Source organism: Bacillus cereus group sp. N12 (assembly GCF_016483575.1).
Classification (GTDB): domain Bacteria; phylum Bacillota; class Bacilli; order Bacillales; family Bacillaceae_G; genus Bacillus_A; species Bacillus_A toyonensis.
Window position 1 is genome coordinate 1 of record NZ_JAEHBO010000047.1, and the last position, 43,089, is coordinate 43,089.

The window sequence follows — 43,089 nt, forward strand, 5'->3', positions numbered from 1 at the left end:
ACTTATGAAAGGGATTAAATAATAGAACTGTGCCAAAAACTTGTTACCATGCAGGTTTTTGTGCACAGTTTTTTTAGTGCTTTATCGTATGTAAAACTAGCTCCTTTTAAACGAAGAACAACAAAGGCAAATTGATCAGAAGTAAGTCATTTATCGATATGGATGATTAGGAGAAAGCATTTACGGTAACCCCAAGTCGAGAGTATTCCGATACTAATATAGTTTATACATCTAACCCTATTTAATAGGTTAGTTTTGAAAGATGGAACTCCCGCATTCGAAAATGATGTACATAAGTTTTCCAAATGGGCAGCTTATTTTTTGTTTTGGGGTTACTTCAATATCTAAGCTAAATGCCTATGGAGCAAAACTAAAAAAAGACGCCAAATGGCGCCCCCAACTTGGGTTAATGAGGTTTTAGTTTTCCAATCTAAAGAAATATCGTATCAGCTCACAAAGAGAGTATATCATAACATCCAAGAGAAATAATATGCATTTTTACATATCGAAATAAATTTTGTATTCTTGCACTGACGGACCAGGAATAGCAAGATATGAAGCAAATAAGCACTGTAAAAATATCAATTCATAGAAGCGATTAATTTCTGATATGACATGTTTTAATATCACAAAAGCCATCACGAAATGATGATTGCATGATGGCTTTTGTTGTTATCTTATTTCTTTGTCTCATTGACCCATGTAACGATGTCCTGGATGACATACGCAGGAACATTGGAAGGGACTTCGTATTCACTAGGGTGACTGAATTCCCCGTCGCCCTCCGTGAAGATGTGATTCAATTTCGGATATTCTTTGAACTGAACATTACTGCGGCTTGAAAGCCCTTCTTGCCATCTCGTAAAATCGTCTTTTACAGTTACTTGATAATCACGTGCGCCTTGCAGAATCAGTAATGGCTCTTTTCGTGATTTCACTTCCTCAACTGGACGCCAACGAGTCACATCATACATGAAATGTGGAGAAGGATAATTATAACCAGCTGGTGGGTGATTTGGATCAAAAGTAGGATCCTTAATATAAGCGAATTGTTTTTTTAGTTCATCAATAAAATCCTTAGGTGCCCCGAGGTACTGATACTGATCAAGGAGCATGTCAGTAAAAGGACGTGCAGGAGGTGCCATTAAAATACTTCCTCTTACAAGTGATGAAGGTGCTTTGCTTAGTATACGCGGCATGGTGCCAGCTCCTTGGCTATGTCCGAGAATGAAAATGTTACCTGGGTCAATACCTTCCTGCTGCGCTGCTGATTTCGCTGCATATATGGCATCGTCTGTAGTATCTTGGTCTAATGTAGCAGGTTCTGCACTCATTTTAAAACCGTGTTCTAAGGAACGTTTCTCGTAACGTAACACTGCGATACCGCTTGATGAAAGACCTGCTGCAAGGTCTCTAAAGATTTTAGCTCCCATAATTGTACTGTCACGATCTTGCGGACCCGAACCGTGAACAAGAACAACAACAGGCACTTTTTCGCCAGGTTTATGTTTTGGAACCGTTAATGTGGCTGGTAAAGGGTATGTAGCATTTCCAATGATGATTTCGCGTTCTTGGTAGGAATCAGGTTGGTCATAGCTAGGATGCGGGATGGTATAAGATTTCTGCGTCGTCGTCCTTACGCCAACTTCATCAACTTTGCCGCCAGGCGTGAATTTAATGAGTAGTGGAATAGTAGTTCCTTCGATAGCTCCTGGAATTTCAACCGTTTGATGGACCAAGTTTCGTTCCTTTATAACAGGTGTTCCCATGCTTGTAATTCTGCTCCCGCCACTTTGTGTCCACCAGCTTTGTAATATGTTTGCCGTAAACTTGGATTGAAAAGCTGCAGACGTCAATTGAAGTGCCTCTGCATATTTGCCTTGCTGGAGATATTCAAAAAATAAAGACGTACGCTCCGTTAAAGAGACTGGTTTCTTGTGTCACTTGTGTATCCGCATGAATCGTTGTTGTAAGCGGAAAAGAAGAAACACCTAAAGAAAAGAGTAGAGTAAAAGAAAGTGCTGATTTTTGTAACTTCTTTTTTTCATCTTTTTCATCCTGTTTAACCTCCAAAATGTAATGGTATGAAATAGGAATGGTAATTTCTGGAATGTTTTCCTATTGGGGTTTCGGTACATGTATGGGGGAATCCTGCATACATATCATAAAAAGTCCATTTGAAAGAGTAGAGGAGTTAAGCAATGGATTTATACATAAACCTTTGCTAAATCATAGAAATCAATAGTTTTTCCAACAAGGATTCCAATCTCGTTATGATGTAAGGGAAGAAAAATAAGAAGAGAGGAGGTATACGATGAAAAAAAATTTATGGTTCATTTCTATATTGTGCATGATTTTAGGAGTGGTAACAGGGTGTAGTAGCAAAGATGATACTGGAATTTCCGTTACAAGAAATGTAGCGGAGAAAGACCAGCAGAAAGGAAGCGAAACAAAGCAAAATAAGAAAGAAGAGGATAGTTATGAGGCAGCAGCGTCCGTACCTGTAAAAAAGAAGAGTTTACGGGTAAACTGCAGTAACCAGAATTGGTCGAGCAGGCAATGAACCCAGTACCTGGGGAGAGTAAGAAACAAAATGCTAATAGAATCATCAAAGCTACGATACTGGATCATATCGACGGTGATACGTTTCGAGTGAAGTTAGCAAACTTTCGTTATCAAGATGAATTGATTTCTAAAGAAATACAGCAAGAGATTTGTCCATTAATAGTTACCCAAAATGCAATTGCAGACAGATGGAAAATTGTTACTTTGTGGTACTTAAGCAAGAATGGAGTTATTAGGTTTAATGAATTATTAAGGATGTTACCTGGTATCTCAAAAGGAATCTTAACTAGACAATTAAGAGAGCTTGAGGAGGACGAGCTAGTACTCAGAGAAGTTTATAATGTTGTTCCACCCAAAGTAGAATATTCACTAACAGAGCAAGGTAAGAAGTTTATACCTGTATTAGAAGCAATGCAAGTTTGGGGTAAAGATTTACTAAATAAAAAAATAGAGATGCATGAAAGACATGAGGATTAATACAGTATTACTACCTTCTTATTACCAATAGATAGAAGGTATGGAGTCCAAATTAAGTTACATTATTGTTGATTATTGAGTATAAGCACATTGATGCAATAGTAATTTAAGAGCTACGATTGTAGCTCTTTTTCTTATCCAGCTAACGGTGCAGTTAGTGGAAGAAGGATTTTAATTTACTATGATGAAATATGTAATCTAGATGAAATCTGAGAAGGAGGTTTCAATACTATAAAAAATGTTTTGTAGAATGAATGTAAGGGAGGAAAGCTAACTTGGAAATCACAACAGAAAGATTAATAATTAGACCGTTTAAGGGTACTGATTTACAGGATGTATTTGCTATTTATAATAATGATGACACATGTAAGTACCTTTTACATAATAAGTGGACTCATGAAGATATGCAGAAAAGATTCGATCAGAAGCTAGCAAACAATGTACTCACTACAGAATCAATATTAAGTTTGGCAGTCATATACAGGACTAAAGTAGTTGGTGATCTATCAGTATGGTACACAGATATGAAAGACACTGTTGAGATTGGTTATAGTTTTTCAAATGAAGTAGCTAGGAGAGGTTTGGCAACAGAAGCAGTAAGTAGTTTGGTATTTAAATTATTTGATGAATTTAATGTACATCGTATACAAGCTAATCTTGATGCACGTAATACAGCTTCACAAAAATTGTGTGAACGAATAGGCATGAGACAAGAAGCCCATTTTTTACAAGATTTTTGGAGTAAAAATGAATGGACAGATAGTCTTGTATATGGAATGTTATCCTCTGATTTGAAGTAATAGACGTAGTGATTTTATTATGTTAACGGGTGCGTTAGTTGAATAAAAAAGGGCATAACATATTATCTAAGACTTATATATTATGCTCTTTAATTCATGAACCTTTTTAAATTTAGGTCTTAATAATTTCAAATGTAGAAAAGCTCCCATATTTTTTTATTAAAATAAATTAAAATTACACAAATAAAAGCCCGTGAGCTCACATTTTTATATTTTAGGATAATGATATGCAAGATTGCATGTGTAAAATGGTTGCAATTTTGCACAACCTGTAACTATAATTGTTACAGGTTGGTGAATACCAATCAAACAAATACAATCATCATGAATGGAGATGTTATCGAATGGGTATGAAAAAATTAATCTTAGCAGGTGCTTTAGGGTTCGCAGCATTATCAGGAACAAATCTACCAGGATTAGAAGCAACAAAAGCGAGTGCAGCTTCTATTGAAACGAATTTTTCGACGTTAGAAGGACGCGTAGTAGAAGTGGATCATGGTGTGATTGTTGTGAAATCTAAACAATATGAAGAACCTGTTAGTGTTTATATAGAAAATATTTCAAATGTGAAAGTAGGAGACGAAGTAAAAGCGACTGGATCTATGATGCGTAACTTTACGGAGTATATGGTTGCAACAGAAGTTGAGAATACTACAAACAAATTAGGTATGCATTTGAAAGAAAATGGCTCACCTGATTATTTGATTGGTGAAGTATCAGAAGTAGGTAAGATGGAAGACAGTACTACTAAATATGTCGTAGTTGAGTATCCAACACAAAATGGGGAGAAAGACGTTATTGACGTGTTCTTAACAAAGGGACAAGTATTTAAAACAGGTGAGAAAGTGAAAATTGATATGAAGTATGTAGGCTGGGGCGGCATTTCTATTAATTTCAACACAGTTGATCACATCGAAAAAGTGCATGATGTAAACAATAGCACTCAAAATAATGATGATGTGTGGATTTGGTCTTAATTTGATTAGCAATATTAGAATCAAAAAAGTAAGACGTTCTTATGTTGTAAAAGCTATACTGAAATGAGTATAGATTATAATATTCATTTCAATTAAATAAAGGAGAGGAGTCTATTTTATGACTTCTCTCCTTTGCTTTATTCGAACTTTGTTGGAGTCTATTTATATGACCATATTTAAGCAAGAATAGCTTTTAAAATCGACACTTTGTTTGTAGTAAATAATACATAATTTTGTTTTACAGTTCTAATTAATATACGGTCAGTTGTCCCATATGCTGTTCCAATACGGATTGCAGTTGGTTCTTCAACTCCAGCATAGGTAGCATCTTCGGTAACCTCAAGCACATCACGTAATGGGATTGTAACCTCCGCCAATTGCCATGAAATAATTAACGCTTCTTTTGTTTTTTTTACATCAATACCTAGCATTATACCAAGACCTTTCTATAATAGAATGCTACACTTCTTATCTTATTATACAAATTTTTAAATTATTTTTCTACATGTATGAATAGAACTGGTATTTTAAGGGTGTAAAAAGAACAGGAAGATATACTATCAATCTACGTTATGAAGAAAAGTTCACAGGGAATTAATATGGATTTGATATGGTTGAAGTATGATAAACGAGTAACTGTAGGAGTTGCAGGAAGGAAATGAATGATGAGACTTAAATTAGTAGGAACCTTAACTTGTATAGTAGTAATGTTAGGTACCTTTATCATTTACACCAATATATCTATTGGTAAAGAGCCATATAAGACAAACCATGAAACTAGTGAAAACTCCATAAATAATGAAAAAAATAGAAAGCAAAATGGGACTTCAAGTAAGATTGCAAGCTCTTTTTCAAGTATACAGGCTGTAATAAATAAGGAATATGGTTTACCCGAAAACTATAAACCAGAGGATTTAGTTGTACCAAATGTACCCTTCTCATTTAGTGGAACGGTAGAAAAAAGTCACCTTCGTAAAGAGGCAGCGGAAGCGTTAGAAAAACTATTCTTTTTAGCTAAGCAAGATGGTATTCAGTTGAATGCTGTGTCAGGATTTCGTTCCTATGAGTATCAAAAAGGCCTGTATGCCAGCAATGTTAAAAAGAATGGGCAAGAGCATACGAATCGCTTCTCTGCAAAGCCAGGGCATAGCGAACATCAAACAGGGTTAACAATGGATGTTTCATCGAAAAGCGCGAACAATGGACTAGAGCTAGCCTTTGCAAATACGAAGGAAGGCAAATGGCTAAAAGATAACGCGCATCGTGCAGGATTTATCATTCGTTATCCAAAAGGTAAGGAAAGTATAACAGGATATGCATATGAACCTTGGCATATTCGTTATGTAGGAGATATCGCTGACAATATATATCAAGAAAAGCTAACTTTAGAAGAATATATGAATCTGAAAAAAATAAAGAATTGATCTAGTTAGTATTAGTAGTGAGAGTGTTAAAAGATAGAATATATACGCATCTCGCGCAAACGCCATTACAATCCCGGTTGATAATCAAAAGATTAAACGATATATACTGGATTGCAGTTATCTAAGTCAAATTGGCATGTTATTATGTAAGTGCGAATGCGGATGTACGGATTCGCACTTACATAATACATCACATAGGTATTTGTAAAAAACAAGTGAATAAATCTCAAAAAGAAAAGAATACTTATATCATTGAGACAGAAAGAGAAATTTAGTAGTTATATTTTAAAATCTGTATTTAAATAATATTTAGCGGAATGCTCAGCTAAACCAAGTACAATAAAAAGAATTAAAGGAAATGCTCTACTTCGACATCACAACAATTAAATCTTGTAAAATACACCATCTATTTTGTCTTAAGGAGTTAAAGTTAACTGTTTTGTATTAAAATGTTAGACACTGGCAATGTCCTATAAGCAACAATTTCATCAATATAAATATGTATAGCTGAATGTATCATATTTATACTGATGAAAGGTAAGGTATATGATACCTTTATAAAAGGAGAGAAAAATAAACATTTATAACTTCGCGCGAAATACCAATTTTACGAACAATAGAATGTATAAATAAAAATCTAATACAGTATTTAGGGATTTCGAGCTCAATTTCATGAATCTCAGTATATTGGTATGTGTCTATATAATTCATATTTTATATAGGAATCATTAAATACTGAACTATTCATTGGAAATATTCATAGTAAATTACCTTTTACTATATACGATTTTTTTATGTTGATCTGATTAACTCCTCATAATTATGATTAAATTAACCAATTCATGTTAAATAACGAATTTTAAACTGTTTTCATATATTAATTTTTTGTATGAATTTATATATATAAATTGTTTTATTTTACATACATTTATATGTGGTTTTTGCACGAATTTTTATGGTCTAATAGAAAATCATTACTTGGTTAGCTATAATTTTCTATTGATTAACTACACTATACCATTTAGATTTGAGTATATTTTAGTATTGCATAATATAATTATGTAAATAAGTTCGTATAAAAATTGAATTTAATGCGAACTTGTGTTCGTGTCTCTTTTCTGTTATAGTGTATATGAGGTGATTTTTATGGAATACAGCAAGCAACGTCAAAAATCCGTACATCGTAAGAAATTATACGAGAATTTAAATGAAATGCCCTTTTACATAGAAGAATTTGTGGAGTACAAAGAATTGCATGATGCCTCTCCCTCCACCCTACTGAATTATGTATATGATTTTAGAGTCTTCTTTAATTGGCTATTATCTGAACAAATTATTGAATTTAAGCCCATTAAAGACATATCCTTCTCTGATTTGGAGAATTTAAAGAAAAAAGATGTTGAGAACTTTATGAGGTTTCTAAAACTACAACAAAACATGCAGAATTCTTCTGTGAACAGAAAAATTTCGGCCTTAAAGTCTTTATTTAAGTACCTCACCTCCCTATCAGATAATGAAGATGGAGAATGTTATTTTTATAGAAATGTAATGGCTAAAATAGAAATACATAAAGATAAAGAAACATTAAATGCTCGTGCAAAACGTATGAGATCTAAAATATTCCATAATGATGACGATCAAGAATTTTTGAATTACGTTAAGTACGAACATGAAAAATCTTTAACAAAACATCAGTTATTCTATTTCCTAAGAGATAAAGATCGTGATGTAGCTATCCTCTCCCTCTTTCTTGGTAGTGGTATTCGTGTAAGTGAATTAGCCGATCTTCGTATGGAGGATATAAATCTAAAAGAAAGACTAATTGATGTAATTCGCAAAGGAAATAAAGAAGACTCAGTATGGATTACCCCAATTGCATTGAATGATATTGAAAAGTATATGGAAATTAGAGATAACAAATACGCTCCAGGGAAAGAATTAAAAAATGTATTTTTATCAAAGTATAAACATACTGCACAGCCTCTTTCGGTTAGAGCTATCCAGGATATAGTAGAAAAATATACGAAGGCCTATGGCAAAAAAATGTCTCCTCATAAATTAAGACACACATTGGCAAATAAATTATATATGGAAGAAAAAGACTCGTTACAAGTAATGCAGCAACTCGGGCATACGAGCCAAGATACAGCTTTGCTATATACACAACTTGGGGAAACAACTATTAAAGATAGTTTAGGCAGAATAGGAAAAAATAAATAATAAAAGTTCAGCAATGCAAAATTGCTGAACTTTTATTATTTTCTCTGCTAGAGTTAGTGGTTTTAAATGTCATGCATTATTCATTACATGTTTAATTTTATTATATAAAAAATACATAGTTAAAATTCTACTTTAATTGGTATATAAAAACTGTCTCTTGTTAGAATTAGATAAATGAAAATTTTAGATTCCTACAATTGGTGTTTACTCTTTTAAGTTGATAGCGATGTGGTGATACCCGTTTAGAACGCTATCTTTGCACTAAAAAAAATCGAACCATAAATTTGCCGGTAAGCTTATGGTTCGATTTAAATTATGTACTTTTAGTAACTACTCAGCCCCTCTATGAAAAAAGCCAGAAAAGCATCTTTTTAAATGGGCAAGAGGGACTGGTCATGCATAGAAGCGGTCAGGGCCTTTTCCTGCCACGCGCAAAGCTTTAAAACAAAGAAAGGAAGCGAGGTGTAGGTCCATTTTTATCTTCATCGCTGGAATTATGCTCCTTACCTAACTTCTAAATGAAATGTATAGCTGAGTAGTTACCTTATTTTCAAAAAAAACATTCTGACTATTTCTTTTTCACTTCTTCTATAAATCCCCATGTCTCTCCGTTATCTTTTGATTGATAAAGTGCACTACTATCGCCATTGTAGTCTCCATCTGCCCCTTGTCCAACTAACATATTAAAAACCCCATCTTTCTCATATGGCATACTAGGAGAATCAAAAGGACTTATTGTGGACTGTGTATGATCTAATTTCACTTCATGCGGCGGATATTCTACCTTTTTGAAAGATACCCCCCCATCATCTGTGCGATATAACTCTCCCTCATTACCAGAAGGTCTAACAGCTCCTAAAAACCCAAGTTTATTATTTATAAAAGTGATTCCTGATACACTCCCAATCCCCCTATTAAATGGGTCTGGATTAATAACCTCCCATGTTTCCCCTTCATCACTAGTCCTGCTTAATGAATAAAAGGCGCTCCCTAATGCTTTATCTGTCATATTTAATTTATAACCAACTTCTTTTGATAGGAAAAACTGTTCTTTTTCATTCTTTAAATCTTGTTGTTTCTTCTCTTTAAGCCTATCTTCATTTGGAGGCGTCTTTGATTTACTCCAACTTGCGTCACATATTAAGTTATATCTAGCAGGTACTAGCTCTTTCTCTTTTCCAGGGACAAATATAGATACAGTATATCCAATGATTTCAGAAGCTGCTTCTTTAAGACTCTGCCCCTTACCATCCTCAGTAATATTAATAATTCCCTCTGTATTTGATCCCCAATTTCTTTTTCCATAATAAATCAACCCATACTTACTTTCATTCCACTTTCTAACCGTTTGCTTAACTGGAATCGCATTAACCGTTTTAATTAAAGGTTCTACTAATTTATCATCATTATAATCAGGCTTTGCATACCCGTCTCGTATTATAGTAATATCCTCTGATTTCTTCTTATTATAAGAGATTAAATAAGTTTCTTCTTTTCCATCAACATTTTTCCCATAAACAAATGTATCAAACGCTGTGATTGTTCCATCTGAATGAAATGTAAGATCAAAATCAGTTGCCATATACAATTTCTTTGGCAAAGAAAATTTTTTATTTATATCTTCAAAAATACCTTCTACTCCAGATTCATATATATTATTATGTTTAAGTTTAACTGACCTTTCATGTTTTAACATTTCTATAAACCATGCCAATTTGCCATTGTAATTTATTGCACTTTTATAAATCTGCATCCCATAAAATGATGTAATTGCAACAATAATGATAATAGAAATGGATCTCCATGCTATTGAATTAGTTAATTTGTTAGTTTCATATTCTCTATTTTTTATCACCCGCATTGTAGTAAATGTAGTGATGGATATAAAAAGTACTATACATAATAATAAAATATAAATATTATAATTCATCCTTCCGTACTTACAGTATAAGGCTAACTCATAACAAAAAATCCCGTATACAATTATTAGTATTGGATTTGTTACTAATGACAGAAGTATCCTTTTTACATTTTCCTTAAATATAGAAATCACTCCTAATTACATAAATTACTGATATTAAGTATACTTTACTGTAAAGTAACAAAAAAGCTATTTAATCTTGCCGCCAAAAATACAATAGATATCTGTCTATTGTATTTTTGGCAGATGTCTATTAAAACCGTTTAAAAATCTAGTTGTTTCATAGACAATGGATTTTTGAGTGAATACTAAAGTTGCTTCATTTGAGAGCCAAATAATGAAAATGAACCCTCATATATTAATTCATTCCCCCCTCAATAATATTTATCTTTCAGATTTTGTTGATGCTTTGTAACAAAAAGATTCTAAAAAGGTAATTGTAATTGAATTAGAAAAACACGCGAAGGTTGGGAAATTAGTAAATCATAGATAAAAACGTCCTATATTTTAATAGGACGTTTTTTCTTCTATAAATAATGTATTCTCCAATATCTAAAAAGGACGGTTTAACTACTTACTTATATCTATCTATAATTCAATAAACCTACTTCTCCTCATACCATGGGTTTAAATGAATTAGTACTTCATATATTTCTGGGTTCTGATTTATAATAGTAGTTTTTATATCCCTACAAATATCATGTCCTTGCTGGATGCTTAAATGTGCCGGAACACTAATTCTAATATCAATTAATACATAGTGACCATGATCACGTGCGCGCATTCTATCAATTCTTTTTACAAAAGGATGGGCCTGAATTACTCTCTTATATTCACTACATTTCTCGGTAGGAATACCACCTTCCATTAATATATATATTGCTTCTTTCCCCATACTAATCGCTAACTTTAATACGAAAAAAGAAACAATAATACCGGCTAAAGGATCCCCATAAGCTGCATATGGAATGGAATAGATATTGTTTATCAAAGCAATACCAATTCCAATTACAGCTGCAATTGAGGCATAAACATCAGCAAGATGATCATAAGCAGTTGCTATAAGCCCTTTGCTGCTTGTTTTTCGACCAATTCGTATTGTGTATACATATAAAATTTGCTTCCATATTAATGAAATAATCGCTGCTATAAAAGCAATTATATGGGGTTCTGTCGCTGGTTCAAATAATGACTTTATTGATTCATAAACCATAAATAAAGCCGCTAAAATTAAAATCACAGCTACAATTCCTGATGATATAACTTCTGCTTTACCATGTCCATAAGGATGATCTTCATCAGCTGGCTGGTTTGAAATTTTCATTGATCCCAATGAGGCTACGGATGCTACAACATCGGCAGCATTATGAATCCCGTCGGCTAATAATACCTGACTTTTGAAAAGTAAACCGACTATAATTTTGATGAGAGTCAGAAATATATTGCTAATTACACTAATCCATGCTGCCAATAAGGACGTTTTTTGGTTAGCATTCATATTTATCCCCACCTTAACTTTACTCTTGTTTCAAAATATTATTGTTTAATTCAATTGTGTAGTTATAAGTCTGTGTCTTATCATTTTAATTTCTTTCATACATTACCTAATAATAAGTGTGTGGGTCTATACAAACATTTTCTCATCAGTAAAGGTTTAAAGCATAACTTACTTTGTTCTTTTATCCTTATTTGTTATGAAGTGTAAAAAAGAGTGACACAATATGCCATGCTTTTATCATTACAAACATCAAAGCGACTAATGTGTTGCTTTGATGTTTGATGAAATGTCTTCAGGTATGATTACTAATTCATTCTGCGCATTAATCTTTACTCATCTGATCACAACAATTATTTTTACAGGTTGTCCATTTCACATAGCTGTAGCAAATACTATAAGATTAAAAGCATATAATTGAATATGAGTGTAAACTGTATACATTATTTATCCTTCTTTTAAACTCTTGGAGATTTTCCATATGATTGAGTATCTCTATATGCTTTTCTTTAATGAATTTTAAATGATAAAACTTTCAATTTTATTACACTATTTGTATGTTAGTTTTTAAACTTTAATTAAACCTTCATTTATTTAAGCATTCATAAATCAGTTGCAATATTTGCATCAAATTCATCTGATTTTTTAGTATCTATTTTTTTCCCATCTATTGTCACCCTTATTTCTTGTTTTTGGTTTGCTGTTACCATCCAAGCATTCGGTAAATAACGATCTTCATGGGATAATGTAGAAGGTGAATTTATAACCTTTCCTCCTAAATATAGCGTAGCAGAAGAACCTCCATCCATAGCCATCGCATTTATTGCTCCTTTTTCATATAGAATATCTTGACACTCTTTTAACGTAGCTCCTATGCTATGTGTCTGCCTACCGTCAATCACTAGAAACATTATTGTGCCATCTTCTTTTTGTGCCATAATACTTCGCGGAGCAGAACCCCAACCACCGTCTCCTTCTGTAATCATTTTTTCTCCATTTACAATTAGCTGTGGCATAAATCCTGCTGCTGAAACGACTTGTTTATCCAAAAGTTGTTGGGTAGAATAATTCCCTGTTATCATTTGTCCAAACTTTGTTAAGCCCGTAATAATTGTAGGGGTATTTTTATCTATATTTGTATCAATTGCTTTCCCATTTTCTATTGCTATTCCAGTTGCAATATTTCCTCCACCCCTTCCTGTTTCATCAGTAAATCCACTTGCATTCACAGCAACAAGTGCATGATTACGTTTTGCCATTACGCTAATTTTTTCTCCTCTTTTATCGCCCTGTGTTCCTTGATGGCTAACAAGTTTAACATTGAAAGGGTTACTAATAGTGACTAATTTCCCTTCGAAAAGAAAGCGACTATCTTTGTTACTTTTAATCGTTTCTACGTCAATTTTTAATGGCTGATTTTTTAATTCTTCTAATCTTTTTCCTGCTATTTTTTTATAAATATTCTCATCACTATTTGACCATTTGGGATGATTAATTCTATCTTGTAATTTATCTAGTTCCTTTTGGGATAGGAATGTATATTTCGCATATTGTGGATGCTGAGAAGTTAGTATACTCCCAGCAATTGTTACACGAAGATCTCGGCCATAGTTAGTACCAAATAATATTCCTATGCCAATAAGCATGAAAATAGAAAGAAGAAGCAAAATTCGTTTGAAGATTTTTCTTAGATGTTTCATAGTTATATCCTCCGGCATTAATTACATTCAATGAATCCTTTAAAATATTATTTACCTAAAGACAAAAGTGTTTGTTTCCCTTATTCCCGAGTTCCTCACTATGTCTTAGCAAGCAAGGCAAAATACTTATTCTACATTTCTTATTTATTTCAGTGTATATTTACAAATTTAATAACGTTTTTGCAACCAAGAAATATATTACTAATCCTGTTCCGTCAACAAATGTTGTAATAAATGGACCAGAAACGACTGCAGGATCTAATTTAAATTTTCTCAAAATCAAAGGTAAAACAGCTGCGACAAGCGAAGCCCAAATAACAATAAATAATAAAGTGATTGCTACAACTTGTGCAACTTCTGTTCCAACCCCTAACATATAAGCACGAATGAGCCCAGCTACCCCAAGTGCAAGTCCGAGAAGCATGCCAATTGCAAATTCCTTTTTCATTACACGGAAAATGTCTTTAAATTTCACCTCTCCAATACCGATTGCACGAGTAATTGTTGCTACAACCTGTGTTCCTGTATTCCCTCCAGTACCCACTAATAATGGAACAAAGAAAGCAAGGGCAACTACTGTTTCAATTTCGTCTTCAAAATACTTTAGTACTGTACCTGTATATGCCTCAGCAACAAAAAGAAGCAATAACCATGGTAGACGTTTAAAGAAAATGCTCCAAATACTAGATTCAAAGTAAGATTGATTTAATGGTTCACTTCCACCTAACTTTTGGATATCTTCTGTAGCCTCTGCTTCCATAACATTCATTACGTCATCAAATGTTATAATACCAATCATTTCATTATTTGCTGTTGTTACGGGTATTGCTGCTAAATTATAATTCAGTAGCTTTTTTACAACTTCTTGCTGATCAACCTCAGCAGGTACTGAAATCACCTCTCGAATCATGATATTGGATAATATCTCTTCATCTGCTGCTAGTAATAACTCATGTATGGAAACGATTCCCTTAAGATAACCATGATTATCAAGAACATAAATATAAGAAATTGATTCTACATTTTTAGAATGTTCCCTAATGTACTTCAATGTCATTTTTACTGACCAATTCCCTCTAACTGCAACAAAATCACTTGTGACAAGACTTCCTGCTGTTTCAGGTTTGAAAGCCATTAATTTTTTCACATTATGTTTTGTAATTTTATTTAGATACGCCATTAATTTAGCTTGTTTTTCCGGATGAACCGCTAGAAGTAAATCTACTGTTTCATCTATCGGTTGTAAATTTAGTAACTTTTTAGCTTTGTTTTCAGATAAGTGAATTAAGATATTATATTTTTCTTCTGTACTCAAATGTTGTAGAATTTTTGAGCTTTTTAATACAGGAATCTTATCTAGTAATATGACTTGATCTTCTATTGAAAACCGTTTTATTTCTTGCGCAACATCATACGACGGATGACGTAAAACTTTATCTGCATCCAAATCATTTTGGGTTACAAGTAATTCATTTAATAATTTCTTCATGTTAACTCCTCCTCATATTGCTAAGGGAGACTCTAGAGTTTCATGAGTGGTGTTGTATTATTTTATCTGTCTAAAATTTTGATTAGAGCATTAATAGTTACATTGCAATCAATTTATTAAGAACTACCTCCTTTTTGAATATAGACAAGATAAAAATAAATAACATTAAACAAAAAAAACCTTACTCAAAAAGGAGTAAAGGTTTTTTTACAATACAAATAAATGATTATTAAGACAGCTCTGCAAAAATCCCAGAGGTGCCTTTCTATCAAATCGTATACCACTCCCTCGTTGAGTTTTAGCACTGTATAGCATAGGTTTTTATAACCAGCTACATTAAAAAGGGCCTTAATCCGACCGTTCCTGTTGACCCATTGGCGTCTCTCGACATTTTTGGGCAGCAGCGTTTCTCTATACAGGAGCCTCACCTAACAAAGATTATTGAATTACTTCAAAATTTAAACCAGAATTTAATATTTGTCAACTAACTTTCGATTTGATTCATAAAAAATTCTTTTTTAGAGAAATGTAATTAGATTCTATTACAAATTTGAAATTCAGCTTAAAAGATTTAAAATTTAAATACAATTAGTTCAAAAAAACGTTATAAAACATATGAAATTTCGTATAAGAAACTTATTGTTTATGATTAATTCGTAACTTTATAGCAGCAGTTACATCATTAGTCATACCGTACTTCAAAAGAACATTCTTCAAAAAATCTTATTTTATGATTAATATCTTCTTTACTGTTTATCAAATTTATATGGTTAAACTACTTAATCAAATTATACATTCCAAGTCGCAAATATGTATCTATATGAGACAATTAAATATAATTTCTCACATCATTTCTCAAAGATTTATAAAGCAATAAAGAATATAAAGTTAGCAATACGTTTACTTGACAAGCAAAAAAAAAATATTTATGCTGGCTACACGAACAAACACATAAAATTTATATTGCTAAACCTGTTAGGTGAGGCTCCTATACAAACACAGGCTATTGCCCAAAAATGTCGAAAGACGCCAATGGGTAGAACAGGAATTGTCGGATTAAGGCTCTTCTTAAGATAGCTAAGTAATGAATTTCCATTACTTTACGTTGTATAGTGCCAAAGCTCTACTAGGGGGAGAAAAGCTTTATTTAGTCATGCCATTTTGAATCCTCCCTAGTATGTAACTAAGGGGGATTTTTGCGTAAGAGAACAGGGTGTAAGCGATAGAATCTCTCAAAACATAAGTACTATTTAATACTTGTTGAGAACAAGATTCTATTCATTAGCAAATGTAATATTAAGTGTTAATGTAAATCAGGAGGATTTTAAAATGAAAAAAATAATAAAACTCGATTATCTATTGCTCCTCCCTCTATTCATAACATGTACTTTAGGTATTATCATGATGTATAGCGCTAGCTCCATTGTTGCTGTTCAACATTACGGTTATAACAGTAGGCATTTTGTTGATTCTCAATTAATAAAACTATTTTTAGGAACAATTGGGCTAATAGTTTGTGCTATTCTCCCATATGAAATATGGAAAAAACGAATAGTCTCAATCTGTATTATGATTGGAGGGATTTTTTTGTTAATTATGGTTTTATGGAAAGGAAAGGTGGTAAATAATGCTCAATCATGGATCTTTGGAATACAGCCAGCTGAATTTCTTAAATTAGGAACAATACTTGTAACAGCCCGTTTTTTTGCATTGCGACAAGGGTCAGCTAAACAAATTTGGATTGGGGGCGGAAAACTTTTATTTTTTTTAGCTACAATTTTTTTCCTAATCTATAAACAGCCAAACTTAGGATCTGCACTTTTAATATTAGGTATAGTTTTTAGCATATTTCTTTGCTCGGGAATAAATATAAATCTATTAATTAAAAGAACTATAATAGGTGCTATTTTTTGGTTACCTATTTTATATTTTTTGATTCAATTTAGTTTGTCAGATGTTCAAAAGACACGTATTACTACAATTATCAATCCCTTTGTTGATGCACAGGGAAATGGATATCAACTTGTAAATTCTTTTATTGCCATTGGCTCAGGAGGAATTATTGGACGTGGATTTGGAAATAGCATTCAAAAAACTGGTTATCTCCCCGAACCACATACTGATTTTATAATGGCAATCGTTTCTGAAGAATTAGGATTCATTGGTGTATTCATAATAATGGCCGGAGTATTAGCTATAGTTCTTCGCTCACTAAAAATTGCACAGCTATGTGAAGATCCATTCGGAAGTTTTATAGCAATTGGTATAGGGTGTATGATTGGTTTGCAATCTGTTGTTAATTTAGGCGGTATTACGGGAATACTTCCTCTTACGGGTACCCCATTTCCATTTGTAAGTTTTGGTGGAAGTTCTTTAATGGTTAATTTAATAGCAATAGGAATATTGCTTAATATTTCAATTTTCAATAAAATTAAGTTTATTAATTATAATATATGATATTCTATATGTTGTTCTATTTTTATTGGATGAATTCTTTCTGATTTTGGACAGACTGATTCCGTAAATCAATCTGTTGTTTTTTCATTAGAATTATCGCTAAAAAATGAAATAAACACAGTAAAAAAAATAACATTGTAAAAATTCGTGGCAAGGGATGAAGGATTCACAATGGCTGAGAAAAAATATATATAATTGGCTGGTCTCAATTCATAAAATTCTTTTTATTATATAGATAAGCATAAAAATATTAGGAAGTTAATAGTAATATATATCAGATAGAAATTATTAAATCAAAAGAAAAAGCAATCATTGAAAATATAAAGCATTAAAGACAGGGCAAAAGATACAGGAAACAAAGAATACGGATGCAAAAAATGGATCAATTTACGTATAGAGTACATTTTAAATACAATTTTCAAGAAAAAAATTTAAGTAAAGCTTTTACTGGAATTAATTATAAGATTAACGTAAATAGCAAGAGTACGCTCGTAAAACTATGATATATATAAATCAAATCGGAGTGAATACGATATGAGAGCGGTCGCGAAAAAAGTAAGAATAATACGTTTGCAGGATGAATATTGTAAAAATTGTAAATATCAAACGGATGTAGAACAGTATTGTATTGAACAATGCGAAATAGGAAAAAAACTTATTACGCTGGGTAAAAAAGAATTTAGAAAGAGATTGACAAAAGTAAAAACGATAGAAGAAAAATGGGATGAAAAGTGCAAACAAGCAATAATTTTATATAATCAAGGAGTAAATTATCCAGATATTTCAAAGGAAATGGGTTGCCACGTGAGTAATTTGTATAAAGAGCTCAAAAAACGTGGATGGTTACAAATGTAAAATCATGAAATAAATTTTCAAACAAACAAGTTATACGATTGGAACATGCTTTACATTTGATATGAATTGTATACTTGCTTATTTTCAGCAATTACAAAATAAACTAATTCATTTTTATGTTCTAATTTTCGTTTACCTAAAATTGGTATTTCACACCTTCTCTTTTTGAGGAAGGAGTCTTCTGTCGAAAAACGATAAAATTTTAACATTAAATTTCTGGGTTATAATTCCTAAAAAGAAAAACACCCGTTCTGATTAAGGACGAGTGTTTTTCTTTTTAGGTTATCTAACAGGGATAAACTTCCATGAGCTAGGTTTTTGTTTTTTTTCACCTAGTACAATCCAATTTTTCTTTGCATTTATATTCTCATAATTTAATGGATAGTCATCTGTAAAAATATTATATTCTGTAGGATTATCCAGGTTAATTTTAATTTTAAAATCAGCTAAACTATCAGATTTTTGAGCAAGGTGAATCCAACTAGAATAATTAGACCAATTTAAATATTGGAATTGGTCGTAATTTGAGTGCTTCATGCGAAGATATATACTCTCCCCGTGGTGTAGGTTTGCATCATTTTCTTTGTAGAATTCAAATTCCATAGGTGTACCAGATACACCATTGTTTTCTTTATTTGCAAGTGTGACATAATCGTAACGATTTGCTATATACCATTCAAATGTTAGACCTTGATAAGGAGATTCACTTGGTACGATATAATAGTTTTTCCCTGCTTCTATGACGTTTCCTTCTATATCATAGATTAATGCAGTCTCTATACTTGGAGCTTTCACATTTTCAGTAAAAGTTTTAAACCACAGATTTAAGAAACCTGCTGTATTGCGCTGAGCTTCTCCTAAGCTTCGCTGCACAGCTGGGGTAACCATTTCTTGCCACAATTGTGCCTTACCACTATTATAATACTTAAATGTTTTATCATTAGTAATATTTTGAATTTCAGGTTTAGCTACTCGAGCTGCATAATCAATCCATTCTTCAGGTGTGGATAGAGAATTATTATAGTTCCCTCCAGTATTGACTGCAAATTGCTTTTGAATGGTTGTAACATAATTTTCAAAGTAGCTATGATATTTTATAGCTCTCGTATCAATTGCAGTAAAATTTGCTGCATGCATAGGTTGAGTAGCATCTGTAAAGTAGTGCGTGGCTACTCCTAAGTAATAGAAAGCTTTTTCATAGTCCTTATTTCGTAAATGTTCTCCAGATTCATAAAAGTATTTCTTACCTTGTGTAAGAGCCGTTGGATTTGTTTCTCCTCTATAATTTTCTTTAGTATCAGGATCATAAAAATGAGATTTCCATCCGCCTTTAAAAACGCCACCTATTCCTGTACCACCATCGTTAAACTCTGCATTATAATCTGCATCATATAATCCTTTAGAAAATAAATCTTTATATTGTGGATAATTAAAAAAGTCCACAGCCTGCTTATTTGCTTCAATATTAGATTCTGTTTTCATAATTTCAATAGCTTGTTTTGCAATCCATAAATGTGTACTTTTATCAGAATGATACGGAGCTTCTGCAGACCATCTTGCAGTAATAGGATCATTCTCATTTAAATCAATTTGATCGAGATGAGCATAACTACTTTGAGGACATACTCCTAAAATAGTTAAAGTCACTCCAGCTATACATAGTGTTGATACGATTTTTTTCATTTTTTATCCCTTTCTAAATATAAAGATTCTTATGCGGATATTCATCTTATTCACGAAAGTTAAATAGCTCTAATAAAAGAGCGATTAGCAAAGGCTAATTGCTTAATTTCTCTCTTAATGGAATACCAACACACATCGATTAAAATAAAAAGTTTAAATTAACCCTAAACAATAGTTTTTCTTCTCTACCTCTAGTTATATATAAAAGCGCGTCTTATTTAAACATGTTTTTTTATGTAATTTTGCATATCCAAAAATAGGGGATTAAATAACCTTCCATTTATTATATTAATGAAAGACCGTTGTCTCTAGATAATTGAAATTATGTTGTTTTAAGTTAATAATCTATATCCATCAACTTAAGAATTTAGAATTAACCCAAAATGAAAAAATGAACTTTTTGAAGTGTTGTTTTGTTTGCTTTTCTATATTCCCAAAAAGTAATCTAGGTATTAAGGGAAAAGGTTTTAGATTTGGAAACGTAAGTGACATCTCATTTGGTACTAGTTCCTCTAAAGAACCATATTCTCTAATACAAAAATTTCCTGATAAGTTGGACAAGTCTTTAGCAAAGTTTGGAGAAAGAAATACTGCGATGGCTTTCATATCTTTTACTGCTTCTGGAACAAAAGGTATTTGAGTTAAATTAAGTATCATGGTTGCATACATTTTTTCTTCATAGCGGTCGATTGGGTAAGTTTCATTTGGTAATGAAACTTACCCAATCGCTACGATATAATTGTAAAAATACTTCTTATGCTAACTCTTCAGCGATAGATTTATCTATAACAATCCATATGATTTGTTTCACAGCAAAAGCATATTACTGCTTAAATAAATCTTCAAAGGTCATAGCAGACGCATGACTTTCTTCATTTTCTATGGTTAACATGTTAGTTTAAATCTTACTCTCTATTTGATACCTGTATTATAGAACAACCAGAAAAACGGATTTTGTGACAGTTTTTCTGGTTATTTTTTATTATGAACTAAAAAAGCATTCATCTCATTAAAAGATAAATGTAAAAAGAGAAATAAAAACATAAAAAATCCAACTCTGATTCTGAGGTTATTTCCATTTGTTTGATTAGATTTGGAGGAAGTGTAAGGCAAATACCGTTAAAACAATATAAAACAACGTGAAATAAACTAAATCCCAATACTGTATTCTACCCTCTATTTTTTACTTTTCTAAAACAATTTCTGCTATTTTATTAGCATATTCTTTAGAGTCAAATCCATCATAATTACTTAGAACTACAACGGACAAATATTCTTTTGGAAACCGCATAAAGTGTGAACGATAACCCGCCCAACTTCCTGAATGTTCCAAGTACCGATAGTTAAAACCTTCAGCAAGCCTTAGCCCATAAGCATAATCTTCATTGTCAATAATCGACTCCCCAGTTGGAGAAATCTTGGGACCTATTCCGCTCATTCTTTTAACAAGGTTTTTTCCACCAACGGTACCTGTAGTTAAATTCTCTCCCCATCTTACCAGGTCTTCAACATTTGTATGAACTGCTCCATCCCCTGTATGTTCCCAAGGGCTTTCATAGATCTTATATGCTCCTTGTTCATTCTTTGAATATCCTCTAGCAATTGATATAGTAGTTGGATAGTAATCCACAATTGTTGTGTCTTTCATGTGTAAAGGATCAAAAATACGTTCCTTTGCAAACTGACGTAGAGACCTGCGACTTACCTTCTCTACCACTAGTGACAATAAAAAATATCCTGTATTGCTATACTCAAATTTTGTGCCAACTGGGAATCTTGCAATTTGATGATTTTTAAGGTGCTTTAGCGATTCTTCCACAGTTAATATATCAGTAAATTTAATATTTTCTGCTTGAGCCAATTCCATATAATCAACTAGTCCACCAGTGTGATGAATTAGATGTCTCAATGTTACAGGTTCAGCATATGCACCTATAGAAGGGACAAATTTTACAATTGAATCATCTAAACTCAATTTCCTCTCTTGTTCTAAGAGTAATATAGAAAATGCTGTGAATTGTTTAGAAACTGAGGCTATATTAAAAACGGTTTTGGTAGTTATGGGTAGATTTTTCTCTATAGAAGCTAAGCCAACTGCACCTTTATAAGTTACTCCGCTATCAAAACTAGCAATATATGAAAAGCCAGGAACTTTTGGTGAAAACTTTTTTAATAATTGTTTAATCAATGTATGCGTCTTTTCATTATATGTATTATTCACCTCAATCACATACCCTTCCCTTTAAATGATTAGAAATATATTATCCTGTTATCTTTTTCAATTACACATCTTACTTCAACTCAAAACAACATATTTTATATTTGACTACAATCAAGCACCGTCGCACGGATTTCTTTAGTTTCTAAATTCTTCTCTTTATAGAGAGCTTTAATTTAGTGAGTATTATTATCCCCGAATTTACGAAATTCCCTCTTTCAATTCTAAAATTACTCGTGGCAACTTAATAGATATTTTCTAAATTGGGTCAATAACATCTAAATCAAAGATGTTATTGACCCAAAAATACCTATTTTACTTTTAGATTTAGGACCGATGTACTAACGAATATGAAAACTATTTACCAGTCCTCTGTAAAGATAGGTTTGAATAAAACATTCATCTACCTTAAACCTTGTTTCAAATTTAGTTATAGTCTTCGTCTATAGTGTTTTACTATTTCGATATGAAAATCCAAATAACCTTTTTAAACAACTTTGTTCACAAAAAAGCAGCGGCGTTCCAAGTCTTTATTTTTCATTGTAGTTTTAAATGTAGGAGTGGGTAGTGATGCCCTGCATTGTCTGTAAGTTCCCCATTGACTTCAGCTAACTAATTCAAGTGAGAGAGTCAAGAAAGTAATCCTATATCTTTTGCCTTTTGTACGGCTTCTTCTCGATTTTTAACTCCTAGCTTCTCATAGAGATTGGAGGCGTAATTTCTTACCGTTCCGTTTGACAAGTAAAGTGTCGAAGCTATTGTTTTATAACGGCTTCCTTGTGATAGTAGTTCCAAAATCTCTACTTCTCGTTTTGTTAATCCATACTCTATTCCATCTGATCGTGATTCAAATAATCCTGTTTCTTCTTTTTCTTCCCACATCCTATGGAACAAGTCATGAGTAATCATCGTGCCTCCTCGATAGACTAGACGAATTGATTCAGCTAGTTCACGCGAATCTATGGATTTCAATACATATCCATCCGCACCATTTCGTATAATTTCTTTTGCCCTTTCTGTATTCTGGAAGGTTGACAGAATGAGTACACGAATGTCCGGCCATTTTTTCTTAATCATTTTAGTTGCATGAATCCCATCCAGATTTGGCATCTCTAAATCCATTAATACTACATCTGGTTTTAGTCTATCGCACAATTCCAAAGCCCGTTCTCCATCTTCAGCCATTCCCACTACTTGTAAATCCTCCAGTCCACCCAAAATTGTATGAAGACTTTCTCGAATAAAAGAATGATCATCGACAATACACAGGCGAATTTGTTCGTTAGCCAGTTGTACTTGTTTCGGTAAAACACATGAAATTAATGTCCCTTCCCCTTTTTTGGAATAAACAATGACTCTTCCTTGTGACTGACTTACACGCTCTTTCATTGCAGTTAATCCAAATCCATCCTTCCACTCTTCTACCCCACAGCCATTATCCTCTACATCCAATCTTATCTGTTGTGGTTCAAAATGAAGTGACACAATGATTTCTGTGGAATGCCCATGGCGAACAGCATTTGTTAGTGATTCCTGCAAGCTCCGATATAGTGTCATTTTTGATTGTTTGGAGACCATATACTCTTCCCCTATTATTCGAGTACGTACATTTACTTTTGCATGTTTCTTAAATTCCTCTGTCAATTGTTGTAGTGTGGTAGCTAAGGGAAGCGACTCTTGTGATAAATCTAATTGGTGTAAATACAGTCTTACTTCTTCCATACTGTTACGGGCCAATTGTAATAATGAATCTAGCTGTTGCTCTCCTTCTTTAGACTTTAATTCCACACGCAATGTTTCCATCCCCATAATAATTGAAGTATAGGAATGCCCCATCGTATCGTGTAAGTCTTTTGAGAGCCTATCACGTTCCTCCAGTAATGTAATCCGCTCAACTTGGGATACGTATTGTTCCAATACATGTTTCTGGTTCCGAATAATTTCACTTTGACGGTAATTAATAGCCAGTAAACGAAAGAAAGAGCCCATAGCAAAAGCTAAACTGAGTTGTAGGATGATTACCCATAAATCTGTCACTTCGGAAAATATCGCAATGAGCAACGGGAACAAAATAATTGTGATAGGACCTGACCAGCGGTAAGATTTATGAACGCTATTTGCCGCAATCATAAAAGTGGGCATTAAAAAAGCAAGATACGCTAACGGAAATAATAAAGTTAAATAGAAACAAACTCCGCCAAATAATATTATTTCAGTAAATAAATAATAGCGATAACTGAACATTAAACAAATCCAAGGTACTGAAAATGAAACGACCTCCCAAAGGATTATGATCCAAAGTGGTACTGTCAAATGATCTTGTTGTTGGATAGTCGTTGATATCAATGATAGCCAAACAATAAAGCGTATACAAAGTAAGGCCCAATCATACCAAAACCATAGTTTTAAAGTCTTAAACAAATTATCACTCCTTTATAGCTTTAAACATGAAACGCGTGTACATTCCAATAATTCGAACTAAGTCGTTTCCAATAAGATTATGTATCCAGATGAGAATGAAACCAACAATCATGACAAAAATTGCTGTCTCCCATGAATTCACAGCAATGCCCAATAAGTATATATTAAAATATTGAAAAAGTAAGGGGGTAACGATACATACTATTGGCATTACATACAGTAAAACAGCACATATAAGACTCATTATTCCGACAAAAATTTTCTGCATGAGCCAAAAAATAGCCCTCCAGTTGCTATTATTAAGGATTATATCCCTCACTTTAATCCATTTATCTCTCTCCTCTTTTTTTCTTGGTTCGAATAGCTCTATCGATATATCTGTATAAACTTTCGTCTGAATACGTTCATACTGAACAAACGTTTGAGTTGTTTGTAGTACCCACGCTAATAAGGGAATACCCCAAAAAATAATCGTCATTACTAATGCAAATGTAATGCTGATCAGATAGAAACAAAAGTAAAAAAAACCGGATACAAAGGTAAATAACAAGAAATAAAAATCTTGCAAAGTTTTTTGAGCTGATGCTTTCATTATTAAAATCTCTCCTCCTCATTCATTGCTAATGCGTTAAAAGCTACTTTTTTATTCTAAGAATTTTTCTGTCACAAACGGTAGTGTCAAAATGTCATGATTTGTATGACATAACTATTAATACAACCTTATCCCACTCAACTTTTAGTATCCTTTATAAATATGATAAACCCCTTGCTATACTCTGTTCATACGCTAACTCTTTATGCTAAAGATAGGAATGTGTTCCCGATCTTATCTTATTTCTTTACAAATTTTTTGGTACAAAAAAGGAATCCTTATAATAAGGATTCCTGAAAGAAATGACATGTCATAATCAATTCCTTAATTTCGTGCATCATACGTAAAAATTCCTCGGTCCCTCATTTTATCTACTAAATAATACATAGTATTATATTCTAAGAGATTAATTTTTTGTATTTTCAAATAAATATATACCTACACTGGTTATTCCAGTAACATTTCTTAGATGCTTGCTGCATATAAAATTATTATGCTTTTGGATGTCGCCTCCCTACTTCAATAAAATAATCATGGTTACCTAATTGTAGGGATAAAAAAACCTTGATTAACTTCTTGTTTATTTACAGTGAATGATTCTTGAACACTTATTGTATTTAGTTTATATTTGTCCCTATTTTCATCATTATATCGAAATACTAGATCGCTAGTTTTTGTTGAAAATGATATAGTCAGCTGTTCAAAAATAAACTATGACAAAGTTTATTCATTTTTCCTTTTGCCTACTTGCTAAATTCAGCAAGTAAAATATTTTTAAAAGGATTAGGACTATTAGCTTTATTGCTGTTCAAATTGACGGCTAATGTATGCTTGCCTCCAATTGTGCCTCCAGCAAAAGTAGAAAAACCTGGAGAGCCACCTGCGTGTCCCCAAATCGAGACACCATTTGAAAGTTTTTTTTCATAGATTCCAAGACCATATCCATCGATTATTTCTGTTCCTGTAGGAACTGTAGTAAGCATTTGTTTTAGTTGCTGTTCCTTCAGTAATTTGCCACTAAGTAAGTAAGAGAAAAATTTGTTCAAATCGTCAGCAGTAGAAATCATATCTCCATCCGAATTACCTGGGTAAGAATAAGTAACGTCTTTTGGCTCACTTGCTTCGTCTAGTTGGAAATATCCACGGGCATGATTGGTACCTGGAATAACAGTTGAATTACCAGGTAGGAATGTATTCGACAATTCGAGCGGTTCAACAATCCGATTTTCAACCTCTTCCGCATAGCTGTTTCCAGTTACTTTTTCAATAAGCATACCTAGTATTACGTATCCTGTGTTTGAATAAGACCAGCCCTTACCTGGAGCAAAGTCTGGTGGAAGAGAAATTCCCATCTTTACTAATTCTTCAGCCGTATACAATTTTTTTGTATCCATAATATTATAGTCTTTTGACTTTAAGTATTCAGCAATCCCACTTGTATGATTCAATAACTGCCGAATTGTAATCTGGTTACCATCATATCCGTTTCCTTGAATGACGCCAGGCAACCATTTTTCGATGGAGTCATCTAGATTCAAGCGGTTCTCTCCAGCCAATTGAAGTAGAACTGTTGCAATGAATGTCTTCGTAACACTGCCAATACGAAAACGATAATCTGCTTTCATTGGTTTCTTGGTTCTCAGATCCGCTACCCCAGCAGCATGACTCCACGTTTTTCTATCCTTTGAAATTTTGGCGAGTATCCCTGGGTATCCAAGTTGTAGTGTATCCCGCATTGCTTTCTTGACGGAAGTACGATCCCTTTGAGTATTTGTTTGTAACGAACTAGATACATTTTGATCAGACTCTGCTTTTACAATTGAGCTTGGTGTTGTGTATAACAAAGAACTTCCAGTCATTAAAAGGACTAAACCTGTAGATGTAATCTGACAATGTTTTTTCATAAAGATATTCCTCTCCTCTATTCATATTTTATCGGTAGTTATTTGTTGTTTTATACAAGTCACACAGCTTTCATCTTAACCAAAGACAAATGGACAAAAATGGATTTGCAATTATCTTACTCAGCATTATTTACACAAATGCTATTTTGTCCTAACAAGCGGTAAATTGCTCTTTTTCCACATGTATGTTAACCCTATAAATTATTTATTTTCCTTAAAATACTCTTGTTAATGGTTTGTTTTTCATAAATAAGTCATACTTGTTTCCCCCTTACACGCCCCTTTATATTTTTGTAATACACAATGAAAATCTCCCCTCCTCATTTATTGTTAATGCTTTAAAAACTGCTCTTTGATTCTAAGTTTTTTTATGTCACATACGGTAGTGTCAAAATGTCATTGTTTGTATGACATAACTATTAATACCGCTGTATCCCACTCAATTTTTGTTCTTCTTTATAAATATTACAAAAACTCACTACCTACCATGACTTGCCTCTTGCTACACTCTGTTCATACACTAACGAGCCGCTAACTCGTTGTGCTAACAAAAAATCCTAATTAAATAAAGGAGCGTACAAAAATGAAACAAGCAATTAACAAACTGGGGATTGTTGCAGTTCTTCTTTCTTCTTCAACCATGATTTCTGCGTGTTCCCAACAATCATTAGAGGCTGAAAAATCAAAGCCATTGGCATCCGGAACTAATATCCAAATGCCGAAAGGACCTACTAATAAAAAAGAAATAGAATCTTTTGCTGATCCGTTATTTGAGGAAAAAATGAAGAAATATAATGTGAATGGTTCTAGTTTTGTCGTCGTTCATGATGGAAAGGTCGTTGTCAATAAAGGATATGGATATGCTGATAAAGAAAAGAAAATCCCCGTTACTAAGGACACGGTCTTTCAAATAGCTTCAGTCTCGAAAACTTTTACTGCTTTGGCTGTGATGCAGCAAGTCGATAAAGGAAAGCTTAAACTAGATCAAGACGTACAAAAATATCTTGGCGGATTACAAATACCTAATCAAACAGGAAAACCCCTTACCTTGTTTGATATGCTCACTTATACCAGCGGGGTAGATTCTCCCAATCTCACAACGATAACTGGACCTGAATACGTTAATAATAGTATACCGATGAAAGAATTCTTCTCTAAACATATGCCAACTGTAGTACGGCCACCAGGTGAAGTTTATACGTATGACAACGTCGCATTTGCGCTCGCAGGGTTTGCAGTAGAGAATGTTACTAGTACCCCCTTCTCGAAATATATGGAAAAGAATATTTTCAAACCATTAGACATGAAATCTACAAGTATGAGCTTAACGCCTGATCTTCTCGAAAGAATGGCTATACATTATGGTCCCACTGGCGATCCGATTCCAACAAGTAGGAACATAACGGATGCACCAGAAGGAGGCATTTTATCTACTGCAGAAGACATGTCAAAATACATGATTATGCAACTACAGAAAGGAAAGTTTAAAGACAAAGAAATTGTAAGTAAAAAAAGCATGGATATGATGCATGCCTATCAAGTTTTTGATGATAAGACGATTCCTGTTGCGACAATTGGATTTGAAACGCCTTTCAATGAATTTGCTAACGGTCAACACGTCGTAATGAAAGGGGGAAGTATGCCTGGACATCAATCACTGATGATTTTAGTGCCTGAACAAAAAACAGCATTCTTCATGTCTTACAATAATGATTCAACGATGAGTATAGACGTGTATGAAGCTCTCATGGATCACTATTTCCCTGCTAAGAAGGTGGAAAAAACTAAATATCTTTCGTTAGAGGAGAAAGAATCCCAGAAATATTTGGGTTTGTACCAAAACACACGTTTTGCTTCAATTCGCACCCACTTTACCTATGAAAATGGGAATTTGGTCATGGAAGGGGGATTATCCGGAAAACAAGTTCTCAAAATGATTCATCCGTTGTTATTTGAAGATTCGGAAGGCTACAAGGTTGCTTTCAAAAAAAATGCAGCTGGAGAAATCACATATTTTCACTACAGCTCTCCTAAAAGCCTAGATTTCATGGCTGATGCACAAAAAATTAACAACAAACCGTCCTTAGCAGATGTCCCGCAAATGAGTAACTATAGAAGTCATATCGATAATCTTTATGCTTTAAACATCATGGATGCTAAAGAAGGTAATTTATTCGATCCAATGGGTACTATGACACAAGGAGAGTTTGCGGATACGTTGTTACTTGCTCATGGATTTAACGGTTTTCCAGACGAATCCAAGGAGGCAAAGGCAAAAATTATGAATGGAATTCCAGAGTATAACCGTGCTACTCCGATTACCCGACAGGTCGCAGCAACCATGATTCAAAACGTTAAGCAAATTATAGACTTGAAACCGATTCAACCTGATAAAGCTATTAAAGTTAAATTACTCGATGCCGCAGATGACTGGGCAGTCCAATCGATTCAAGCACTTGCCTCCCAAGGAATTCTAGACCCTGATACTTCCATCAATGCTGATGGTTCCTTTATGTTCCGTCCGAAAGACCTGTTACTGCGTCAAGAGGCAAGTGCCTTGCTGGATATAGCTTTTGGCTATTATGCACTGCCTATCAAACGGTAGTAGATATTTTATTCTAGATTGAATCATAAAAAAATTGAATGCTAGTATCTTATCAATAACAAGCTAAAATAAAACAAGAAATTTTTAACTTTATAAGATTTGAAGCATGGCTCTATATTTGAAATTTTTGCTTTTAAAAAAGGAACCTATTAGGAAATTTGATAGGTTCCTTCCTTTAATTTAATAGGCGTTATACACATGTAAATATGTTGAGTTAAATCTCTAACCTCCTCTAAAACAATTTTCTTAAAAGATAGAATTCTTACATGCTTGTAAGGTAAATGTAAGACAATTCAATATGAGGACTATAATACTTTAGATTAAATTATATATAGCCAACAAACGAACAGGAGATAATAACTATGAGTATATTAACAGTCCGTAACTTAAGTAAAATTTATAATACAGGAAATATAGCTTATACAGCTCTTTCCAATATTGATTTGACAATACAAAAAGGAGAATTTGTAGGAATTATGGGAGCATCAGGAAGTGGCAAATCAACTTTACTGAATATGATTTCTACTATTGATGCACCAACATCAGGAGAAGTATTTATTAACGAAAAAAATCCCCATTGTTTATCTTCTAATGATTTAGCATTATTTAGACGCCGTGAACTAGGGTTTGTCTTTCAATCCTTTAACCTCATGAATACTCTAACTGTAAAAGAGAATATTGTTTTACCACTTACATTAGATAATGTAAGTTTGAATGAAATGAACAACAAAGTAGAAGTTATTTCTAAAAAACTTGGAATTGAACAGATTTTAGATAAAAGAACCTATGAAATTTCTGGAGGACAAGCTCAACGAACCGCCATTGCTCGTGCCCTCATTCATTCTCCTCAATTAATATTAGCAGATGAACCAACAGGAAATTTAGATTCAAAAGCGGCAAATGATGTGATGGAACTCCTAAAGAAATTAAATCAAGAACAACAAGTAACTATGATGCTAGTGACACATGATCCTGTAGCAGCGAGTTACTGTGATCGAGTAATCTTCATTACAGATGGATCTTTTTATAATGAAATTTATCGCGGTGACAAACGTTCGAAATTTCACAAAAACATCACAGATGTACTATCTTCACTAGGAGGTAATTAACATGAATTTTCGTCAGCTTGTATATAATAATGTCACTCGCAATAAACGATTATACCTTGGACATTTTTTGAGTAGTACATTTGCCGTGATGGTACTATTTACTTTTGAATTGCTTGCATTTCATCCTAATTTCACTGGTAATCTTGTATCGACCAGTGAGACCATGAGTTCTTTAAGTACAAAAGGATTTAAAATTGCTCAATATCTAATTATATTTTTCTCCTTCTTTTTCATTCTATATTCTATTACTATGTTTTTAAAAACAAGGAAAAAGGAATTTGGGATTTTATTACTCCATGGCATGTCTAACGCACAATTAAAAAAGCTAATTTTCATGGAAAATATGTTAATTGGATGTTCTGCAATTATTGTTGGGATTGGACTTGGATTAGTTTTTGGAAAACTAATCTTACTGATAAGTGGTTCCCTTTTCCTGTTAAAAGGTGGGCTTCCATTTTATTTTCCTGCTAAGGCAATTTTAATAACATCTCTTATGTTTTTTATTTTATTTATACTTGTCTCTTTTTTCACTGTACGGGTAATGAAAGTATCACAGCTAATTGAACTTATGAAATCCGAAGAAAAACCAAAAGCAGAACCAAAGTCATCTAAATGGCTAGCTTTCTTCTCAATTCTTTGTATTAGCATTGGATATATCTCGGCATTTTATTTAGATACAGCATTAAGAAAAGGAAATGAAATATACGTTCTGTTAATATGTGTTTTCTTAAGCGTATTAGGAACATACTTTTTATTTACTCAGCTCAGCTTTTATGTCATTACAATATTGAAAAATCGTCAATACACGTTCTTTAAAAAAACCAATATGTTAATGATTTCAGAGTTAACATATCGAATGACAGATAACGCAAGAACACTCTTTCTAGTAAGTATACTTTCCGCAGTTGCCTTTACCTCTATCGGTGCTTGTCTTTCTATTGGAAATGGCGCATTAGCGACAGTTAACAGCTCTTATGCATTCGAATATAAATCATTTAAAGGCAACAACGAGGAGGCATCTCATATTTCTCAAATAGAGAAACAATTACATAATGCTGGATTCTCATATAAATTAGTATCCTCTACTGGTTTTTATACAGACGGAGGAATATCAATAATGAAACTGACTGATTACAACACAACTGCCAAAACACTAGGATACCCGGTAGAAACGTTAAAAAAGGAAACAGACAGTCTAATCCTTCCATCAAAAATGTATCTGAGAGCGGCTTCTCAAGAGGAATTAAAGAAAATGTCTTCATCACTTACACTAGAACAGGATAATAAACATTTTAATCTTTCGAGGAACAAAATATTAATAAATAATATTATCAGCCCATCTTCTCACTTTTCTGTCGTCGTTTCGGATTCAATGTACGAAACAATAATAAATACACAGCAATTAGCAGAAGTAAAGACCGATTCGCATATAGACTATCGTTTTTTAATTAAAAATATGTATGAAACAGGAGATGTGGCTAAACAACTTGCGAAGATAATTTCAAATGATTATAGGAGCGGACGTCCGCCTTTTATATTTGATAGCCCGGTGTTAAAATGGTTAGAAGGCAAACAAGTGAATGCGATACTATCTATTCTTAGTGTACTAGTAGGAGTTGTATTTTTTATTTTTGCAATTAGTTTCTTATACTTCCGTTTATTCACAGATTTAGAACGAGATAAAAGCCAATTTCAAATGCTTTCTAAATTAGGGTTAACTAAAAGAGAGTTAAAAAAAATTGTAACCCAACAAATTAGCATATTATTTTTTATACCTATCGTGATTTCAGTTCTTCACAGTAGCATGGCCTTCTTGGCAATAAGGGCTTTAGCGCAGAGCAGGCACATAGACTTACCTATTGCAGGAAATTCTATTCTCATATTCACGAGCTTTATTAGTGTACAAATAATTTACTACCTTATTATTAGAAGAAGTTATTTACGTCAAATACTTCATTCCATAAATTAAAGTGGAAAATGAGAGAAATGCTGGTGGTATTCCGTATATATACCTCCTACTTAAAGTCACCTTTTTAGTGAGCTAATTAAATTCTTTGTTTTACTAATGGAGTAGCACCACATCTCTATCCAGCTAAGAAAACAAAATTCCTCCTAATATGAACAAAAGCCGATACCCTTAATTTATAGGGAAATCGGCTTTTTCTTTATAAAAATTTTTCTTAGCTTCCTTTACATTAAAGGACTAGTTTGTATATTTGAGGAGATGTGCGAGACAGGTTTACATTTAGAATAATCTAATATTTTCCATTCGAATATGATAGAATAGAAGTATATCCAAAATGGAGGAATAGCAAATGAACTCAAACACAAAGCAGTTTATTTATGATATCCAGCAAAGAAAGAACAATTATATAGAAAATGCTTTAATAGCAATACAACATCCTAAAAAAGAGCAATCTGAACAGGTCATTCAAAATATAGTAGAGAAGATGGATATGATGATTAGTCTAGTTACTACGTACATGAGGATTGAATCAGGATCTACGGAAGAATTAAAAGAACTTCAGAAAGAAATTATCCATGCTCAAGCCTATATCCAAAAAAGAAAATTTGAAGAAACACAGAGATAAAACCCTGTGTTTTTATTTGGACATCTATGAAACCAATTTGTTATAAATCAAATTAGACGTAATTTAATCATTGTTTTGGCATAATCCATACAATTTGTTGAATTCGTACAATATATGGTACCGTATCTTCAATTAGCAAATGATCTGGTTTCACATCCTTTAACTTTCCTCTTACATTACATCTTACAGTTTCAATAACCACATGTTTACCAATTACCGATTGTAATGTCTGATATACGTAGGGATTAGGTACACTTACCATATTTTGTTCACTTAAGTCATTTCCCTCCAAATAACTCAATCTATAAAACTCCTTTCTAACCTACATTCTTTCTCTTAATATATGATATAAAATATAGGGAAAGATACTAATTATATTGAATATAATAACGTGTTTTTAAGTATACCTTTAAGTGGGTGTCGTCGATGAGAAAATATTTCTATCTGATTGGGCAAAAAAACAAGAGGATAACGTTTCACTAGCCCATAAACTACGTGGTTCCTCTTCAATATTAGAAGGAGAGTATCAGATTGAAGAAAATTTATTTAAATCCTATTGACAAAAGTAATTGGGAAGAAGCAATTAGACTGTCTGTTAAAGAAGAACAACAAACATTTATTGCATCCAACCTTTATTCTATCGCAGAAGTTCAATTTCTAGATAACTTCTATGCAAAAGGTATTTATCTTGATGAAAAAATGATAGGATTTACTATGTTTGGGATAGATTCTGATGATAATAATTATTGGATTTATAGACTTATGATTGATAAAAAATTTCAAGGGAAAGGTATAGGTAAACAAGCTATACATCTAGTAATTGATGAGATAAGAAGAAATAATAACGCAAACATTTCCATAATAATGATTGGATATGCTCCTGATAACCTTACAGCCAAATTTGTATATAAAAAAGCAGGATTTATTGAAACTGAATTATCATCTTGGGGTGAACAGTTAGCTAAGTATTCCTTATAAGCACTTGAATTCTCCACATTCACTTTTAGACTTATTAAAGAAAAGAGTCTGATAGTATAGTAATATAGATAGAAAATGATTAAACTTTTTTATAACAGAATAAACCAACTGAAATATTAAGAGCGTGTTTTGATTTACCTTTTTCAAAACACGCTCTTTTCTATGATTGTTTATCAAGATTATTTAGTATTAATTTGATTAAACTTTATTTAAGGGCAACACAATGTCTAGAATAGAGAAAAAATACCCTCCGAGTCATAAAGCAAACATAAGAAGTATCTTGTTTCACCATATGGATCTTCTACTTTTTATCCTTCTGAACATGATAGTGAATAAAATTACATCTAAATTGAACATGCCATCCACCCACAATTTGCTGTTTTCTAAACTAAAAGTTTACCTCTCTAATAAATGGAAATAATAGATCTATAAACCATTAGATGGAGGATTTATAGTGACAAATAACAATAATTACGATGGAATATTACCCCATAATACCGAATCTTATTGGACGAGCAGTATCCATTTACCAGAATACCCTTCCTTAGAAAATGACATGCAGGTAGATGTTATTATTGTAGGAGGAGGAATTACTGGCATTACTTCTGCCTATCTTTTAGTAAATGAAGGTCTAAAAGTCGCTGTTATAGAGGCAGATAAATTATTAAATGGAACGACTGGACATACGACAGCTAAAATTACTGCTCAACATGATATGATTTATGACGAGCTTATCAGATATACTGGAAAAACTACCGCCAGATTGTATTACGAAGCAAACATAGATGCCTTAAAATTCATTCAAGCCACAATTAATAAACATCACATTGATTGCGATTTTACTCAACAAGATGCTTATTTGTATGCCACAACAGAAGAATATGCATTTAAGTTAGAAAAAGAAGCAGAAGCTTATAATGAACTTCGTATTGAAGGCGAACTTGTAAACAAACTTCCTATTGATTTAAAAATACATAATGCACTTGTTATGAGAAATCAAGCACAATTCCATCCCCTTAAGTATTTAGCTCATCTTTCAAATATAATTACAGAAAAAGGTGGATACATCTTTGAAAATACCACAGCAGTAAATATAAAAACAGGCGAACAACCTGTAGTTCTTACCCGTGGAGGAGCTCAAATTACAGGAAAGTATATTCTCTCTTGTTCTCATTTCCCTTTTTATGAAGGCGCAGGACTTTACTCTACAAGAATGCATGCAGACCGATCCTATATAATTGCAGCTAAGACAAAAACAGATTATCCAGGTGGTATGTATATTAGTGTAGATGAACCAACCCGCTCTCTCCGTTCTACAACAATTAATGGTGAAAAATTTATTCTTATCTCTGGAGAAAGTCATAAAACGGGACAAGGCGGAGAAACACTAAAACATTATGAAGTACTAGAAATATTCGGTCAACAAGTCTTTGGCCTTGAAAATATTCCCTATCGGTGGTCAGCACAAGATTTAATTACACTAGACAAGATTCCTTATATCGGTGAAATTACCTCCGATCAAAAAAATATATTAATTGCTACTGGATATAGAAAATGGGGTATGACAAACGGAACCGCAGCGGCGCTTTTATTTCGAGACATCATATTAAAAGAAAAAAACAAATATCGGGAATTATATACTCCCTCTCGTTTCCACATGAATCCTAGTTTAAAGAACTTCTTAGTCGAAAATGCCAATGTTGTTGGACACTTAATTAAAGGAAAGTTAGAGATTCCTCAAAAATGTATTCGTGATTTATCTAACGATGAAGGAGCTGTCGTTGATATTGATGGACATAGAAAAGGAGCTTATAAGGATACAGAAGGTAAACTTCATATTGTAGATACAACTTGTACCCACATTGGATGTGAAGTTGAATGGAACAATGGAGAACGTTCTTGGGATTGCCCATGCCATGGTTCGCGATTCTCGTATACAGGGGAAGTACTTGAAGGGCCTGCTGAAAAACCATTACAAAAGTATGACTATAAAATGATAGATAATCTTACTTCAGAAGACTCTGGTTATTAACTAAATTTAAGTAGCGGTTATGAAAATCGGGGGAAATTATTATTATAATGGCAGCTTTAAAATTATAAAATCATGGAATAAACCCTCAAACAAATTATATGAATAATATATTGAAGTTGCACGAGTCAATAATCTGTTGGGGTACGACAATATTGCTGTAACAAGAAGCATAAGATGGCCATTTTGTCCATCTTATGCTTCTTTTAGTTTACGATAAGCTTTTATTATTTAATTTTACTCATATTCAGTTGCAATCTGGTCCTATTTGTACAATCTATTTATTTTGTGCGATCTTAGCACCTTCATATAATTTATCCGTATAATTTTTAAGGTCCTGCCAATTATCCTTCGCTGTATTCAGATCTGCTCTTATAATCTCATCAAACAAGTCTAGATTAATGTTGTCAACACTGTCAATCAATGATTTATATTTTTTCTCCACTGTCCCCCACTGAGTCTTTATATTTTCAAGAGCAGTAACAGCTGTACCAACTGTTGCAGCCATATGTTCCGTTTTATTTTTGGCATCAGTCAAAATAACTACTTCTGCCTCTGCTCCAGAAATTCTGGACTTTAATTGTTCTATTTCTTGTTGTGCAGATGTGATATTCTTGTCAGTAGTGACAATCAATGGTATACCAATCGGAGGCATAAATACAGATAAAGCTATATAGCCACCACGTTTATCATAGTTTTCTTTAATTGTATTATTACAATTCTCAATTCGTTGTTGTAGAAGCGGAATACCAGCGTTCGTACTTTCTAGAATATTCTCCAATTGATTGAAATCTTCTTTGAAATTTCTTGTATCTTCTGCTATTTCACCTTGAAAATTTTTCAATTTTTCTAACAGTACATCTAATTTTTGACTATTGTACAAAATACTATTGTGCAAATTTTCTAGTTCATATTTTAATTTCTCTGTATCTTTTTGCTCTATAGCAGTTAGTAAAAGCTTATAACTTGCTTGAAACGTATCATTATAACTTACAATATTCTGATGCGTGTACATAATACGAGTTTTAAAATACATGAACCAAAAGTCGGCATTCTCTATTGAATCCCGTTGATGCTTAATCATGTTTGCTTGTAAATCACCATTTATAGAACTTATTTTACTTAAATCTGTCAGCTGTTGATTACTGATTGTATTGGCATATGAATCCATTGTAAGGATATTTGCCACCATTTTTCCCATTACTTCTTTAAATTCACCAGGAACAAGGGAATAGTTCTTCAAACTTTCTTGCTGTTGGGACACAGTTGGTTCTGCTGCTAAAGTATGAAGTGGAATTACATTATTCGCTGCCATTCCCGTAATGATTGTTGACAAAATAATCTTCTTATATAAATTCTTATTCATCTTTTTCACCTACTCTTTTACATGCATCACATATATTATTAAATTCATAAGCTTCTATTCTTTACTTCAAATGAATTAAGATTATTGCAAATAAAACAACATATTAAAATAGAGATACTCTTATTTTCTTATTCTATAATCTTTATTAAGTTTCATAACTATATAGGAAGTCTCCTGCTCAAACTTGAACAGGAGACTCATATTATGTGTTCTTCAAAAGGGAAACTTAGTATATTATATTTTTCATTACTTCGGCAATTTCTTGATGTAATATTATTATTTCAAGAACGAAATCTCACTACTTTGAATATTTTCAGCATACTTTCTAATCTGCTCCCAATGTTCCTTCGCTGTATCCAGATCTGCTGTTATATCCATAGCAAGGAATTCTGGGTCAACCTTTTTAGCTTTATCAATCAATGCGTCATATTTTGTACCCATTACATCCCACGTAGTCTTTATATTTTCAAGAGAAACAATAGCTTTATCAATTGTATCTGTTAAATTTTTAATATCACCTTGCACTATCGTTAACCTACCTGACTGTAGTTTCGCCATTGAAATATCTTGTGTTAGCTTTATAATTTCTTCTTGTGCCTTGATTATCTGCTGCTGCGATGAAACAACTCCGAATATCGAGCCTCCTAATCCAGCTGCACCAAGAGGCGCAAAAGGTGAAAGAATTAAGTATACACTGAAAGCAGTTGCAACCGACGATCCAATATAAATTTTGTTATTTTCATCAATTAATGCTTTATTTGCTTCGATTTGTTGCTGGAACAGTGGAATTCCAGCTTCTTCACCAGTTAAAATATTTACGATTTTTTCAGCATTCCCTTTTAATTTTTGTGTATCTGTTTCTAATTTGCCGCGAAAGCTTTTCAAATCATCCACTAATTTGGTAACTTGAGCTTTATTCTGTGAAATTTCACCATTCAACTTTGTAAGCAAAGCTGTTAGTTTGACTGGATCATTTTTATATTGTAATAAATAACGAGAATAATTTTGGAATGTTGTATCATAACTGATAATATTTTGATTCGTCGTAATTATTCCTGATTTTAAATTATTTAACCAGTATGTTGCATTTTCTCTAGTAATATTTTGGTTGGCTTTAATGTCTGTTTTTAAATCATCGCCAACTGAAGGTAAACCATCCAAATTAATATCTGCTTGTTTAAGTATAGTTAAAGCATACAGGTCCATTACCAACATATTGGATTTAGTATCCTTCATCGCATTATCAAGCCCTGTTGGTCCAAGGTAATAACTAGGGTATTTAAGGTCTTGATTTGCATAAATAGGTGCTGGTTCCTCTGCCGAGGCATATGATGGCATAATGCCACCCGCTACGATTGTTGCTATTAATGTAGATAAAGCCATTACTTTATAAGGTTTTTTCATCACATTTTTCTCTCCTTACATTATTAAAAATTATTGTTCTTAATTCTACAAATTTCATCCTGTTACTTTTATTTTTGTAACACTCTCTTGATATTCCGTTGTTTGTTTTTTCAATTCATCCGTAAACTGTTTAAGCTCTTTTAATCGTGCTTGTAATGAATTAGAATCTATTTTCGTATCAGCATTAAGACTTGTCCCCGTTTGAATCATTATGTTATTAAAGGTGTCCCAACTACTTACTAGATTGTCAAAACTTTGAGTTTGATTTTTAGCTGTTCTTGTAAAGTTATTTAATTGCTGCTCAATAAGTGTCATTTGAGTTGCTTGCACTTCAATAGTCGATAAATTTTGTACCAATTGAATTAGTTTCTGTTGCTTCTGAGCAATAGCTTTATTCAGTTCTGTTACTTTATCATTTTTGAGTTGTCCATATTGGTTATAAATCGCTTCCAAATTAGACACGTCTACAGTTTTATCTTTAACTCCGTCTTTCAAAATATTAATAACCGACTTTGTAATATTTAAAGAACCGTCTAGATTTTCTTTTGGTAGAGCTAGAAGTTTTTCAAAATCTTCTTGAATGCCTGCATTAAGTTGTCCCATTTCTGTTCTTAATTTTTCAATGTCTCCGTTTGAACTCTTATAAGATTCAAACGCTCTGGTAACTTTAATAGAAAATTTATTACTATCTTCAACCAAATCGTCTTTAAAATTATTTAAGTATTCTGAATTTATTTTTATATTATACTGAATTTTTTGCACGTCACCTTGAAGTAAATTAAAAATACGTACAAATAATGCTTTTGCTTGTGGATCTTCATTCATTTTTCCAACTAGTTCAACCAATGTATTGTAATAATTTGTAAATGTTATTCCGAAACTCTGTATGTCTTGATTTACTTTGAATAATTTGGGATTATATGTATCCAGCCAATCTCGAACATGGTTTCTTGCAGTACCTTGATCAGTTGTTATTCCATATATAGTATTTACATCAAGGTCTGGTTGCTGTAATATGATTAGCCCATATCCTTGAATTAATGGCGTCTGTGATCCTAATTTCGTAATCGAATTTGATAACCTATCCATAGCGGGTCCAAGTATACTACTTGGTTGTAAATAAGTTGTATTACTTTCTGCAAAAGTATTTACAGGTGCGAAGCAACTTGTAGATACTGCTGTAACTAATAACCCTGCGACTAACGCTTTTTTCATAGTAATCCCCCCATTTATTGGTGTCTTTTGATAAAATAGTTGGACTAAATTTTAATTAATTTAAAATCCAACACTAAAACTATTAATCTATATAGATTATTTTAAAGATGAATTTTAAGGAATATAAATATAGATTGTAAACATTTGTACATAATGCCCTACTATAAACTTATTCCTTAAGTCATTACATAAAAGGCATATACGACGATAATCTTGATTCTATATGTCTTAAAATGTAACTAACACCTTGTGCCCTTATTAAAACATCAAATTTTCAGTGCGTATATAGTAAAATTTTGTAGGTTTTTGTATAATTTTGTCCTTTTTCACTTTATTATCTTAATTATTTAATATGTGTACACATTAAAATACTATACTTCTAAAATTGCTATGGAACTTCACCCCTATAATTAAAATAATTATAATTTAATAACACCGATAAAAAGATACCTAATTTAATTTAACCAGGTGAATTTTCATTTCCAAAAAATATTTTAGTATAGTTTTTTAGTACTCTTCACTTATTTCTTCCTCTATATGGATATGTAAAATTGCATATCCGTATAGAGGAAAGTTAACTATTATATATACATAGTCATAAGTGTTAATTTTCCAAATAACTATTATGTACTACCGCTACATCAATATTAAGTTTCCATAACTTGTTGAAAACGTTAGAGTAACGGAACTTATCCATTACTTCTATAACAATTATGCGTTGGATTCATCAGTCTTGGACAAAAGAATCCGATATGATCTAAAACAACTAAATGCCCCTTATAGAGTCAATGAAACATATTTACTATTAAATTCATAGACACATTATTTATTCATTTTCAAATTTCTCTTATTAATTTCACGATATAACGCTGACCGACCCAGCTGCCTACCCTTTTTTTAGCAATATCTAATCCGGCTCTTTGTTTTTCTTTCAATAACTCTCGTTCCCATTCAGTAACAGCTCCAATGATATGGAAAAGCTTTTTTCCGGTTGCTGTTCTTGTATCAAAATTATAATCCAGACTAACTATATGAACATTTCACTTTTCCAAATTTTCAACGAGTTCTAACATGTGTTTCAAACTTCTAGCTAATCTATTCATCCGAGCTCCAACAACTGTATCTCCTTATTGAGGTCCACCATATCCGCCTATCAAGCTAAGAAAATATAACTTACTCCCGGAACTAGATTTTGTCCTAATATGTAATAAACAGCTCTTTTTTCATTTTGGGGTTGATGGGTATGTAAGGTGACCTCTATCAAGAAAATTTTAGCATATAAAGAGGGTTCTGGAAGCCAGAACTCTACTGTCTAAAATATTTACTTTGCCCCTGGTTATAGTAGCACTTGTACTGGGCCTAGATGCTAAAAAAAGATGGTTTCGGCGCACTACCGAAACCATCTGCTTAAGCTCTAAGGTTTTTCTATGAAATCTTCCATTGTATAATGGATATAGTTTAACTATTTTTTAGTTATTTTTTCTTTTACTTCTCACTAAGAACAGTAAACCAATTACAAGAAGTAATCCACCTGCATATAGTGCTATTGAAAATTGACCACCTGTACTTGGTAATATTCTCAAAGGATCTATTGTTTGTGTTGGGTCTTTGACAATAATTTTGTCCCCGGTAGTTCCTGTACCCATCCCTTTATCTGTATCTTTGATTGGGTCAATTGCTGGTTTTTCTTCACCTGTAACAATTGTTTTTGCTGGCTCGCTTTCTTTTTCGCTTCCAGGCTTCTTCGCTACAGCGGTAATTTCATCACCTTTGGTTAATTTTGTTCCTTCTGGAACATCTAACTTCCATTTTCCAGCTTTATCTACAGTTGTTTTACCAATCTCTTTTCCAGTTGGATCTTTGACAATAATTTCGTCGCCAGGAGTTCCTGTACCCGTAATCTCTTTATCTGTATCTTTGATTGGATCAATTACTGGCTTGTCAGCTAGTTTTTCTAACCCCACGGATACGTCAGTTTTCGGCGTTTGTCTTGATATACCTTCTCCTGTTACTTCCGCTGTATTCGTAATCGTTTTTCCAAATTGACCTAACTTGATTTTCGCGTGAAATACCACTGTATGCCACTTAGTATCTGTCACATTTCCAAGTTTTCCAGTTACTTTTCCTTTTTCAAATTGACCTTTGTCTGTGTCGGCTGCATCTGTTACAGCTTTTCCATCTACTTGTAATGTACCTGATACATATTCCAATCCTTCTGGTAATGTATCCTCAATTACTAGATTTTGTACTAGGCTATCGGAAACCGTATTACGTGTTTTGATCGTATACTTGATTTCATCGCCTACTTCGATATTTTTATTTTGAAGGTTTTTTGCTGTTTTTTCTGATTCTAACTTCGAATCTCTTGGATATACTTTCACTTTTACCTGTGGCTCTTGTGACGTTACATTCTCTCCTATTACTTTTGCTTTGTTTTGAATGTCTTTACCTGCTTGGCCCGTTTTTACTTTTGCGTGAAACTTTACCGCATGCCACTCAGTATCTGTCACATCTCCCAGTTTTCCAGTTACTTTTCCTTTTTCAAATTGACCTTTGTCTGTGTCAGCTGCATCTGTTACAACTTTTCCGTCTAC

At 32.8% G+C, this 43,089-nt stretch carries 30 protein-coding genes, 3 pseudogenes and 2 riboswitches; of the genes and pseudogenes, 14 read left to right on the top strand and 19 right to left on the bottom strand.

What is annotated here, in order from left to right:
* Positions 1 to 677: 677 nt before the first annotated feature.
* Positions 678 to 2,073 (bottom strand): annotated as a pseudogene (locus JDS92_RS19425) (alpha/beta hydrolase family protein).
* A gap of 241 nt (positions 2,074 to 2,314) precedes the next feature.
* Here JDS92_RS19425 and JDS92_RS19430 point away from each other — a divergent pair.
* The 4 genes from JDS92_RS19430 to JDS92_RS19445 all read left to right on the top strand — a co-directional run bounded on the left by JDS92_RS19430 (position 2,315) and on the right by JDS92_RS19445 (position 4,819).
* Positions 2,315 to 2,563: a hypothetical protein gene (locus JDS92_RS19430; RefSeq protein ID WP_098710870.1), complete on the top strand. Its 249-nt coding sequence runs from the start codon at positions 2,315 to 2,317 to the stop codon at positions 2,561 to 2,563.
* An 89-nt stretch (positions 2,564 to 2,652) separates the two neighbouring features.
* On the top strand, positions 2,653 to 3,042 hold the full coding sequence (locus tag JDS92_RS19435; RefSeq protein WP_307838335.1) for a winged helix-turn-helix transcriptional regulator: 390 nt from the start codon (positions 2,653 to 2,655) through the stop codon (positions 3,040 to 3,042).
* 275 nt (positions 3,043 to 3,317) lie between these two features.
* The gene (locus JDS92_RS19440; RefSeq protein WP_199632377.1) at positions 3,318 to 3,842 is read left to right on the top strand and encodes a GNAT family N-acetyltransferase; all 525 of its coding nucleotides are present in this window, start codon (positions 3,318 to 3,320) and stop codon (positions 3,840 to 3,842) included.
* A 344-nt stretch (positions 3,843 to 4,186) separates the two neighbouring features.
* Positions 4,187 to 4,819 (top strand): hypothetical protein, encoded by a 633-nt coding sequence (locus JDS92_RS19445; RefSeq protein WP_199632378.1) that lies wholly within the window; start codon positions 4,187 to 4,189, stop codon positions 4,817 to 4,819.
* A 176-nt stretch (positions 4,820 to 4,995) separates the two neighbouring features.
* On the opposite strand, the gene JDS92_RS19450 is transcribed toward JDS92_RS19445, so the two are convergent.
* The gene (locus JDS92_RS19450) at positions 4,996 to 5,250 is read right to left on the bottom strand and encodes a SunI/YnzG family protein (protein ID WP_097954855.1); all 255 of its coding nucleotides are present in this window, start codon (positions 5,248 to 5,250) and stop codon (positions 4,996 to 4,998) included.
* Between the two features lie 234 nt (positions 5,251 to 5,484).
* Here JDS92_RS19450 and JDS92_RS19455 point away from each other — a divergent pair, with 234 nt between their 5' ends.
* Both JDS92_RS19455 and xerS read left to right on the top strand, forming a co-directional pair.
* Positions 5,485 to 6,243 carry a M15 family metallopeptidase gene (locus tag JDS92_RS19455; protein ID WP_098144874.1) on the top strand — a complete coding sequence of 253 codons (759 nt, stop codon included), beginning with the start codon at positions 5,485 to 5,487 and terminating at the stop codon, positions 6,241 to 6,243.
* A 1,146-nt stretch (positions 6,244 to 7,389) separates the two neighbouring features.
* Positions 7,390 to 8,463 (top strand): tyrosine recombinase XerS, encoded by a 1,074-nt coding sequence (xerS, locus tag JDS92_RS19460; protein ID WP_199632379.1) that lies wholly within the window; start codon positions 7,390 to 7,392, stop codon positions 8,461 to 8,463.
* A gap of 568 nt (positions 8,464 to 9,031) precedes the next feature.
* Here xerS and JDS92_RS19465 read toward each other — a convergent pair.
* From JDS92_RS19465 to mgtE, 4 genes are all read right to left on the bottom strand, one after another.
* Positions 9,032 to 10,516, bottom strand: coding sequence for a WD40/YVTN/BNR-like repeat-containing protein (locus JDS92_RS19465; protein ID WP_307838334.1), 1,485 nt, complete (start codon positions 10,514 to 10,516; stop codon positions 9,032 to 9,034).
* A 472-nt stretch (positions 10,517 to 10,988) separates the two neighbouring features.
* A complete protein-coding gene (locus JDS92_RS19470; protein WP_097879424.1) occupies positions 10,989 to 11,882 on the bottom strand; it encodes a cation diffusion facilitator family transporter in 894 nt (297 codons plus the stop codon).
* 599 nt (positions 11,883 to 12,481) lie between these two features.
* A complete protein-coding gene (locus tag JDS92_RS19475) occupies positions 12,482 to 13,579 on the bottom strand; it encodes a phosphodiester glycosidase family protein (RefSeq protein ID WP_199632380.1) in 1,098 nt (365 codons plus the stop codon).
* A 160-nt stretch (positions 13,580 to 13,739) separates the two neighbouring features.
* Positions 13,740 to 15,068, bottom strand: coding sequence for a magnesium transporter (gene mgtE / locus JDS92_RS19480; protein ID WP_199632381.1), 1,329 nt, complete (start codon positions 15,066 to 15,068; stop codon positions 13,740 to 13,742).
* A 275-nt stretch (positions 15,069 to 15,343) separates the two neighbouring features.
* Positions 15,344 to 15,511: riboswitch (M-box (ykoK) riboswitch) on the bottom strand.
* 521 nt (positions 15,512 to 16,032) lie between these two features.
* A riboswitch (M-box (ykoK) riboswitch) is annotated at positions 16,033 to 16,209 on the top strand.
* A gap of 188 nt (positions 16,210 to 16,397) precedes the next feature.
* On the opposite strand from mgtE, the gene JDS92_RS19485 reads away from it, so the two are divergent.
* Both JDS92_RS19485 and JDS92_RS19490 read left to right on the top strand, forming a co-directional pair.
* Positions 16,398 to 17,525 (top strand): FtsW/RodA/SpoVE family cell cycle protein, encoded by a 1,128-nt coding sequence (locus JDS92_RS19485; protein ID WP_097959394.1) that lies wholly within the window; start codon positions 16,398 to 16,400, stop codon positions 17,523 to 17,525.
* A 534-nt stretch (positions 17,526 to 18,059) separates the two neighbouring features.
* A complete protein-coding gene (locus JDS92_RS19490; RefSeq protein ID WP_199632382.1) occupies positions 18,060 to 18,380 on the top strand; it encodes a helix-turn-helix domain-containing protein in 321 nt (106 codons plus the stop codon).
* Positions 18,381 to 18,662: 282 nt separating this feature from the next.
* Here JDS92_RS19490 and JDS92_RS19495 read toward each other — a convergent pair whose 3' ends face one another.
* The 7 genes and pseudogenes from JDS92_RS19495 to JDS92_RS19525 form a co-directional block, all read right to left on the bottom strand.
* Positions 18,663 to 20,063 (bottom strand): zinc dependent phospholipase C family protein, encoded by a 1,401-nt coding sequence (locus JDS92_RS19495; protein ID WP_199632383.1) that lies wholly within the window; start codon positions 20,061 to 20,063, stop codon positions 18,663 to 18,665.
* Between the two features lie 438 nt (positions 20,064 to 20,501).
* Positions 20,502 to 20,753, bottom strand: a pseudogene (locus JDS92_RS19500) (DUF1963 domain-containing protein); the annotation flags it as partial.
* A gap of 67 nt (positions 20,754 to 20,820) precedes the next feature.
* Positions 20,821 to 20,955, bottom strand: a pseudogene (locus JDS92_RS19505) (RNA polymerase sigma factor SigX); the annotation flags it as partial.
* 291 nt (positions 20,956 to 21,246) lie between these two features.
* Complete coding sequence (locus tag JDS92_RS19510) at positions 21,247 to 22,284, bottom strand: serine hydrolase domain-containing protein (RefSeq protein WP_199632395.1); 1,038 nt, start codon at positions 22,282 to 22,284, stop codon at positions 21,247 to 21,249.
* 627 nt (positions 22,285 to 22,911) lie between these two features.
* The gene (locus tag JDS92_RS19515) at positions 22,912 to 24,702 is read right to left on the bottom strand and encodes a helix-turn-helix transcriptional regulator (protein ID WP_199632384.1); all 1,791 of its coding nucleotides are present in this window, start codon (positions 24,700 to 24,702) and stop codon (positions 22,912 to 22,914) included.
* Positions 24,703 to 24,706: 4 nt separating this feature from the next.
* Complete coding sequence (locus JDS92_RS19520) at positions 24,707 to 25,297, bottom strand: sensor domain-containing protein (protein ID WP_199632396.1); 591 nt, start codon at positions 25,295 to 25,297, stop codon at positions 24,707 to 24,709.
* A 740-nt stretch (positions 25,298 to 26,037) separates the two neighbouring features.
* Entirely contained in the window at positions 26,038 to 27,198 is a 1,161-nt protein-coding gene (locus JDS92_RS19525; RefSeq protein ID WP_199632385.1) for a serine hydrolase domain-containing protein, read from the bottom strand.
* A gap of 583 nt (positions 27,199 to 27,781) precedes the next feature.
* Between JDS92_RS19525 and JDS92_RS19530 the strand changes: the two genes are divergently transcribed.
* The 4 genes from JDS92_RS19530 (at position 27,782) to JDS92_RS19545 (ending at position 33,503) form a co-directional block, all read left to right on the top strand.
* Positions 27,782 to 29,803 (top strand): serine hydrolase domain-containing protein, encoded by a 2,022-nt coding sequence (locus tag JDS92_RS19530; RefSeq protein WP_199632386.1) that lies wholly within the window; start codon positions 27,782 to 27,784, stop codon positions 29,801 to 29,803.
* 362 nt (positions 29,804 to 30,165) lie between these two features.
* The gene (locus JDS92_RS19535) at positions 30,166 to 30,912 is read left to right on the top strand and encodes an ABC transporter ATP-binding protein (RefSeq protein ID WP_199632387.1); all 747 of its coding nucleotides are present in this window, start codon (positions 30,166 to 30,168) and stop codon (positions 30,910 to 30,912) included.
* 1 nt (position 30,913) lies between these two features.
* On the top strand, positions 30,914 to 32,881 hold the full coding sequence (locus JDS92_RS19540) for an ABC transporter permease (protein ID WP_098711804.1): 1,968 nt from the start codon (positions 30,914 to 30,916) through the stop codon (positions 32,879 to 32,881).
* A gap of 346 nt (positions 32,882 to 33,227) precedes the next feature.
* Positions 33,228 to 33,503: a hypothetical protein gene (locus tag JDS92_RS19545; protein WP_001087712.1), complete on the top strand. Its 276-nt coding sequence runs from the start codon at positions 33,228 to 33,230 to the stop codon at positions 33,501 to 33,503.
* 67 nt (positions 33,504 to 33,570) lie between these two features.
* Here the strand turns inward: JDS92_RS19545 and JDS92_RS19550 are convergent, their stop codons facing one another.
* Complete coding sequence (locus JDS92_RS19550) at positions 33,571 to 33,804, bottom strand: YuzF family protein (protein WP_199632388.1); 234 nt, start codon at positions 33,802 to 33,804, stop codon at positions 33,571 to 33,573.
* 230 nt (positions 33,805 to 34,034) lie between these two features.
* Here JDS92_RS19550 and JDS92_RS19555 point away from each other — a divergent pair, with 230 nt between their 5' ends.
* Both JDS92_RS19555 and JDS92_RS19560 read left to right on the top strand, forming a co-directional pair.
* Positions 34,035 to 34,481, top strand: a complete 447-nt coding sequence (locus JDS92_RS19555; RefSeq protein WP_199632389.1) for a GNAT family N-acetyltransferase — start codon at positions 34,035 to 34,037, stop codon at positions 34,479 to 34,481.
* Between the two features lie 454 nt (positions 34,482 to 34,935).
* On the top strand, positions 34,936 to 36,513 hold the full coding sequence (locus JDS92_RS19560; RefSeq protein WP_199632390.1) for an FAD-dependent oxidoreductase: 1,578 nt from the start codon (positions 34,936 to 34,938) through the stop codon (positions 36,511 to 36,513).
* 274 nt (positions 36,514 to 36,787) lie between these two features.
* On the opposite strand, the gene nheC is transcribed toward JDS92_RS19560, so the two are convergent.
* The 5 genes from nheC to JDS92_RS19585 all read right to left on the bottom strand — a co-directional run.
* A complete protein-coding gene (gene nheC, locus JDS92_RS19565) occupies positions 36,788 to 37,876 on the bottom strand; it encodes a non-hemolytic enterotoxin subunit C (RefSeq protein ID WP_199632391.1) in 1,089 nt (362 codons plus the stop codon).
* Between the two features lie 276 nt (positions 37,877 to 38,152).
* Positions 38,153 to 39,280, bottom strand: coding sequence for a non-hemolytic enterotoxin subunit B (gene nheB / locus JDS92_RS19570; protein WP_199632397.1), 1,128 nt, complete (start codon positions 39,278 to 39,280; stop codon positions 38,153 to 38,155).
* A gap of 54 nt (positions 39,281 to 39,334) precedes the next feature.
* Complete coding sequence (gene nheA, locus JDS92_RS19575; RefSeq protein WP_199632392.1) at positions 39,335 to 40,495, bottom strand: non-hemolytic enterotoxin subunit A; 1,161 nt, start codon at positions 40,493 to 40,495, stop codon at positions 39,335 to 39,337.
* Between the two features lie 836 nt (positions 40,496 to 41,331).
* Positions 41,332 to 41,526 (bottom strand): recombinase family protein, encoded by a 195-nt coding sequence (locus JDS92_RS19580; protein ID WP_307838336.1) that lies wholly within the window; start codon positions 41,524 to 41,526, stop codon positions 41,332 to 41,334.
* A gap of 438 nt (positions 41,527 to 41,964) precedes the next feature.
* Positions 41,965 to 43,089, bottom strand: a 1,125-nt coding sequence (locus tag JDS92_RS19585) for an isopeptide-forming domain-containing fimbrial protein (RefSeq protein ID WP_199632393.1), incomplete at its 5' end; no start/stop codon positions are given.

Coding starts and splice junctions, on each gene's coding strand:
- JDS92_RS19430 (WP_098710870.1), top strand. CDS start 2,315: ATGAAAAAAAATTTATGGTTCATTTCTATATTGTGCATGATTTTAGGA.
- JDS92_RS19445 (WP_199632378.1), top strand. CDS start 4,187: ATGGGTATGAAAAAATTAATCTTAGCAGGTGCTTTAGGGTTCGCAGCA.
- JDS92_RS19450 (WP_097954855.1), bottom strand. CDS start 5,250: ATGCTAGGTATTGATGTAAAAAAAACAAAAGAAGCGTTAATTATTTCA.
- JDS92_RS19455 (WP_098144874.1), top strand. CDS start 5,485: ATGAGACTTAAATTAGTAGGAACCTTAACTTGTATAGTAGTAATGTTA.
- xerS (WP_199632379.1), top strand. CDS start 7,390: ATGGAATACAGCAAGCAACGTCAAAAATCCGTACATCGTAAGAAATTA.
- JDS92_RS19470 (WP_097879424.1), bottom strand. CDS start 11,882: ATGAATGCTAACCAAAAAACGTCCTTATTGGCAGCATGGATTAGTGTA.
- JDS92_RS19475 (WP_199632380.1), bottom strand. CDS start 13,579: ATGAAACATCTAAGAAAAATCTTCAAACGAATTTTGCTTCTTCTTTCT.
- mgtE (WP_199632381.1), bottom strand. CDS start 15,068: ATGAAGAAATTATTAAATGAATTACTTGTAACCCAAAATGATTTGGAT.
- JDS92_RS19485 (WP_097959394.1), top strand. CDS start 16,398: ATGAAAAAAATAATAAAACTCGATTATCTATTGCTCCTCCCTCTATTC.
- JDS92_RS19490 (WP_199632382.1), top strand. CDS start 18,060: ATGAGAGCGGTCGCGAAAAAAGTAAGAATAATACGTTTGCAGGATGAA.
- JDS92_RS19495 (WP_199632383.1), bottom strand. CDS start 20,063: ATGAAAAAAATCGTATCAACACTATGTATAGCTGGAGTGACTTTAACT.
- JDS92_RS19525 (WP_199632385.1), bottom strand. CDS start 27,198: ATGAAAAAACATTGTCAGATTACATCTACAGGTTTAGTCCTTTTAATG.
- JDS92_RS19530 (WP_199632386.1), top strand. CDS start 27,782: ATGAAACAAGCAATTAACAAACTGGGGATTGTTGCAGTTCTTCTTTCT.
- JDS92_RS19535 (WP_199632387.1), top strand. CDS start 30,166: ATGAGTATATTAACAGTCCGTAACTTAAGTAAAATTTATAATACAGGA.
- JDS92_RS19540 (WP_098711804.1), top strand. CDS start 30,914: ATGAATTTTCGTCAGCTTGTATATAATAATGTCACTCGCAATAAACGA.
- JDS92_RS19545 (WP_001087712.1), top strand. CDS start 33,228: ATGAACTCAAACACAAAGCAGTTTATTTATGATATCCAGCAAAGAAAG.
- nheC (WP_199632391.1), bottom strand. CDS start 37,876: ATGAATAAGAATTTATATAAGAAGATTATTTTGTCAACAATCATTACG.
- nheB (WP_199632397.1), bottom strand. CDS start 39,280: ATGAAAAAACCTTATAAAGTAATGGCTTTATCTACATTAATAGCAACA.
- nheA (WP_199632392.1), bottom strand. CDS start 40,495: ATGAAAAAAGCGTTAGTCGCAGGGTTATTAGTTACAGCAGTATCTACA.